This is a genomic window from Acidovorax sp. 100, assembly GCF_003688355.1.
GTDB lineage: Bacteria > Pseudomonadota > Gammaproteobacteria > Burkholderiales > Burkholderiaceae_C > Acidovorax > Acidovorax delafieldii.
The window spans coordinates 1024264-1081612 of sequence record NZ_REFD01000001.1 but is presented as its reverse complement, the minus strand read 5'-3'; the positions used below and the strand labels follow the sequence as shown (position 1 = coordinate 1081612).

The window sequence follows — 57349 nt, the reverse complement described above, 5'->3', positions numbered from 1 at the left end:
TACCAGCGCAATATGCACTAGCGCTACCGGCCCAAATTACCTCAAAACCCGCCTCCAGCCGCCATGAACCCCACTGCCCTCGCCCGCCTGCGCTCCGTGCTGCAAACCCATGTGGACCAGGGCCTGCTGCCCGGTGCCGTGGCCCTCATCCACCACCAGGGCCACACCGTGCTGCACACGGCCGTGGGCCACCAGCGCCCGCCCAGCGCCGAGTCGGCAGTGCCCGCGATGGCGCCCGACTCGGTGTTCCGCATCTATTCCATGACCAAGCCCATCGCCTCGCTGGTGGCGATGATGCTCATGGAAGAAGGCCGCCTGCTGCTGTCGCACCCCGTGTCGCACTACCTGCCCGCGTTTGCAGGCCAGCGCGTGTACGACGAAGCCACCGGCACCACCGCCCCGGTGCAACGCGAGGCCACGGTGCACGACCTGCTGCGCCACACCGCCGGCCTGAGCTACGCGTGGGAGGCGGGCACGGTGCCCGACGCCTACCGCGCGGCGCGCATCGGCTCGCGCCGCCACAGCAACACCGAACTGGCCGCCGCGCTGGGCCCCTTGCCCCTGGTCCACCAGCCCGGCACCCGCTGGGAATACAGCCGCGCCACCGACGTGCTGGGCGCGGTGCTGGAGGTGATTGAGGGCGAAAGCCTGGGCGCCCTCCTGCAACGCCGCGTGTTTGGCCCGCTGGGCATGCACGACACGGGCTTTTCGGTGCCCGCCGCGCAGCAGCACCGCCTGGCCGAAGCCTTTGAGCGCGACCCGCAGACCGGGCTCGGCATGCCACTGATCGACGTGACCGCACCGCCCGTGTTCGAGTCGGCCGGTGGCGGGCTGGTGTCCACCGCCAGCGACTACGCGCGCTTCTTGCAGCTCATGCTGGGCCGGGGCACCGCCCCCGGGCCCGATGGCCTCGGCGCCCCCGTGCGCCTGCTTGGCCGCGCCACGGTGGACTTCATGACCGCCGACCACCTGGGCAGCCTGCCTGTGGCAGGCGACATCCTGCCCACCGGCTACGGTTTTGGCCTGGGCGTGGCCGTGCGCACCGCCACCGGCCAGGCTACCCGCCCCGGATCGGCCGGGCACTACAGCTGGAGCGGCCTGGGCGGCACCTTCTTTTTTGTGGACCCTGCGGAAGACCTGTTCGCCATCCTGCTCACCCAGGCGCCCGGCCAGCTCAGGTATCTGTGCGAGCTGTATCCGGCGCTGGTGTACGCGGCATTGTGATTAGGACACCCCCCTGAGGAGCTTCGCTCCTTCACCCCCGCTCTCGCGCTGCGCGCGGGCAAGGGGGACGACGCCCTCGCTGCGGGGCGGCCCTTGCTCGGCGTCCCTCGCTGGGGTCGCGCCAGTTGCAACCGCTGCGCATGGCAACAGGGCCCCGGCTTACACTCAACGCCCAGTTACGGCACGCGAAACAGCACCATCCGCAGTACGCAGGCCCTCCCCCAGACCTCTTTTTTGAACCTATGCAGATTCGCTGCGCACTGGTCGGCATGCCCGGCTCGGGCAAATCCACCGTTGGCCGGCAACTGGCCCACCGGGCGGGTGTGCCCTTCATCGACCTGGACCACCGGCTGGAGCAGACCCTGGGCACCACCATTCGCAGCTTCTTCGAGGCCGAGGGTGAGGCGCGCTTTCGTGACATCGAATCCCAGGTGCTGGCCGACGTGGCCCAGCAGCCCGGCGGCATGGTCCTCTCCACCGGCGGCGGCGCCGTGCTGCGCCCCGAGAACCGCGAGGTGCTGCGCCAGTTCGGCAACGTGCTGTACCTGCGCGCGTCGCCCGAAGAAATCTTCAAGCGCGTCAAACACGACAAGACCCGCCCCCTGCTGCAAGGCGGCAACCCCCTGGACAAGCTGCGCGACCTCTACGCCCAGCGCGACCACCTGTACCGAGAAACCGCCCACTACGTGATCGAGACCGGGCGACCTTCGGTGCACACGCTGGTCAACATGGTGATGATGCAGTTGGAGATGGCGGAGAGTGCGGGGGTCTCCGACGGGCCCCACCAACCGACCTGAAGGCGGCTCCCGGGGACTGGCGCAGCCCGTCAGGCAGGCAACCCCGGAGCTTGCAGTCCCTGCGCGCACTCCACCCGATTGCGGCCCAACACCTTGCCCCGGTAGAGGGCCGCATCGGCAAGTTGCAGGGTCTCATCCAGCGCCTCTGCACCGGCAAACGGCTTCGAAATGCCGACAGTGGCCGTGCAACGGATGGCCCTGTGCGCTGTGTCCGTACCCACCCGGCTTTGTTCAATCGCTTCGCGCACGCGCTCCGCCGCCCGCAGGGCGCCAGCGCTGTCCGTATCGAAAGCGATGACCACAAACTCCTCACCGCCCAACCGGCAGACCAGATCACCCTGGCGGGCGGTGTGTTGAAGAACTTGGGCCACGCTGCACAACACGAGGTCACCCACCTTGTGTCCGTAGGTGTCGTTGATGCGCTTGAAGTGATCGATGTCCACGATCAGCAAATGCGCGACTGCGACCGGGTTGGCGCGAAACTGCGATTCCAGCGCACCCATCAGGCCGCGGCGGTTGAGCAGGCCCGTGAGCGGGTCATGCACAGCCATCACATGCAGGTCGTCCGTCAGCCGATGCAAAACCAGCCATACCACTGCGGGTGGGAGCAGCGTGCCCAGGAACGACATGTAGATGTAGAACGCCGTCTGGAAGTCGCTGCCCATGTCCAAGTTATCCAGGCCTCCTGAAAGAATCAGGGCCAGCTTCGCAGCATTCATGGCTCCCAGGCCACCGATCAAGACGGCAAACACGGCCATCTCGGCACGCAGATGCCGGGCAAAGGTACGGGTCCCGTATATCAATACCGCTGCCATGGCCAGAAACAGCGCAGCGCACGCTGCCGCCAGCAATGCATAGCGGGCTTCAGACCCCAGCAGCACCTGCACCAACCACTGTGCGACGGTATAGCCCCCGGCAAGCACCAGCAGGGGCAAGGCCACAGGGACGGGGCGATCAAAGAACCTTGCGGCCCCCAGCGCGTACGCCGCTGGGGCGCAGAGCGTCAAGGTATGGTTGAGCACACTCATCGCGCTCCAGCCGGCAGGACCACCCCGAAGCTGCAACAGATAGGCGAAGCCCAGCAAGAGACTTCCGAGGGCAAAGACATCGGTGCCCATCTTCTTGCCATGCAGCCGCGTGCTGATCAGCAGGAACATCCCGCTGAAGCAGAGAAGGTGCACACAAAGCATGCTGAGGACAACGGTGGCAACCATGGCTGAGCGCGAATGAAAAGCAGCGACAACGGCTGCGGAGCCGTAGAAGGGGATGAAACAACCCAGCGAGGAACCCAGGTGAACGCGCCCAGGGTACGAATCTCGAATCACCGCAACGATGGCAAATGCAGCGTGGGCTGCACGACGCATGCAGGGTTAGCAGGGCGCGGAAGAGAGTTGGCAGTCGATGGTAAGTGCGCGTCACACACCGGTCAAGGCAAGGGGTCTACCCGAGGCACTCACCGCGTTTACTGAAGCGGCGCATGCAGCGCCATCAACCCCGCCACCCATTCAATGAACACCCGCACCTTGGCGCTCACATGCCGTTGGGGTGGGTAGGCCACGTACAGCGGCATCGGCTCCAGCGTCCAGTCCTGCAGCAGGGGCACCAGCTCGCCAGCCGCCACGTGGGGGCGGGCCATGTAGTCGGGCAGCCAGAGCACGCCCAGGCCCGCCAGGCCTGCGGCCAGGTAGGCGTTGCCGTCGTCCACAGCGCAGATGTCGTGGCCTTGGGCGCGCACATGTTCGGTGCCGCGGCGCATCTCGAAAGGCAGAGGCTGGCCGGTGCGCGCCCACAGAAAACCCACGGTGCGGTGGTGCGGGCCTTCCAGCGCCTGCGGGTGCTCGGGCGTGCCCGCGCGCTGCAGGTAGCTGGGGGCGGCGTACACGCGCAATTGCAGGTCGCCCACATGGCGTGCGACGAGCGCCGGGTTGGTGAGGGCGCCGCCGCGCACCACGCAGTCCACGTTGTCGCCCACCATGTCCACGGGGCGGTCGCTCACGCCCATGTGCAGGAGGATGTCGGGGTACTGCGCGTGGAACGCGGGCAGCGCGGGGATGAGGACCAGGCGCGCCAAGGGGCTGGGCACGTCCACCCGCAGGCGCCCCCGGGGCGCGGCGGCGGCGATGGAAACGCTGGCATCGGCATCGTCCAGGTCGGCCAGCAGGCGCACCACGCGCTCGTAGTAGGCAGCACCATCGGGCGTGACCTGCACGCGCCGGGTGGTGCGGTGCAGGAGCTTCACGCGCAGGCGCGCTTCGAGCTGCTGCACCAGCTGCGTGACGGTGGTGCGGCTCAGGTGCAGGGTGAGGGCAGCCTTGGTGAAGCTGCCGGATTCCACAACGCGGGCAAAGGCCTGCAGGGCGTCAAAACGGTCCATGGCGTACAGGTAGTTGAGGCGTGCCGAAGGGGCGGCGTGCCCGCCATTGTTTGGCGATCAGGAACAGTGGTGCGCAGATTAGCCTGTTTATCGAAACAACGCGCGCTTCTACATTGCCTTCATCGCAATCATCTGCCCTGCAGAACGAAAGGAATCCCATGCCCCACCGTGACGTTGTCTTCCCCGCAGGCCGCCAGGCGCTGTACGAGCGCAACCGCTATTCGCCCGCCGTGCGCGCCAACGGCTTCTTGTTTGTCTCGGGCCAGGTGGGCAGCCGCGAGGACGGCTCGCCCGAGCCCGACCTGGCCGCGCAGGTGCGTCTGGCGTTCAGCAACCTCAACGCCGTGCTGCACGCTGCAGGCTGCACGTTTGATGACGTGGTGGACGTGACGCTGTTCGTGGTCAACCCGGAGGCGAACTTCGAGACCGTCTGGGGCATCGTGCCCGAGTTCTGGGGCGAGGCGCCCTACCCCACGCTCACCGGCATCGGGGTGACCTGGCTGTACGGGTTCCAGTTCGAGATCAAGGTGATCGCGAAGCTGCCCGGCTATAAGGGCTGATGGGCCGGGACATTTGAATCAAACAGACTTCCAGCGCTTATCGAACAAGCGCCGGAAGCTATTCAATTCATAGCATCACAGGTTCGGCGCCAGCAGCCGCTCCAGCACCTTCTCGTCCATGCCCCGGCGCTGGGCCATATCGTGCAGTTGGTCTTCGCCAATCTTGCCGACGTTGAAGTACACGCTGTCGGGGTGGCCGATGTAGAAGCCGCTCACGCTGGCGGCGGGCATCATGGCCAGGCTTTCGGTGAGCGACATGCCGATCTCGCCAGCCTGCAGCACGCGGAACAGGTCGGTCTTGGCGCTGTGGTCGGGGCAGGCGGGGTAGCCGGGCGCGGGGCGGATGCCCTGGTACTTCTCGGCAATCATGTCGTCGTTACTCAGCGCTTCACCGGCAGCGTAGCCCCACAGGTCGGTGCGCACGCGGTGGTGCAGGGCTTCGGCGAACGCCTCGGCCAGGCGGTCGGCCAGGCTCTTGAACATGATGGCGGAGTAGTCGTCCAGCGCGTCGATGAAGGCTTTTTCCTTCTTCTCGATGCCCAGGCCCGCCGTCACGGCAAACATACCGGCGTAGTCGGCAATGCCGCTGGACTTAGGCGCCACAAAGTCGGCCAGGCAGCGGCTGGGGCGGGTCACGCCGTCGATGGTATGTTTCTCGGCCTGCTGGCGCAGGCCGTACCAGGTCATGGCCACTTCGGTGCGGGTGTCGTCGGTGTAGAACTCGATGTCGTCATCGTTCACGCTGTTGGCGGGCAGCAGGGCCATCACGCCGCTGGCCGTGAGCCACCGGCCTTCGATGATCTTCTTGAGCATGGCCTGTCCATCGGCAAACACACGCGTGGCTTCCACGCCCACGATCTCGTCGGTGAGGATGGCAGGGTACGGGCCGGCCAGGTCCCAGGTCTGGAAGAACGGGCCCCAGTCGATGTACTTGGCCAGCTCGGCCAGGTCGAAGTTCTTGAACACACGGCGGCCCAGCGCGCGGGGCACAGCGGGTTGGTAGGCCGACCAGTCCACGGGCGTCTTGTTGGCGCGGATCTTGGCCAACGGCCACAGGGGTGTGGCCTTTTTGTTGGCGTGCTGGGTGCGCACCTTGTCGTAGTCGGCGTTCAGCTCATCCACGTAGCTCTGCACGCCGTCGCCCAGCAGGCTTTGCGCCACGCTCACGCTGCGGGACGCATCGGGCACATAGACCACAGGGCCTTCGTAATGCGGAGCAATCTTGACGGCGGTGTGCACGCGGCTGGTGGTGGCGCCACCGATGAGCAGCGGGATCTTCTTGATGCGGAAGTGGTCGTCCTTCTGCATCTCGCCGGCCACGTACTGCATCTCTTCGAGGCTGGGCGTGATGAGGCCCGACAGGCCCACGATGTCGGCCCCCTCCACCTTGGCGCGCGCCAAAATCTCGTGGCAGGGCACCATCACGCCCATGTTCACCACCTCAAAGTTGTTGCACTGCAGGACCACGGTGACGATGTTCTTGCCGATGTCGTGCACATCGCCCTTGACGGTGGCGATGATGATCTTGCCCTTGCTGCGCACATCGCGCCCAGCCAGTTCGTCCTGGCGCTTTTCTTCTTCGATGTAGGGGATCAGGTGGGCCACGGCCTGCTTCATCACGCGCGCGCTTTTCACCACCTGGGGCAGGAACATCTTGCCCGCGCCGAACAGGTCGCCCACCACGTTCATGCCGTCCATGAGCGGGCCTTCGATCACGTGCAGCGGGCGCCCACCTTTGGCCAGGATGGCGCGGTAGGCCTCTTCAGTGTCTTCGGTGATGAAGTCGGTGATGCCATGCACCAGCGCGTGCGACAGGCGTTCGCCCACGGTCTTGGGGTGCTCGGGCGTTCCGCGCCATTCGAGCTTCTTGCTCTCGTCCTTGGCGCCGCTCTTGGCGGTTTCGGCGATCTCCACCAGGCGCTCACCCGCGTCGGGGCGGCGGTTGAGCACCACGTCTTCCACACGCTCACGCAGCACGGGCTCCAGGTCGTCGTACACGCCCACCATGCCCGCGTTGACGATGCCCATGTCCATGCCCGCCTGGATGGCGTGGTACAGGAACACCGTGTGGATGGCCTCGCGCACCGGGTCGTTGCCGCGGAAGCTGAACGACACATTCGACACACCGCCCGACACCTTGGCGCCCGGCAGGTTCTGCTTGATCCAACGCACGGCCTCGATGAAGTCGACCGCGTAGTTGTTGTGCTCCTCGATGCCGGTGGCCACTGCAAAAATGTTGGGGTCGAAGATGATGTCTTCGGGCGGAAAGCCCACTTCATCGACCAGCACGCGGTAGGCACGTTCGCAGATCTCGATCTTGCGCGCGAAGGTGTCGGCCTGGCCTTGCTCGTCGAAGGCCATCACCACGGCGGCGGCGCCATAGCGCTTGACCAGCCGCGCCTCGTGCTTGAACTTCTCCACGCCCTCTTTCATGCTGATGGAGTTGACGATGCCCTTGCCCTGGATGCAGCGCAGACCGGCTTCGATCACCTCCCACTTGGAGGAGTCCACCATGATGGGCACGCGCGCGATGTCGGGCTCGGATGCGATGAGCTGCAGGAAGCGCACCATGGCCGCTTTGCTGTCGAGCATGGCCTCGTCCATGTTGATGTCGATGACCTGCGCGCCGTTTTCCACCTGCTGGCGCGCCACGGCCAGGGCCTCTTCGTACTGGCCATTCAGGATCATGCGCGCAAACGCCTTGGAGCCTGTGACGTTGGTGCGCTCGCCGATGTTGACGAACAGCGTGCCCTCACCGATGGAGACGGGCTCCAGGCCGGACAGCTTCATGGGGGGGATGGACAAATCGGACATAGGGCTCACCTGCGCGGCACAAGGGGTTCAGGTGAGCGTCGTTGTCGATGGAAGGCGGGGGCACGCGCGGCCCAAGCCTGACGGGCCACCCTACCCCATGAAAGGCACGGCGGGCCGCTGCAACGCTCCTTGGACCAAGGAGCGATTGTAGTTGCCAGCCCGGGGATCAGCGCAGCATGCGACGGCTGCGTGCCGCTGCCAGCAGCACCAGACCCGCGAGCGCCAGCAGCGCCCATTCGGACAGCGTCGGGATAGCGCTGGGCGCCGCTGTGATGGTGTCCGTGTCGGTGGCGCTGTTGTTGCCCGGCGTGGGGTCCGACACGCCGCCAGGGGCCGACACCGTGGCTGTATTGCTCAGCGTGCCTGTGGCCGAAGCGCTGACCGTGGCGGTGACGGTGTAGGTCACCGAGCCGCCGACGGGCAGATTGACCGAGTCGCTGATATTGCCGCTGCCGGAGGCCGTGCAGGTGCCACCGCCCGCGCCCACGCAGGTCCATGTGCCGCCGGTGAGCGCAGCGGGCAGGGTGTCCGAAACCGTCGCGCCCGCCACACCGGAGGGGCCGGCGTTGCTCGCGGTGATGGTGTAGGTCACCGTCCCGCCGGCCGTGACGGTGGTCACTCCATCGGTCTTGGTGATGGCGAGGTCGGCCACCGGCGTGATGGTGTCGGTGTCCGTGGCGCTGTTGTTGCCCGGGGTGGGGTCGGTCACGCCTGCAGGCGCCGCCACCGTCGCTGTGTTGCTCAGCGTGCCTGTTGCGGCCGCGCTCACCGTGGCGCTCACCGTGTAGGTCACCGAGCCGCCCGCAGGCAGGTTGACCGTGTCATTGATGTTGCCACTGCCCGAGGCCGTGCAGGTGCCGCCACCAGCCCCCACGCAGGTCCAGGTGCCGGTGAGTGATGCCGGGAAGGTGTCGGCCACCGTGGCGCCCGAGGCGTTGGACGGCCCGGCATTGCTGGCGACGATGGTGTAGGTGACCGAGCCGCCTGCCGTGACGGTGGTCACGCCGTCGGTCTTGGTAATGGCCAGGTCGGCCTGGGGTGTGAGGGTGTCGGAGTCCGTGGCGCTGTTGTTGCCTGGGGTGGGGTCGGTCACGCCCGCAGGCGCCGTCACCGTCGCCGTGTTGCTCAGCGTGCCCGTTGCGGCCGCACTCACCGTGGCGCTCACGGTGTAGGTCACCGAGCCGCCCGCAGGCAGATTGACTGTGTCGCTGATGTTGCCGCTGCCCGAGGCCGTGCAGGTGGCGCCGCCCGCGCCCACACAGGTCCAGGTGGCCGTCAGTGCGGCCGGGAAGGTGTCGGCCACCGTTGCGCCCGGGGCGTCGGACGGCCCGGCGTTGCTGGCGACGATGGTGTAAGTGACAGCCCCCCCCGGCACTGCGGTGGTCACGCCGTCAGTCTTGGTGATGGCCAGGTCGGCCTGCGGATCGAGCGTATCGGTATCCGTGGCGCTTTCATTGCCCGGATTGGGGTCGGTCACGCCTCCTGGCGGTGCCACCGTCGCCGTGTTGGACAAACTTCCCGTGGCCGCCGCACTGATCGACGCCGTGGCGGTGTAGGTCACCGACCCGCCGACCGGCAGATCGACCGTGTCGTTGATGTTGCCGCTGCCCGAGGCTGTGCAGGTGCCGCCGCCCGCGCCCACGCAGGTCCAGGTGGCGGTCAGCGCGGCTGGGAAGGTGTCGGCCACCGTCGCGCCAGTCACAGGATTCGGCCCCGCATTGCTGGCCGTGATGGTGTAGGTGACCGAGCTACCCGGAACGGCGGTGGTCACGCCGTCCGTCTTGGTGATGGCTAGGTCGGAAGACTGCGCATGTGCGGCCGTGGCCCCCATCATCATCATGAAAAAGACCACAGACACCCAGGACACAGCACGTTGCAGCATGGCGAGATCCCCTCAGGTTTGAATAGGAATAGCGCCGCAGTGTAACGGGATGTTGTGCATTCGCATACACCCCGCGGCAGGCCAGCAGCGGGGCCCGGTATCGGCTCAACGCACAGGCAGGAATTGCAAAAAGGTGCCGCCCACAATGCCCTGCACATAGCTGATGGCGGCGCGGCGGTACTTTTCGGTGGTGAACGCGGCCAGCAGGTCCAGCCGCGCGATGATCTTGCCGAACTCGCGCTCGAAGCTCAGGTTGCGGCCCTGCTGGCCGATCTCGTCGGCCAGCAGCAGCGGCTGGCCCTGGGCGTTGCGGCGCTGCGCCAGCAGCCACACGGCGGTCTCGACGTTGCGCGCGGCGTTGTAGAGGTGCTGGGCATCCATGCCATCGAGCAAGAAGAACTCGGTCTTGCCGCCGTGGGCGGTGATGATCATGTCGGCCGTGGCGTAGATGAAGGCCGCCACGCGGTCGCCCGCAAATTCGGGTGCCAGGGCCAGCGCCATGGCGGCGATGTCACGGCGGCCCTGCAGTGGGGCCCAGGGCTGGCGCTGCAGCACGGCGGTGCGCAGCTGCTCCAGCGCCTGCTCGCGGCCGGTGGCGGCGCCCTTGCGCCATTCGGCGGGGTTGCGGCGGTAGAGCTTGTCGGCCAGGCGCATCAGGCCGTCCAGGTTCTCCTGCATGGCCAGGGTGGCCATGCGGTTGGCATCGGACTGGGCCAGTTCGGCGGCATGGGTGGGTGCACCCTTCACCTCGCCGCGCGGCGTGGGGGCGTTGCTGGCACAGCCTGCCAGCACGCAGCAGGCCGCCACGCCAGCCCACCGACCCCGCAAACCCCGCAGCAGCAATAAAAACGGCCCTCGCATGGGGCCGATTATGGGTGGCGGCTGAGCGCCCCAGCCCGCCGGCGAACGGCGGTTGACATTGTTTGAAGAAGCGCGCTCGGGGCTGTTGTTACTACGCCGCCATGGCCGACGCGGGCAGGCCGAACAGGTGGTCAAACACCCAGTTGAAGACAAAGGTGTAGCAAAGGAAGAACACGATAAGCCCCAGGTCCATCACGAACGCGTGCCACAGGCTCACGCCAAACCACCAGGCAAACAGCGGCACCAGCGTGAACACCAGGCCGCCCTCGAACCCGATGGCGTGCGCCACGCGCCGCGCCACGCTGCGCCCGCGCACGGGCTGGCGTGCCTCCCAGCGCTCGAACGCCCAGTTGAAGACGATGTTCCAGACGATGGCGATCACCGAGGCTGCCACCGCCACCACGCTCGAATGCCCCGCGCCCTGGCCCGTGAGCAGCGCCAGGCCCACCGTGGCGGCGCCGATGGCGATCAGCTCGTACAGGGTCACGTAGATCACGCGGCGCTTGACGCCTTGCAAGCCAAAAAGAGTGGGTGTCTTGTCCATGGCCAGTACTTTATATTCGCCACACTGACACATAAAGTCAGCTTGTTTCAGTTTTATTGACAGATCAAACCGCAATGGCCTTCAACTCTGACAGCGTGCAGGTGTTTCTGACCGTGCTCGACCACGGCTCGTTCTCGGCCGCCGCGCGGGCCTTGTCGCGTGTGCCGTCGGCCGTGAGCATGACCATTGCGCACCTGGAGGCCGAGTTGGATGTGCAGCTGTTTGATCGCAGCGGACGCGAGCCCCGCCCCACCGCCGCCGCCCGCGCGCTGGAGCCCCAGGCCCGGCTGCTGGCGGGACAGCTGCAGCAGCTCAACGCCCAGGCGCTGGCGCTCACCCAGGGGCTGGAGGAGCGGCTCACGCTGGCCATTGCACCCGAGCTGCTGGCCTCGCGCTGGACGGAGGCGCTGGCGGCATTGGCGCAAGAGCACCCGCTGCTGCAGATCGAGGTGCTGGCCGCGCCGCAGGTGGATGCGCTGGCGCTGCTGCACAGCGGCCGCGCACAGCTGGCGCTGGTGTTTGAGCGGCCCAGCATCGACGGGCGCGAGGGCTTTCAGGAGGTGGGCACCGAAACCCTGGTGGCGGTGATGGCGCCGCAGCACCCGGTGCTGGTAGCCGCCCGTGCCACCGCCCAGGCTCGGGGTGCCCCACCGGAGCGCGCCATGCTGCGCGAGGAGCACCTGACCACCACACGCCAGATCGTGGTGGCCAGCCGCGACCTGGCGCAGACCGACCCGCGCTTTGTGTTTGCGCGCCACCACTGGCGCACCGACAACCACCTGGCCGCGCTGGGCCTCATCGAAGCCGGGATGGGCTGGGGCTGGCAGCCGCGCGCGCTGGTGCAGTCGCGCATCGAGGCGGGGCGGCTGGTGGAGATGCCGTTCGAGAACCTGAGCAACGGCGCCGCGCTGTGGGTGGACGTGGTGTGGTCCAAGGAGCGCCCACTGGGTCTGGGCGCTGCGCGCTTTGTGGCGCTGATGCGCGACCAGCGGGCGCTGGAAGCCGAGCTGGCGTGATTTATGGCCCTTTTGGGCGGTAGCGCTAGTCGATCATGCTGTGGAAGCTAGCAAATTCATAGCATTTTTTTGGACGATGGGTCCGGGGTATTCACGGCACTCGCCGTCCTCGGGCACCCACAGGCGGTGCGCCCACCCGCCGCGCTGCGCCAGGGCGCGCACCTGGGCACGGGTGGTGGGGCAGTGGTCCAGCGCCTCCAGGTGGTTGACCACCACGGCGCCCGTCGTCAGCGCGGCAGCCTGTGCGACCTCGGCGGCGTCCATCAGGATGTCCGCGCCCAGGTCAAACCGGGCGCCACCGGCAGGCAGCACGGCCACACCGGGCTGCAGACGCTGCAGGCAGTCGCGCACCGGGGGCGTCAGCACCGTGTCGCCCGCCAAGTACACGCTGGGCTCGCCCGGCAGCTCCAGCAGGTAGCCGTGGCCGTGCTCCATGAAGCGCGCCACCCAGCCCCGGCCGTGGGTGCAAGCCACGGGCGTGACCTGCCCGCCCAGCGCAAAGGGCTGGCGGCCCTCGCCCGCCAGCGACAGCACCTGCAGGCCGCGCTGCGCCAGGTAGGCGGCGTCGTGCGGCATGCACAGGACGGGAATCTGGCGCTCGCGCAGAAACTGCTTGCCCGCGCGGTCCAGGTGGTCAAAGTGCCCACGCTGGCAATGGGTGATGAGCGCGTGGGTCACGCGCTGCAGCGCCGCGTCGGCCTCGGCGGGCAAATCCACCAGAGGGTTGCGCTGGCGCCGGGGGCCCAGGTAGCGCAGCGCGGGCAGGCTGCCCCGGGGCGCGAGCATGGGGTCCACCAGCAGGCCGACGGGGCGGCCCGCGTGCTGAAACTCGAGCAGAACGGTGGCGTTGCGCAATTGGGTGATGAGCATGGGGTGCTTTCAGTGGGAAGGGGTGTTGCCATTGTTGAAAAGCAGGCCTCCCCTGAAAATGGCGCATATTGACAATTTCTTGCGCTTTTGTGCCACCCATGGTTTCTCCCTCCTCTGCACCCCAGCCGCCTTTGCGCGTGGCGCTGCTGCTCTACCCGGGCTGCATGCCCGCCGGCCTGTTTGCTGCGGCGGACATGGCACGCGCCGCCAACCTGCGCGCGCAGGCCAGCGTGATGGACATCTGCTGGGCGGGGGTGGACCTGTCGCCCGTGCCCACCTGGCAAGGCCCCGCGCTGGCCCCCACCGTGGCGCTGCAGCATGCCGAGGCCGATGTGGTGCTGGTGCCGGGCTTGTGGCTCTCGTCGCCCGACCAGCTGCAGGGGCCGCTGCAGCAGCTGGCCCCGGTGGTACAGGCCTTGCGCGCGCTGCCCCGGCGCACCCAGCTGTGGAGTTACTGTGCGGGCGTGGTGCTGGCGGCTGCCAGCGGGCGGCTGCGCGGCCAGGGCGCCACGGCCACCTGGTGGTTGCGTGCGGCGCTGGAGCAGCAGTTTGCGCCGGTGGACTGGCGCTTTGACGAGCCGCTGGTGGCTGGCCCCACTGCCACCACGGCCGCCGGGGCCAACGGCTATCTGCCACTGATGCTGCACGCGCTGGCCGCCCGCCTGCCGCCCCAGGCATTGACCGACCTGCAGGAGCTGCTGATGCTGCCCCGCCCCCGCACGGCGCACCCCGCATTTGCCGGGCATGACCTGATGACGCTGGCCGACGCCGACCTGCGCCGCGCCATGCTGTGGGTGCAGCGCAGCCCCGCCACCGATCTGCGACTGCCTGCGCTGGCCCAGGCGCTGGGCCTCTCGCCCCGCACGCTCGCGCGGCGGGTGCAGGCCCACACGGGCCTGACGGCGGCCTTGTGGATGCGCCGCATCAAGTTGCGCCAGGCCAGCGAGGCGCTGTGCGACACCGCGCTGCCGCTCAAGCGCATTGCCGAAGACCTGGGCTTTGCCAGCGAAGCCGGGCTGCACCGCGCATTCCGCCAGGCCACGGGGCAGACGCCGCTGGCCTACCGCATGGCACATGGCGCGCGCTGAGCGGATCCTGCGACCAGTTTCAAGTCCAATCGTCCTCAAGCGCCAGTGAATCATGCGTCGATAGCTATGATTTTCGCAGCTTCTGAATTTAGAAAAAAGGAAACTACGCCCACGCCGCTGACGTACGATGGCCCATCGAGGAGCCCGCATGAACCACCCGTTTCACAGCAGCAACAAAGACGTGGCCCAGCGCTGGTCGCAGTGGCAGCCGGACGCGCCGCAGCACGACGACGAGAAGCGGCCCGACGGCCAGCCCGAGCGGCGCAAGGCCGGCAAACACCGCCGCACGGTGGCGCTCAAGGACTTTGATCCGTCGGCCAAGCCGTTTTCGCTGGGCGACAAGCTCAAGGACAAGGCCGCCACCGAGTCGATTGCGCAGGAGCTGGACACGCTGCAGAACCTGTTCTACGCCGACAAGCGCTACAAGCTGCTGGTGATCCTGCAGGGCACGGACACGGCCGGCAAGGACGGCACCATCCGGGGCGTATTTGGCCGCATGAGCGCGCTGGGCGTGCACGCCGTGGGCTGGAGCGCCCCCACCGAGGCCGAACGTGCCCACGACTACCTGTGGCGCATCCACCAGAAGGTGCCCGGCGCGGGCGAGATCACGGTGTTCAACCGCAGCCACTACGAGGATGTGCTGGTGCCCGCCGTGAACGGATGGATCACCCCCGAGCAGCACCACCAGCGCTTTGGCCACATCAACGACTTCGAGCGCATGCTCACGCACACCGGCACCATCGTGCTCAAGTTCATGCTGCACATCAGCGCTGACGAGCAGCGCGAACGCCTGCAGGAGCGCCTGGACGACCCGGCCAAGCACTGGAAGTTCTCGATGAGCGACATCGAGGCCCGCAAGCAGTGGAGCCAGTACCAGAAGGCCTACGAAATGCTGCTGGCCGCCACGCACACGCCCTGGGCGCCGTGGACCATCGTGCCTGCCAACTCCAAGACCCACCGCAACCTGATGATCGCCACGCTGGTGCGCGAGGTGCTCACCGGCCTGGACCTGCGCTACCCGCCGGGCGACCCGGCGCTGCAGAAGATCCGCATCGAATAGGGCCCGCACCGCTGTGGGCACGGCAGCGGGCGGCGCAAAGACAGGCTGCGCATGCCATCACTGGCCCGGCGGGCATTCGGGGATGCGGCCCCAGGCGTCGCCGCAGAAGTTCTGCCGCGTGCGGGTGAGGCAGCTCGCGCGCGACAGCTCGTTGCTCATGGCCGCACACTGGGCCAGCGCACCGCGCAAGCGGGCCAGGCTGTCGCCGGGCGACGGCGCGTGCGCTGCGGGCGGCGGCCACGGCGCGTTGTCGGCCGGTGCCACTGTGCGTGGGTTGCCGGTGGCAGGCAGCGATGCCGCATCGGCCACACGGGGCGCGGTGACAGGCGTGAAGTGCGGCGCAGAGGCCGCAGATGCAGACGACGGTGCAGCAGCAGCGGTACTGCCCGGTGCGGACGCAGCGGCTGCAGGGCGTGCGCGTTCGGATTCAATGATTTCCTCCACCGGCTCGGGGCGGGCAGGTGCAGACTCCGCATTGCCCGCAGTGCCGGGCACTGCGGCGGGGGCTGCGACGGCCCGGGCCTGCTGCGGGGGCGGCACGGCATCGGGCCGGCCCAGCAGGTACCAGGCCGCGGCGCCCGCCACCACCAGCAGGGCCACTGCGGCGCCTGCGTAGGCCATGGCCGGTCGCTGGCGCGCCGGGCCCGCAGCAGGGTGCTCGTCGTCATCGAACACAAACTCCATCGGCGCCGGGGCAGCGGCGGTGGCGAGGTTGGCCTCTGCCTCCAGGGGGTGGGCGCACTTCACGCACCAACGCGCCGTAGGGTGGTTGGGCGCCTGGCACTGCGGGCAGGCGGTGTAGGTCACGCTCATGGGATTTCCCTCTCTTTTTCATGGTCCCGGCGGTCCGGTGTGCGTCCGGTGTGCGTCCGGTGTGTGCCCGGTGCAGCGCCTGGTTCTGCGCCGGGCTGGCCGAGTCTAGGCGCAACGGGCCGCCCGGCAAGGTCCGGGCCCACGGGCCGCTACCCCGCCGGTAGATTGCCGCACTGCAGCATGGGATGGGGTTGCGCCAAACTATGCATCAAATGCATAACCCACAAACACACCGGCCTTGGACAGTGCCCGGGCCGAGGCATAAGCTTCGCAGCCTGAACTGATCCCACAAGGAAATTCACCATGTCAAACCCCGTCGGCGCCCCCGCCGCACAATCCCACCCCCTGCCCTCGTACCTGCAGGCCGACCACCTCGGCCCCTGGGGCAACTACCTGCAGCAGGTAGACCGCGTCACCCCTTACCTGGGCAGCCTGGCGCGTTGGGTGGAAACGCTCAAGCGCCCCAAGCGCATCCTGATCGTGGACGTGCCGATTGAGCTGGACAACGGCACCATCGCCCACTACGAAGGCTACCGCGTGCAGCACAACCTGAGCCGCGGCCCCGGCAAGGGTGGCGTGCGCTTTCACCAGGACGTGACGCTGTCGGAAGTGATGGCCCTGTCGGCCTGGATGTCGGTGAAGAACGCGGCGGTGAACGTGCCCTACGGCGGCGCCAAGGGCGGTATCCGCGTGGACCCCAAGAAGCTGTCGATGGGCGAGCTGGAGCGCCTGACGCGCCGCTACACCAGCGAGATCGGCCTGCTGATCGGCCCCTCCAAGGACATCCCCGCACCCGACGTGAACACCAACGGCCAGATCATGGCCTGGATGATGGACACGTATTCCATGAACACCGGCGCCACCGCCACCGGCGTGGTCACCGGCAAGCCCGTGGACCTGGGCGGCTCGCTGGGCCGCGTGGAAGCCACCGGCCGCGGCGTGTACACCGTGGGCGTGGAAGCCGCCAAGCTGACCGGCCTGGCGCTGGAAGGTGCCCGCATCGCAGTCCAAGGCTTTGGCAACGTGGGCGGCATTGCGGCCAAGCTGTTTGCCGAAGCAGGCGCCAAGGTGGTGGCGGTGCAAGACCACACCGGCACCATCTTCAACAGCAAGGGCCTCGATGTGCCCGCCCTGCTGGCGCATGTGAAGACCCGTGGCGGCGTGGGCGGCTTTGCCGGCGCCGATGTGATGAAGGCCGAAGAGTTCTGGGGCGTGGATTGCGAGATCCTGATCCCTGCCGCGCTGGAAGGCCAGATCACCAAGGACAACGCGGGCCAGATCAAGGCCAAGCTCGTGATCGAAGGCGCCAACGGCCCCACGACCACCGAGGCCGACGACATCCTGCACGACAAGGGCGTGCTGGTGCTGCCCGATGTGATCGCCAACGCCGGCGGCGTGACAGTGAGCTACTTTGAGTGGGTGCAGGATTTTTCCAGCTTCTTCTGGAGCGAGGACGAGATCAACGCCCGCCTGGTGCGCATCATGCAAGAGGCCTTTGCGGGCATCTGGCAAGTGGCGCAAGAGCACAAGGTGAGCCTGCGCACTGCCACTTTCATCGTGGCCTGCCAGCGCATCCTGCACGCCCGCGAAATGCGCGGCCTGTATCCATAAGCCCACGCCCGCCCCACTGGCCCGCCCCTTACCCGGGACGGGCCGTCACACCACCGCCAGCCGCTGCGATCCAGCCCTGGCGGTTTTTCTTTGCCCAGGCCTTGCGCAGCCACCGTGGCTGTTGCGCCGTGGCGACGCAGCAAGCGCGCGCAACGGCCGTTCAAGGCCCCAGAACGACCGCGCAGCCGCCGCAGAAACCAAAAGATACGCACACATACAAATGGTGATCTTTCCCCCGGACCTTGCGTGAAAAACTGCCTGGACTTCGCACTCACGCCGTCTTCGGGAGATTCTGGTGGCCCTTCCATCCCTGCGCAGCCTGCTGGCGCGCTTTCTGCTCAGCCGCCTGCGCACCGCGCGCTCCGTGGCCCGTCTGGCGTACCGCCTGCACCCCCACAAACCTGCGCTCATCGACCGGCGCGGCACCCTCACCTATGCGCAGTTGCAGGATCGCGTGTACCGCCTGCAGGCCTGGATGCAGGCCCAGGGCGTGAAGAAAGGCGATGTGGTCTTCACCTGGCTGCCCGAGACCGGCGAGCAGTACGAAACCCGCCTGGCCACGTTCGAGAACGGCACCATCTTTGCCAGCTTTCACAAGCACCTGCCGGCCGAGGCAGCGCTCACCACCATGGGCCGCGTCAAGCCCACGGTGTTCATCCACGACCCGCTGCTGAGCGCGCCCATCCTGCAGGCCGTGCGCGAGCAGCTGCCCGGCTTGCGCGTGCTGGCGCTGGGGGATGACTACGAGCGCGCCCTGGCGCAGCAGACCCCCTCGGCGGGAACGGCCGACGTGCACGAAGATGATGTGTTTGCGCTGCACATGACCTCGGGCACCACGGGCCTGCCCAAGTCCATCGGCTACAGCAACCGCAAGTACCTGGACAGCGTGCGCCTGATCTCCCGCGCCATCGACTTCAAGCCGCCCGCCAACGGGCCGGACGTGAACATGCTGGGCCTGCCGCTCACCGGCCCGGGCTCGGGCCTGGTGCTGCCCACGCTGCTGGCGGGTGCGGCGCTGATGATGCCCGAGGACTTCCGCGCCACCACGCTGGCTGGGCTGATCCAGAAGCACCGCGTGTCGCGCGCTTTCCTCTCGCCCTCGGCCATCATCGACCTGCTGGACGAGCCCACGCTGGGCCAGTACGACCTGTCGTCGCTGACCCATGTGCCCTACGGCTCGGAGATGATGCCCGCGCCCAAGATCGCCGAGGCCATCCGCCGCTTCGGGCCCATCTTCCAGCAGGGCTACGGCTGCCTGGAGGCCCTGCCTCCCATCACCTGGCTGCTGCCCCACGAGCATGTGGACGCGCAAGGCAACCCGCTGGGCAACGACATCCTCTCCACCGTGGGCCGCGTGATGCCGGGCGTGGACGTGGTCATCCGCGACGAGCAGTTTGCGCCGCTGCCGCTGGGCCAGATGGGCCTGATCACCGTGCAGACGCCGGTGCGGTTTGATGGCTACTGGCTGGACCCGGAAAAGACCAGCGAGACCCTGCGCGACGGCTGGGTGGTGATGGGGGACCTGGGCTATTTCGATGCTGCGGGCTATCTGCACGTGCTGGGCCGCAGCGCCGACCGCGTGGTGCGCCACGGCCAGGCACTCAACCCGCGCGAGATCGAGGAAGTGGCGCACTGCCACCCGGCCGTCAAGGAAGCCTGCCTGGTGCAGCATGGCACCGCCGCCGTGCTGGTGGCCAGCCTGCGGCAAAGCTGGCGCAACGACCGGGGCACCCAGGCCCTGGAGCACGATCTGGCAGAGTTTCTGGTGCAACACCTGCCGCCCGAGATGCGGCCCGACGATGTGCGCCTGGTCACCGAAATTCCGCGCAGCTTCCTCAACAAGATGCTGCGGCGCGAGGTGCGCCTGATGCTGGAGGCCATGCCGCCGCGCAGCGGTGCGGCGCACACTGCACGCGCAGAGCCTGTGGCGGGCTCGATGGCGATGGCTGCCCGGGCCGAAGCAATGGCATCCGCACACCCATGACAGCCCCCATGAACATGCAGCACACCCCACACATCCGGCTGAGCCTGGGCACCAAGCTCGGCTACGCCGTGGGCAACGTCGGCCTGCAGATGCTGATTGCGGCCATGAGCTTCCTGCTCATGATCTTCTACACCGATGTGGCCCTGGTGCCTCCGGCCGTGGCCGGTGCGGCGCTGCTGGTGGGCAAGGTGTGGGACACCATCAACGACCCGCTGTTTGGCTGGCTGACCGACCGCACGCGCTCGCGCCACGGCCGCCACCGCGTGTACCTGATCTACGGCGCCCTGCCGCTGGCCGTGGTGGCTGCCGCCGTGTGGATGGTGCCGCCAGGCCTGAGCCCCTGGGCAGCCTTTGTGTGGATCGCCGTCACCTACACCTTGTTCGACACCGTGATGACGCTGGTGCAGCTGCCCTACCAGGCCATGGCCGCCAACATGACGCAGGACTACGACGAGCGCACCAGCCTCACGGCTTTTGCATCCATGGGTGCCCTGCTGGGGTTTTTTGCGGGCAGCGTGTTCATGCCCCTGCTGGTGCGGGCCGCGCCCGATGCACGCACGGGCTACGCACTGGCCGGCGCCTGTTTCGGGCTGGCCGCTGGGGTCGCTGTGGCCGTGGTGGCCTGGCGCGTGCGCGAGCCCGCCACCACCGCCGACTTATCGCCTGCGGCCCCAAACCCTCCAGCAGCCACACCCGGCTGGGCGTCGGTACGCAGCACCCTGCTGGCCACGCTGCGCAACCGCCCGTTTGTGATGCTGGTGAGCGCAGCCGGGCTGGTGCGGCTGGGCCTCACACTGGTGCAGGCCTCGCTCGCTTATTTCGTTATCTACCAGCTGCAGGGCGACAAGGGTGACCTGCCACGCTTCATGGGCATCCTGCTCGCGGTGGTGGGCGTCTCGCTGTTCGTGTGGAAGCGCGTGGTGGACCGCTGGGAGAAAAACCGGGCCTACATCCTCGGGCTGGTGTTTTGCTGCGCGGGGCTGATAGCGCTGTACTGGGTGGGCCCAGGCCAGCAGGCCCTGGTGACGGGCATCCTGGTGGTGGTGGGCATCGGCATGGGCGCGCATTGGATCGTGCCGTTTGCCATGGTGCCCGACACCATCGACCACGGCCACATGCAGGCGGGCGAGCGGCAGACCGGCATGTACTACGGCCTGTATGGCCTGGTCGACAAGCTGGCTCGCACCCTGGCCACGGTGCTGGTGGCCGGCATGCTGGAGCTGACCGGTTATGTGCCCAACGTGGCCCAGTCGGCCCAGGCGCTGCAAGGCATCACGGCCATGACGGGCCTGCTGCCGGCGCTGTGCCTGGTGCTGGCCATCCCGCTGCTGATGGCCTATCCCATCACCCGCGCCCGCCATGCAGACCTGGTGCGCAGCGTGGGCGCTGCCGCCCCGGCGGAGACGGCCAGTGCGGCAGCAGTGGCCGCAACCCCTGTACGCCAGAGCGAACACACCACCCGCCCTGCGTGGGAGCCCTCACGCAACCTGCCCGGTGGTGGGCACGACTTCGCACACAGTCGTTAGAGAACATCCGGGAGCGCCCTCAGGCAGACGGCGCTGGCCCGACCGGTTCGGGCGGCAACACGCCGCGCAGCGCCAGACAGAAGGGCTGCGCACACTCTGCGCGCGCTGCATACGGGCAGCCCACGGTCTCGCACAGGCCCGAATCCCCGTTGCGCGCCCGCGCGTCCTCGCGCGGCACCTGACCGCTGGCCTGCAGCACGGCCATCTGGGTCCAGGGGTCCAGGCGCCCTGTGGCCTGCTGCAGCATGTCGCGGCCATACACGGTGGCAGCCAGTTGCGGTTGCAGGTCCAGCACCAGCAGCGCGCTGGTGCGCGGCGCGGCAGCATCCATGCCCTGCAACACCAAGGCCATGACCCCCGATTGCAACGCCTGGCCGCCGCCCGCAAAAGGCACCTGCAGCGCGCCGCCCGCAGCGCTGGCGCCCGCGCCCGCAGCGGCAGATGACGCCTGGGCCGCGAGCCACGGCACCGGGGCACGCAGGGTGAGCGCCAGCCCGCGCGGCCCCTCGGGGGTCGCCACCACGCCCTGGCGCACCAGCCAGGTTTGCAGCGGCGGCTGGTCGGCATCCAGCGCGCCGCTCTCCAGCGCCTGCGCCATGCCGATGGGCCAGGGCTGCGCGGCCACCACGCGTTGCGGCACTCCGGCCTGGGCGGTGACCTGTGCGACCAGGGCACTCACCATCCGCAGCAGCGGTGCGCTGAGGCCCGACGCGGGCCAGGCCGTGCCACTTGTGGGGGAGGCAGCGGAGGTTGCCGCATTGGCCTGCGCCGCCATGGTTGCGCCACGGGGCAGCGCCGATGCCCCCGTTGGCGAGGCCTGCGCAGCCCCCTCACCCCTTGCGCCCTGCAATCGGCCATCGGCCCCGCCCGCCCGGCACGGGTCGAAGCCCGCCGCCAACTGCTCGCGCGCCTGGTGCGAGATGCTGGCCTGGTCCGCCGGTGTGGGCAGCGGCCCACCGGGCGGGCTGGGTGAGGTGACCGAGGGCGGCGGCGCGCTGGGGTCTGCGGTGGGCAGCGGCGAGGGTGCGGCGGGTACAGCAGGTTTGGGCTTGTCCAGCCCCAGCAGCGCCGTCTGCCGCTGCAGCGCCGCCTCGGCCAGGAACTGGGCCACCCCGGCGGCAGTGCCGTGCGGGACGGATCGATCGGGAGGGTCATGCCGGGTTGCCTGGGAAATGGATGCCCGATTCTGTAGTGATTCGTCCAGCGTGAACAGGCCATGGTGCGGGCAAACCTGTTGCCCGCATCAGCTATCAACTACATAGCAAAAGGTGCAATAAAGTCCAGCGCTACCGGCACTTTTTGCCCACAATCCGGTTCCACCGCCCGCCCCGCTGCCTCTCAGCGCGCAGCCACCTCCCCGCCATGCACCCGCACACCACCGCCCGCCCGCGCCTTGTTGATCGCCACCCCACACCCCATACCGGGGTTGCGCCTGCACTGCTGATGGCCGTGCTGGGCTTCCTGCTGTTCAGTGGGTGGATGTATGCGCCGCAGTGGGACCGCGCCCTGCCCCAGCGGCTGGGTACCTGGCTGGCGCTCTCGTTTTTTGTGCTGGCGCTGGACGAGCAGTTCATGCTGCACGAGCTGTGGAAGTTTCGCTGCCACGAATGGACCGATGCCTGCCGCTGGAGCGCCGTGCGCGAAGCCCCCATGCTGGCCGTGGCGGTGGTGGGCTTGCTCACCATGGCCTGGCTGCACCGCGCCTTGTGGCACCCCGGCACGCGCGCGCTGCTGTGGGCGGGCCTGGCTGTGGGCTGGCTGGCAATTGGCGTGGACCAATGGCCCGAAGTGCAAGCATGCTGGCCCCGACTGCCCGATCTGCCATCGCTGCTGGCCACGCTGGAAGAAGGGCTGGAAGTGGTGGCCGAGGCGCTGGTGTTGGGGGCGTTGTTGCGTCAGCCAGGGCAGTGATAAGAGGGAGACGCCGTGCAGATCCGCTGGCAGACAGATGAGAGCCATGCCCGACGTTCAGCAGTACTCAGCTGAACTGCTCATAAAACACATCAATCGGGCTCGTGGCGACCTTGGCCTGGAGCGGAAAAATCTCCCAGGGATTTTCAACGCTCATGTCATCAAGGCGAGCCAACAATTGATCCCGCACAGCCGCTTTCACTTCCTGTCGCCAGTTCAAGACCTGGCCCCAAGTTGAACTCCCATTCAAATGCAATGGAAACCGCACGGCTTGCACTGATGCGCTATAGGCCAGAGGAAAGAGCCGCCCGTAGGCGTGAAGGTTGTAGAGCCACGAAACGCCACGCACTGTTGTAGCCATTGGCGCACTTCGCTGAACATGTGCAAACAAGTCGCGCAGTTCTGACATCCTCGCGCCGACGTTCTCAACGGCCAATGGGCTGGAATTGAGTCCACTTGGCGGTAGAAAGTGGATGCGCAAGGTGCCGGTGGCATCGGGCGGGTCGTACGAGAAGCAGCCAAACGACCGTTCGAGTTCGGGGTAGGAGTGGGGCCGCTGGTACTCGGCGCACAAGGCGAGTTGGGCAGCATGGTCACTGCCTGTGCTTTGAACTCTGGCCAAGAAGCGATGCCATTGAGTCTCGCCAGCGTTGCCCCAAAGGTTCAGCCTGCGTCGCAGGTTAGTACAACGGTCAATGGCCACGTCAATTGGAACCGCCGCTTTCACCGCATAGTGCGCGGCAAACTTCAATTGAAGAGAAAAATAACATTCAAGCATTGAATTGGACGGTGACACTGGCTCGCCGACTGCTGCTCCCAGCCGAACGTTGTCCAGCCGCCTCCCCTCACGTGCACTCCTGATCCACCCAATACCCCGCCGGAAACCACTGGCCGTTGATATTGAGGTACCAGCGCCATTCAAAGATGGGCTCAAAGCTCATGCCGCCTGGCGAGGGGGTGTCGATGCGCAGAATGTCCGCCACGCCGTCGCGGTCGAGGTCAATCTCGTGCACCATCACCGCCGTTTTCTTGCGCTCGGGCTGGGGCCGGTAGGGCGGGTCGGCGGGCATCATCCAGCTGGTGGCATAGCGCCTGGAGCGCACCTTCACCGCATCGGGCGGCAGCTTGCCGGGCACCACCAGGCGCACCAGCACTTCGGCCGACTCTGACACCTTGGCAGAGCCGCGCACGGCAGTGGTCTCGTCGTTGCGCGGGTCGTCAAAGCCCTTGCCCGGGTAGTGGCCGCCGCAATAGTGGTCTGCATTGCTGATGTCCCAATACTGCCGCCCCATGGTACGGGCGCCCACCAGGCCCTGGTGCGTGATCGTGTACAGCGTGAGCGCCGGGGCAAAGGCCAGATCGGCACCGCCCACGTCCCAGAAGCCCGTCACGAACTCGATCTCGGGTCCGCTGTGGCGGTTGAAGCTGCCATAAGGCACAGCGGTGGGCTTCACGGCAATGCGGCTGCCCGCCACGGCCGCGATGCCGTCGGCCTCGGTCTCGTGCAGCAGGGCCACGCTGGTGTGGCTGCGGAAGTACGACGGGGCAATGGCAGGCAGCGTGGGGGCGGATGCCAGGGGCGCCACGTCCGGGATATGGTCCACGGCGCGGGTGGCCAGCTTCAAGTTGTCCAGCGGGTTGACGGGGCGGCCCCGGTCGATCTCCTGCTCGGGCCGCAGCAACACGCCGCCGCGCATGAGCTTTTTGGCAGCCTCCCATTCGGGGCGCAGGGGGTACTGCACGGGCATCCGGGGCGTGTGGCTTGGAGCCAACGCGGGCAACTGCAATGCAGCGGGGCGCGGCAGTGCGTTGCCGTAGGCCCGCATGCGGTTGGCGGACGGCGCCACCCAGAAGGCGCGGGCGGCGTCCTTGCCCGCCTGGGCCAGGGTGAGGGGCTGGTCGGCCAGCAGGTTGCAGGCCACATGGGCTTGCAGGGGCTCAGGCAAAGGCGGGCCCAGGCGCGCATCGCCCGTGTAGAGCACGGCGCACCAGCCGTCGCGCTCGGTGATCTGCTGCAGCACGGTGTTGGCGGGCACCTGGGCCACGATGCGGGCCTGCGACTGGGCCGACTCGCGCAGGTTGACCCAGGAGCCTTGCACATAACGCTGCTTGGCGGGCGCCACAGCCGGCGTCTGGGCATTGGCCGGGCCCACGAGTGCTACGCCCAGCAAAGCAGCCATGGTCCAGTGGCGAGGCCGTGTGGCGTGCACCAAGGTCTTCATGCTCCAGCCACTGCGAGAGAGTTACACCGCCAATGCAGGCTCTGCCGCTTCAGCAGGCGGTTGCGATTCAATCACCCGCGCCAGCAGCGCGCCGCTGTAGCGCGCGGGCAGCGGGATCCACACGCGCACCGGGCTGCCCTGGGCGACCTGCACGGGCTGGCCTTCCACATTGCGCATCTCTTGCAGGCGCACCGTAGTGTTGCCGCTGGGGTGCACCACTTCAATCAGGTCACCCACGGCAAAGTGGTTCTTGGTTTCGACCTGTACCCAGTCTCCAGACAGGCCCACATCGGCCTGTCCTTCGGCACCCAGCACCTCGCCCACATACTGGCTGCGCTGCGTGGCCGAGTGGCCGCTGATGTAGTTCTGGTAGTCGTTGCTGGGGCGGCGCTCCAGCAGGCCGCCGGTGTAGCCGCGGTTGGACAGGCCTTCGAGCTCAATCAGCAACTCAGGGTTGAAGGGGCGGCCGGCCACGGCGTCGTCGATGGCGCGGCGGTAGACCTGGGCGGTGCGGGCCACGTAGTACAGGCTCTTGGTGCGGCCTTCGATCTTGAGCGAGTCGACGCCGATCTGCGCCAGGCGCGCCACATGCTCCACCGCACGCAGGTCCTTGCTGTTCATGATGTACGTGCCGTGCTCGTCTTCCATGATGGGCATCATCTGCCCGGGGCGGCCCGCTTCTTCGATCAGGTAGACCTTGTCGGCCTTGGGGTGGCGCTCGCCGTTGCCGGTGGTCGATGCGAAGGACTGTTCGGCCTTCTGCTGCGCGGCTTCGAAGTTGAAGTCGCCCTCCATCTTCTGCGCAATGGCTTCGCCCGTGGTGGGGTCGATGTCGGCGTCGTGCGCGGCGTAGTTCCAGCGGCAGGCGTTGGTGCAGGTGCCCTGGTTGGGGTCGCGGTGGTTGAAGTAGCCGCTGAGCAGGCACCGGCCCGAGTACGCAATGCACAGCGCGCCGTGCACGAACACTTCCAGCTCCATGTCGGGGCATTCCTGGCGGATCTTCTCGATCTCGTCCAGGCTCAATTCGCGCGAGAGGATGACGCGCTCCACGCCCATCTTCTGCCAGAACTTCACCGCCGCCCAGTTGGTGGTGTTGGCCTGCACCGAGAGGTGCACCACCTGCTCGGGCCACTTTTCCTTGACCATCATGATCAGGCCCGCGTCGGCCATGATGAGGGCGTCGGGCTTGCAGTCGATCACGGGCTCGATGTCGCGCAGGTAGGTGCGGATCTTGTCGTTGTGCGCAATCAGGTTGCTGGTCACAAAGAACTTCTTGCCGCGTGCGTGGGCCTCGTCAATGCCTTGCTTGATCTGCTCCAGGCGGAACTCGTTGTTGCGCGCGCGCAGGCTGTAGCGCGGCTGGCCCGCGTAAACGGCGTCGGCGCCAAAGTCGTAGGCGGCGCGCATCTTGTCGAGCGAGCCAGCGGGCAGGAGGAGTTCGGGGGCTTTGAGCGTGGTCATGGGGTGGCCCAATCTAAAAATCGTCGGGGGTCGGGTTCAGCGGGGCATCAGGGGCAGGCCCGCGAGCATGCCCACGGCCTGCGCAGGCAGTTCTTCGGCGTCAAAGGCCTTGTCACCATCGGCGTCGGCCACGCCGTTGGGTACCAACCCCTTGAAGTCGAACTGGCGCGCGTCCATGAAGTGCGAGGGCACCAAGTTGCGCAGCGCCACGGCCATGTTCTCGATGCGGCCGGGGTACAGCTGCTGCCAGTCGCGCAGCATCTGGCCGATCTGCTTGCGCTGCAGGTTCTCCTGGCTGCCGCACAGGGTGCAAGGAATGATGGGAAAGTTGCGAACCTCGGCCCAGCGGGTGAGGTCATCCTCGGCCACATAGGCCAGCGGGCGGATGATGAGGTGGTCGCCCCGGTCGCTCTGCACCTTGGGCGGCATGCCCTTGAGCTTGCCGCCGAAGAACATGTTGAGAAAGAAGGTCTGCAGCATGTCGTCGCGGTGGTGGCCCAACGCGATCTTGGTGCACCCCAGCTCGTCGGCCACGCGGTACAGGATGCCCCGGCGCAGCCGGCTGCACAGGCTGCACATGGTCTTACCTTCGGGGATGTGCTCCTTGACGACGCTGTAGGTGTCCTGCGTTTCGATGTGGAAGGGCACACCCACCTTCGTCAAATACTCCGGCAGCACATGGGCCGGAAAGCCAGGCTGCTTCTGGTCGAGGTTGACGGCGATCAGCTCGAACTTGTGGCCGTTGCGCTGCTGCAGCAAACGCAGCACGTCGAGCATAGCGTAGCTGTCTTTTCTTATTGGCACAAATTTTCTTATGAGAGACAGGCGTCTGCGGCTCTGACCCCTTGAAAACCTTCGCTGAACGTCTCGCCACAAACTTTCCATTTGTCTTCTATTGTAAAGATTGGGGTCTAGGTATATGTCACCCACGACTATTCCCCATAAAACCGTCGAAGCCGAGTGAATTCATCTGAATCGCCTTACATGGTCCGCCCAAGGAGAACAAGCTTTTGCGTCGTGATGACCTGAAGGGTTTGCTGCCTTACATCCGGGCTGTTGGTGCAGTGATTGCTGCTGACCATGATGGCTATTCGCGGCTGGGGTTCCTATCGTCTTGAGCAGTTGGTTGTGCCCTAGGGGCATGGCAATGCCGAACTCGGCCAGGATGCCTCGCAAGGCATTGGCTTGCATGATGCGCATCTTCATCATCTGACGGCGCATGCCATGCAGTGCCAGACAAGCTTGCTGCGCTCCCATTGCTGGGCAGGCAACAGCTTGACCTCACGTCCCAGCGCCCGGATCGTCCTGGCCCAGTAATGCAATGACCCGCAAGCTTCCATCGCCACCAGGCTGCGGTTGCATTTGGCGAAGAATTCTGTGAGTTTGGCGCGTTTGATTTTGCGTCGCTGAATCTCGCCCGACTCCACATCAAAGATGTGCAGTTGGAAAACCGGCTTCGCCAAGTCCAGATCAATGACGGGCAGATTCAGAATCGATTGCATGGTGGCCTCCAGGATCAGTGGTTGCGAGAGCTGCCACTCTGGCACTTTGCAACCGAACTTGCGACATCTGCCTCGCTTGTGCGGGATGACGACCGCACGTCAGCAGCAGTGGCAAAGGTGGGCGGACCATGCCATCTCCGGAAAGCGATGACGATTGATTCATGACACTCATTCGAGCGCTGCGAACTCCACGGCCTCATCGGTTTTCCTTGGCCATATAGAGCGTGCTCCAGGGCATCAAGAACGGAGTCCGTACGCCTTTAGCTGCTCACTCGCCCGCCCACTATGCAGCGGACAAACACGTCAATCACGAAGGCCAAGTATAGGAAGTCTTGCCAGGCCGGGACATAGGTGAAGCCTTGGTGCTCTGCCGTTACCAGTGGCGAATCGCAGGACATTGCCACACATCACACTGCGCATCCCCATGCCGCTCATCAGTCGCTCGACAGTACAGCGGGCTACGCTCACTCCTTCGCGGGCCAGTTTCGTCAGACCTTGTGGCGCCATTGACCTGCTTGTTGATCTGCCAGATGCGTTGGATCCGGCGTCAGCACTGCCTCGCGTTTGGCTCAGGCGCAGCGCTTATGGGGCTGACGCAGCAATGCTGCATGGCGCCGATACGCCGACAGGGCTACCTGCAGGACCTAGTAGAGTAGCCTGACCTCATATCCATCTGCCTAGCTGCCTATTTCGTCTCTTCTCGAAGCTCTGTAAGCTGGTGCTGTACCAAGATGAGGAGTTCATGGACGTCGTGCTTATCTATCGATTTCGAATATGCAAGCGTCAAGAGAGTTAGTGGGTGCACCTTCATCACGGAGGCAATCTCATCGAGCTTTTTAACCGTGGCGTTCTTGACCCCTCGTTCCAACCCACTCATGTAAGTGCGACTGGAGACGACACCAAAGTCCTCTTGTGTGAGCCCTCGCGCATTTCGAATGACCTTGAGTGCTTTCGGCAGGTGATTCGCGGGATGTCTTTGAAAAGGCATCCCTCGATTACCTTCAAATGACTACCATAGGACTACAATCTATAGTGTTCATTTCAAAATTTCCCGCATGATTTCCGTTTATGCCTCGGTCGAGTGCGCCGCTAGAGGCTCCCAAGGTCTACAGATCCCCGTCAGTACGTTGGCAACTCGCACCTTGTATCTATTGGTAGAGCTGACTGACCCTGTCTTGAATGGGCGGACAACGTGCATGTTCAGTTCGGTTCATGATGTCGCGGAGTTTGTGACGTTCTGCAGCGAGCATGAGCACTTCATCTCATCAGCCCGGATACTGACTCCTGGTGAGATAAATCTCACCGGTGTTTGGACTCTTGACGAACTTTGCACAATTTGGGAGGCGGATGAGCCTGAGTCTCCACGGCACAAGGCTATGGTGTATGAGATAGCCTCAGGGAAGTACTACGTAGATTCGCAATTCGACACTCCGATGAGAGATCTGGGGCGACTTGCCTGTCTTGTCGAATTTTCTGTCGAACCAATGACGTTTCGTGGCAGAAAAAGCCGTGTGCTCAAGATGCCTTCGACCAATCGAGCCGGCGCCGTCCCTGCTAGAGAAGGCTTTCACAAAGTTGGTTGACTTGCCAAAATTCAGCCTACCAAGAATCCCGAACTGGAGCAAAGAATCTGAAGATCAGGACTCTTCCCGTTGCGCACTTTGTTCTTAGACTTCGACGGGGTCTTGCACCCTGAGTTCTGCCACGAATCGAGGCATTTCAGTTGCTTATCAACTTTCGAGCAAGCGCTGCGCGTGACCCCCAACTGTGAGGTGGTGATAACTAGTACTTGGCGCCTCTATACCCCGTTGGACAGCCTGCGTTCCCGGTTTTCTTCGGACATTGCTCCCCGGATCATTGGGGCGACAGGGCAGTTCGGCCAATTGGAATCTATCCCTGATACCCTTCTGGGCTACGAGCGAGAAGCTGAATGCATTGCTTGGCTGCGCGCCAACGGTCGCGCTGCATCTCCATGGCTCGCCGTCGACGATCGGTCATGGCTTTTCCGGCCATTCAACCGATCCGTGTTTCTGATAGATGGCAGGACTGGCTTGACCATGGACAAGGCCGAGGAATTGATCACGCGATTGCGGAATCTGTAGTGGGTCACTTCTGCGTGGAAATCAACACGCACTAGGCGGTGCGTCACGCTTGAGTTCTAGAAATCAACCTGGCGAATCGGAACGCTCGTTTGAAAAACGTCTATCGAAGAGTCACGATCAAACAACATATCTCCTTGCGCTTTCGTGTACGCGACTCCGTTGAACGAATCGAAGTCGAACAAGCCCTGATCCATCAAGTGCGAAGGAACCACGCTAGAAATGGCAGAAAACATGCTGCGGATACGGTCGGGGTGCTCACGCTCCCATTCACGGATCAGCTGCTTCATCGCCTGCCGCTTCAAATTTGGTTGCGACCCGCACAGATTGCAGGGAATGATGGGGAAATTCATCGCAGCGGCATAGCGCTTGATGTCGGCCTCTTCGCAGTATGCAAGAGGCCGAATCACGACATTTCCACCATTGTCCGATCGAAGCTTGGGAGGCATAGCTTTAATCCGGCCTCCAAAGAACATGTTGAGCAAAAGCGTTTCGAGAATGTCGTCGCGATGATGACCAAGCGCAATCTTGGTCGCCCCGAGCTCTTCCGCAGTCTTGTAGAGTATTCCTCGTCTCAATCGTGAGCACAGGCTGCACGTCGTTTTACCGGGTGCCACCTTTTCCTTCACGATACTGTAAGTGTCCTGCTCCACAATCCTAAATGGTACTTTGCGAGCCGCGAGATAGTTGGGCAATACGTCCTCAGGGAAGCCGGGCTGCTTCTGATCGAGATTCACAGCAACAACATCGAAATTGATCGAAGAGGCCTGCTTAAGGTGAAGCAGTGTCTCCAGCATTGTGTAAGAGTCGGCCCCCCCAGAAAGACAAGCCATCACCAGATCTCCGTCTTCAAGAAGTCCAAAGTCTCGCACTGCACGCGCAGTCAGTCTGCGAATTTTCTTCTCAGTTTGCTCCACAATGCGCGCACTTTCGAAACTACTCACCAAGAAGTCGTGAGTGTTTTCCGACTTGTGAGTCGAGACGTTGGAGGCGTTTTGCAGAAGAGTATTCGTTCCGAGTTTCATAAAAAGAAGTTGCCTTGCACGGCGCCAGCCCCCCCAAGCGCGGAGATCCCTTCGGCCTTGGGCCTACGCGCTTACTACCTGTAGGCAGACTGGTCAGCCGTATTGTTGGGAAGCGGGTCTACAAGCAGATGCGCCCCGCCCGCTAGTAGCGATGCGTTGTAAAGAAGTTGTCTATGCCTAAACGCTAGATTGTCGTACTTCATCTGGAGCTCGCGGTTTGCTGCGAGCGTTGACTCCAACAAATCGTTTACATCGCTGTCAGATCGTCGCTTTCCCATCGGCGGAGTCTTTCGCGATTCCTTCTTCGCCAGCCAAGCGAGCTGAATGTCTTCATTTGCCTGCAACGCTTGGCGCGACCACACTTGATCACCGAGCTCCAGCGAACTGCCAATGGACAACCGGACGGCCTCCCAGGTCAATGCCCCACCCTTCCACGTTCGGATCAGGTTGACAATGTGAGAAACATCGCTATTCGTCATCTTTCGCATTTTTGCCTTCTCTTTTCCACCTCAGGTTAAGTCAGCTCGAAGAAGACTCAACCGGGCCGCGTCAGACAGAGCTGTTGGCGCCGCATCAAAGGTCACTAACGTCCCAGCTGTGATTCTGTCGTCTGCTTCGAGTGCGAGGATTTCATCGCAACGCTTCACCGTCTCGTCCAGTTGGCGGACCTGCTTTTCAATCGAGCGGGCTTGAGGACTCGCCAAAAGTTTCTTCTTACCGATTTCGATCGAGCGAAGCGACTCCGCTTTCAAATCCCTAATCACAGGCAATCGCCTTGCGTCTCCCTTGCGCCAAACATGTGCATCGCACCTCATGCAGTCGCCGAATTGCGGGCAGGGGTTCATTGACCAGTCGGTCCGACAACCTCCGATCTCTGTAGCGTGTTTTGGTGCAGCACTCTCCAACAGGAAGGTTCTTCGCTCGACAATTCGGGCACGTGGAGGAGCCTGCTCTTCTACCGGTCCAACAACTTCGAAATCGCTTTCTGGGTCGAAGGTCTCGACAGACTGGCGCAAAATTTGCTGAGGTGTTCGATAGTCGTAATGTGCCCCCTGCCAACCCGTTTTCCGTCCCGCTAGTTCATCGACTAGAGGCCGACTTGCTCCAGCTAGCAACGCTTCCGTGTGAAAGAATTTTCGGGTTTGATGGACAGAAATGGATGGGTACTTGCCATTCTCAAGCCTGACATTCGTCTTCATGAATAGCAGTGGCGGGTAGCGGCTGGTGCCTGAGATCCAACGGTTCAAAATCGTGATTGGGACAAGCATCGGTAGCCACCAAGACGCGACCTGGTCTCCGGCCATCACATTCGAATCACGGCCTGCAGCGTAGTAAACGGCCAGCGCTTCATCCAACCGAACTTTCCGATCTTTGGTAGCGTACGGCCAGTGGGGAAACTTTTGCTGATACTTGAATTGTCTTAGCAACCAATCTTTCAATTCGTTCGTGGCGACGAATTCTTCCGGCTGCCTGGCTAGCCCTGATTCAAACAGCGCATCCAAATCGGCGACAAGTTCTAGCGAGGGCTTTTTGGGCCCCCACTTTCGTACGATGACACGATGCACAAGCTGTGCCCTCTCGGCAGACGGCGGTATCGCTAGAGTGACGCCATGACGCTTGTAGATTGCCTCCACCTCCCGAATCGGAACGACCGCCTTGCTCCATTGGGAGGCGCAGTCGAAAATGTCGCCCGGTAAGTCGACAAAGCACTTCTTCTTCAGTTCGACAAAGCGCTGACCAAAACGCTGATCCGGCGATGTTAGTCCCATCAATTTGCCAACTTGGCGCGCGTTGAGGTGCTCATTCGCCAGTAGTTCTCGAAAGCGTTGCGGGACGAACAGCTCCGAAATGCCCGCAGGGCTCTTCGGGCTCTGATGTGTGTAGAAGGCAAATGCTTCCCGTGCCTCTTCCGAGAAGTTTTTGACTATGTCGAACTGCTCTTGTGCGATCTCGTTCAGCTTCTTCGGCACTGGCAATATTTGATCGACATCCAACTTGGGACGGGAAACCCGCAGGCGGAGTCGCCCGGGCTGATCAGGATCTTCGAACAGAGCATCTCGCCGAAGACTTTGAAGGTCCGAAGCACGCATTGAAGTAGTTGACAATGTCAGGCCAATTAGTGCGGACATGAACGTACTGGTGTTTTCTTTCCCCATCTGGTCCACTGTGCGCCGATAGGCCAGTCCCACTGCGGCAACCTCTTCTCCAGTAAGCGAGCCTTTTGGCCCATCCTTCTGGACGCTTGCCTTCTTCTCTGCCTTACCAAACCTCTTAGGCGCGGGAACTGGTGACTCGAACGAGAATGATCCGGCGATAAGCCGAAAGCCGGGGAACACGCCGTGACTCTTGTCACCCTTGAAACGCCCACCGCTTTGAATCAATTTGCTGATGTGCTCAAGAGCCTTTCCCACGTCGAACTTGCTGGATGCGTCCATGGAAGATCGAAGCAAGAACTGCCCGGCTCGTACAAAAGTCAGATGTGTCAACAACGCTGGATTCGCATCGCCTTCGTTCAGATCTCGCAGCATCTTCTCTAGGATGCACAGCGCTGTTACGGAGGGCTTTGGCGGCGATCGCAACTGACGCAACTCACAGTACACATTAATGTAGGTCTTTGCGAAGGTAAGAAATGGGCCGGCCTCTATCACCGCACCAGGCACCAGCACACGCGGCTCCGATTTGTGCCGCGGGGCAAAGTACAGGTCGCGCTGACCCCAGTACTCAGGCCGGACAAACCAACTGCGAATCGTCGCGTGCGAATGCGGTGTCAGCTTCGCCGCGTACTGAAACCAGGGCGCCTGTTGGTCATAAGCTTGAACATGGTAGTTGCTGAACCCTGCGCCCCCCCCAGGTTCACCCCACCTGGCAAACTTTTCAAAGCGACAACCAATGCTGTCAGTTTTTGCTAGCACAAGCGGAATTTTTATCTGCAGCATTTTTTGCCTTCTCGTCGATGAGCTTGATGACCGTTCGTACAGCGACCAATATATTGCTGCGTAGGTTCACTGCACTCTCGTTCAGCCCCGCGGTCCTTGCCCGTGTCTGTTCTTCGACCAGCAGTGCCTCGACCTGCCTGTGTGGCCCGTCGTCGAACGCCTCAAATCGCGGGCATCCGTAGCAAGCAAGACACGCGAGCGCCTCACAGGGCTCCCGGCCACACGCACCAACCGGAGCGTCGAGGCGCAAGTCCGAGATTTCGTGTTCAACATCTCTGTATGTTGATTGATCTTTGCTTACGATCTTTCCAGAAAAGGCATCAGCAATGAGCGTGTGTGCCGATTCAAGCTGCTCTTCATACAACTCGAAAGCCTCATCGGTCAGGTTCACATAGTGGCCAAGGGAAATCGTAGAGGTTTGAAAACCCGCGTAGGCGAGCATTTCTTTCGAAGCGCCTTTCTGCGATAGATGAGTCAACTTCGTGTGCTTGAACCTACGTGCAAAGAAGTCATCCGGGCTATAACCTCTGCTCATTTGATCCGCAAGATCCTTTCGAGAACTTTTGATCAAGTTTGAAACGTTGAGGGATTTCGCCTCCAGCTCATACGCCGAGCCGTACCCCTTGCGCACGCTGAACAACGACCAATCACTTGGAGGTGGATTACCAAGGATCGACGAGACGAAATCGAAATGATCTCCAATCGCGACAGCCAAAGCACTGGATAGCCGATGAGCCGTCGTGTAGTCTCGAGCGCTCGTTCCAGCCTGCTTGACCATTGGAACGTTAACAAGTACTGATTGCAGACGTCCTTGTTCATCGCGCACTAGCTTAAAGTCTCCAAACTTCAGAAGACGCATCTGCGAAGGTCTCATGGCTTCGCTGATGAGAAGCCGCCAAGCCAAATGTGTTTGTGGATCGAATTTTCCGGATAGATAGAGTTGAGAAAGTACCGATAGCATCGACTGAACCTCCCGCATTGAAAATGGTCGTTCAGTCGGTTCGGAGTTTTGAATCTCAATCGTTGACCGAGGCTTTGGCGGCGCGACATGTTTGAGGTGATCGACCAACTCGTTCTCCAAGCCCGGCGCGTCAATATCTATCATGTGCAGGAGCGCCGACCTGAGCAGTTTGATCTGCGAGGCCTGCTTCTGGCTCGTGTACCAGACATACATTTTCTGAGTGATGGTCGAGATGCGTCGTCCGCTCAGCTCCGAAGAGATAGTTCGTCCGAAGAGACTCAGTTCACCTAGCCATCGCCTCACCGTTGAGCTCTTTCGTTTTCCGTCAAGAGCGTCCAATAGGGACGCAGTAAGTGCCAACCGCGTTTCCTGCGAAAAGCAAGCGAACGATTTGCGGAAGTCCATACCCACAGAGCCGACCTCATCAGAAGGGACACTCATTGAGTCCAAGTCAACCTGGACAAATGTCTTTCCATCTATCGAATAGACCCGTAACGGCACGTCGGCGATGCGTCGCAATCGTTCTGGATCAAGCGGCTTCTGGTAACCAGGAAATTTAAGAGTGTCGTTGGCCAAGAAACGCATCCCTTTCTTCAATCAACTTCGCGGTCTCCTCCATAAGACTACGAAGCGTGTAATGAGCAGGCATTGATGATGAGTCGGACCACCTTCCTCGCTGAAGGAGTACGTCGCGGATTTGCTGGGCAGTTCTGCCTTTTTGAACTGATGAGTCATGAACCTCGGTCATATGGGTGTGGCGTAGCAGATGCGGCGAGACGTCACTAGGCAGGCCCGGCAAGTGTTTCAGTTTGGCGCCAATACGATTCAGGTTGCGCTGAGTGATAGGCCTACCGACATTCCGACCACTATGACAAACGAATAGATATGGTGTTTCAACCGAACGACTCACTCTATCGACGGCGTCGCGACGAGGGCCGAGAATGTAGTCAACCAGCGCCGCCCCCAATCTCGCAGGGATAGGAACGTCACCCGGCCTAGTCTTCACCGACGGCTCATATATGCGTGCGTCCTCCGGATCATTGGGCCGACGCACCACTGAAACCATGCAGATTTCATGGTCCCCACGCAGGCGGAATCGATCATTTAGATCTTCGACTTTGAGCTTCAAAAGCTCCCCAGCTCGGAGTCCTTGCAGAAGAAGTTCAACGATCAATCGGTCGCGCGCGCCATGTACTCCGTTTCCGAAATGGGATGAGCTCCGAAGTGCATTCCGCAGTTCCTGTGCAGCCTCCGGAGCCAATGCAATGGGCCCAGGTTGCTTGGAGTTGGCGGAAATTCGTTTACTGAACTCGCGTTGCAGGAACGCGCGGTTGCCTTCGGCTTGTGCAGATGCTTCAATTTCCGGGGTCCCGGCGGGATTGGCCAAAGTAGTGGTAAGCCACTGAACGTAGCGACAGATATTGCGCAGCCTCCGATTGCGGAGTGCCGCTGAAACTGCCCGCCCAATCTGCATTTGTGCGACGCCCCTGGATGCCGCATCTGCAGCTACTGAGATGGCGCTGGCGGTTCCTTGGCACCAGCGAGAAAGGTCAATGATTTCCTGCGGTGAAAGCGCCTGAACACCTTGAGCAGCACGGCGCTCTGGCGAGATCCAACTCCGTGCGGCTTTCTCGCGCATCCGGCACCAATCGCAGAAGAATGCAATGTCAGCAGCGACAGAAAGCTGCGTGTTGCGAGACTTGGTAGAGAACTCGTGATCGAGATATGCCACCGGTAACTCCATTAGCAGCCCGCTGGAGCGGCGAAAGAGATACACGCGTCTCACACCGCCCCGCGCACTGCCTAACCCGTTGGGGTCGATGAGCACTCGAGTAGTGACAGCAGGAAGAGATCTTTCGGAGTTCGACATGGATTCTCAAGAAGCTGCCGAATGCTCCATTGAAGTGACATAGGAAGTCCAGAGCGTACTTGCACTGTTTTCTTACAAATCGAGTAATACTTTGTTTAAATAGCAGGGCCTGCTGAAAAGCAGTCTAAAGAAAAGAACACAGTTTCGATACTCGGCATGCCGCAGAACTTGCTGCGGAAACAAAGTCTCGAAACGTGTTGAACTGTGAGCCGCCCCGGGTTTCAGCGGAGGCTCAACACTCTGAGAGGATTGAGCCATGAAGAAGACAAACAAGTTCTCGCCTGAGGTGCGCGAGCGTGCCGTGAGGATGACCTTCACCTCGGGTACCTCGATGCAGCAAAGCGGTCTCTAAACGCTGAACACGAAACCTGAATACATGTCAGCCGCCAGAACTGTCGATTAAATAGAACTCGTTTCTCCGGTACCTTCACGTAGCCAACCTGCTGCTCGAGTACCCCGAGCGGGCGCTCTACCTTGGCTTGGATGCCAGCCTTGGTGCGTTCACATCGGTCGATCAGCGCATCGATAGGGGAAGGCACGGCACAACCCTGGGCGCAGGGCTACATACCAGAGTACGGTCTTGTTGGCCTCGGGTCGCTTAAGAACTCGCTACCATGCAGAATAGGCGTAAGCAACCGGCCAACACAGGTTGACGGTGAATTCCACCTAGTCCCTCGCTACAGAATGAGCTCTCGCAGGCAAGATTCGATACCATATTGGCGCACTAGCTCACATCGAACCATGCTCAAGAAGCCACTTACCCGCAAGTCCATCCTCAACGCGTTTTCCTCCTTGGCATTGAACCAAGAGGCTGTACAGATTGATTCCGATGGATCAGAGGCGGTCGTAGATGGAGAATGGTCCCACGCTAAATTGGTTCAAACCTTTAAGCAGCTGGGCTTTGTCTCTTTGAGCCACGGACACGCATTTGTCAATGAGAGTGCCACAGTAGGCATCGTGCTTCAGGGTGTAAGTAACGATTCTTCAGCAAATCGATTTCGCACCTTCAACTTTGAGATTCAAGCACGTTCTCTCGTAGAGGCCCGCAGCAAAAGCAGTGATACGAGCATTCGACTCTTTTAAGTAAACGCGCGGCAAGCCTATCTTGGCGAGGTGTTGGGGCGCAAAGATGAGGGTGATGACGCCAGCCTCACCAATGCGCTGCCACGGCAGGCCTAGCACGAGCGCGTCGAGTTGCTCACGCTGCAGGCATTGCTGCGCCGTGCCGCCTGGTGAGGGCCAATAGAAGCGGCCTTGGTGCAACCGGCGTGTGGCCAGCCAGATGCCCATGCCGTCGTGCACCAACACCTTCAAACGCGTGCCGCGCTTGTTGGCAAACAGGTAGGCCGTGTGCGGGTGTGCCGCACCGAACACCGCCACCACCCGCGCCAAAGCCGTCTCAGTGCCCGCACGCATGTCCATGGGCGTGATGGCCAGCCAGACGGCGTCGATGCGGATCACTTGAGCACCGCCGCCGCCCACTGCGCAAAGTGCGCAAAATCGGCCGCTACGTGCATGGGCCAAGTGACGGTCATGGACAGGGGCCCCTTGCGCAGTTCGACCTTGAGCTCGGCCGGAACGGCCTCAGTGGTAGGGTTGGACAGGCACAGGGGGATGAACTTTGGCATCGAAGGTGATGGTGGCGGCGCGATGGAGGGCTGCGATGCGATGGGCTGGTGGCATCCAGTACGCTCATGCTCCTTGAGCCAGCGGTGCAGTACGTTGGCGTTCATTCCATGGCTGTTGGCCAGGGCAGCGATGGAGGTTCCGGGTTGTTGGCAGGCGGCCACAAGTTCTGCCTTGAAGGCTGGTGTGTAGGTCCGATGGGTGCGCCTGGCCGTGTATCTCGCAATGTCTGAGTCTTTGAGCATGGTGTGCACGATGGGTTGCGTGCACACCATGTTGCGAGACGGAGAGAGTCACATCAAGATGGGTTTGCCGCGCGCTTACGAATAGGCAATCGAGGCACTTTAGACACCTCCCAACGATCTGCTACACCGAATTGTTTTTCGAAGTCAGTGTCGCGTACCCATGCGCGACTGCAGTCGATTGAACCGAATCCAACAGCAGGGACGCAAGGCTTTTCCACAGCCCGTCCAATGGTGCATCCTCGCGAATCGCCCAAGCTAAACGGAATGTGATCGCGGGCACGAATTTTCGGAAGACCACCGGCGAGCGCTGACAATAGCTGGCAACTAAGCCATTCACAACGGACACGCCAAGACCAGCCGCCACAAACTGTAGACCTGCCTCGACCGAGTCCACTTCGGCAACCACGCGAGGTAGCACCCGCGCCTGCTGAAATAGCGGATGCATCGCGTGTCCGGGGCCGTTGCGCCGTCCAAGCAATACAAGAGGCTCATCCTCCAAGTCGCGGGGGGCGATCTGTTCTTTGGCCTCCAATCGATGGCCACGTGGCAGTGCGCAAACCGCTTTGGCTTCTATCTGAGCAACAAAGCGAAGCCCCGGCGTTTCCACTGGCAGGCGCAGCAGCGCCACGTCAGCCTCGCGCCCAAGCAATGCCAGCGCAGCTTCCGGATAGAACCTGGAGAGCACTTCGACAACTACATCCGGATGCCGAGCCATAAAGGCACTGGTCACAGCTGGCATCATTTCGATAGCAAGCGTGTTTGGCACGGCAACCCTTACAAGCCTGCGCTTGAATCCACCCAATCGTAGCTGCTCCGAGTGTCTGCGAAATCCCTGAGCCGATTCCGCTAGGCGTTCTGCATCCGACATAAGGGCATTTGCTTCGGGCGTCGGCAACAGTCGGCCTTTCTCGCGGACAAAAAGGCGGACGCCGAGTTCCTCCTCCAACTGACCCAGCATTCGGCTGACCGCCGACTGAGAAAGACCCAGCCGCTCAGCAGCGGCAATCGTCGATCCGCTAAGCATGACGGACTGAAAGGCTTCGATATGGCGTAGGTTCATTTGGGCGTTAAAGCAGAATGAAATGCGATGCACATTGTGCGTGCTGCGGGAATTTCATAGGCCAATGACGCTTTTGCATATGGTTGGAGCGCCCAGGGATCGTCGATATAAACAGGTTTGAAACCCCAAAACACCTGTCACAACAATGCCCTACGAAATTGCTCCCAGTGCAAATCCGCCAGTTTCGGCGCTCGTTCTTGATTCGCCTCACAGCTGGGGAGACTGGCCAAGCGATGTGGCCACTGCTGCTCCGCAGGATATTGTGCGTACCAGCTGGGACGCGTTTGTAGGCGATCTCTGGAGCAGTGCGGCACATGGGCGTGCGCCTGTACTGATGGCACGCTTCCATCGCTCCTTCATCGACGCGAACCGTGCTCGTGATGATATCGATCCAGAGCTACTGACGGATGCCTGGCCCGGCCCACTGAATCCCACGAAGAAGTCGAAGAATGGGCAAGGCCTGATTCGTCGCGATGCGGTACCCGGCATCCCCATGTACGCGGCGAAGCTATCCGCGCATGAAGTGCAGCAGCGCATCACGCGGTACTACGACCCCTACCACGCGGCCCTGGCTCGATTGATCGACGCTGCCTATCTGCGACATGGCTTCACCTGCCATATCGACTGCCATTCCATGAAGTCGCAAGGCAATGCAATGAATGAGGACAACGGGCAGGATCGGCCTGATTTCGTTGTCAGCGACCTGGATGGAGCGACCGCGAACCCCGCATTGACGCAGTACGTGGCGCAAAGCCTGACCCAGCTCGGCTACCGCGTGCAGGTGAACTATCCCTACAAAGGCGCCGAGCTGATACGTCGCTACAGCGATCCGACGCGTGGCCGCCATTCAGTGCAGGTCGAGATCAAGCGTGGCCTCTATATGGACGAGCGCAGCTTCAAGCGGAACGCTGGTTACGCACAACTGGAGGCCAACCTCCATTCATTCACAAGCCAACTACTCCGAGAGCTGGATGGCACTTTGGGCGCGCAGCTAAGAAGCCGCGAAGCCGCATCTACCCCCACCACCGCCTGAGAAACCCATGCTCACTCCCTTTGAAACAGATCTGCTTGCCCGCGTTCGAAGCGACGCCGCCTGGCAACTCGTTGAAACCTACTCGCATACAAGGCGGGAACTGCCGGATGAGTTCGAGCGGGGCGCCGCCATCCTCGCCGAAAGGCTCGACGCATTGGGTTTGCCAGTGCGCCAGGATCGGCCGAGCCTTTACCTTGGTGTGCCCCGCAGTGCCACCATCCAGTGCAATGGCAAGAGCTATGCCACCAAGGCAACCGCGTTGTCGCCGCAGCAAGCACCCTTGACTGCGCCCCTGATCCACGTCCCAGCACGCGACGGGGCGAGCCGCCACCACACAAACGACCCCGCATTGATCTTCGGTGACGGCCATACGAGGGAGACACTGCGTGCCAAAGTAGCGGGCAAGGTCGTGTTGACCGAGGGCTTGTCCAACCCTGGGCGCTCAGAGTTACTGGAGGCGCTCGGTGCGCTGGCCATCATCACGATCAATCCTGGCAAAGCTGTACATTGGGGCGCAAGCTCCGTGGTGTGGGGCAACCCTACCTTGGACGACGTGGATCGACTGCCCGGCATCGTTTCCATGGCTGTAAACCGGGAGGATGGGCATGCGTTAGTCGCTGAAGCTGTTCGCGGTGCCACCATTACCGTCTCTGCTGACGTGCTGCATGGTTGGTTTCCGCAGACCGTCACAACTGTCGACATCCCTGCGGGGTCAGGTGACACCGGCGAATTCGTGTTGCTGCATGGTCAACATGATTCCTGGGACCTCGGCGTTGGAGACAACGCGACGGGCAACGGTGTGATGATGGAAGTTGCCCGCGCGTTGCACGGAATGCGGGACCATCTGAAGCGAGGCATCCGCATTGCTTGGTGGCCAGGCCACTCGGCAGGTCGCTATGCCGGAAGCACCTGGTATGCGGATCAATACGCTTTCGATCTGCGGGCTGGGTGCGTGGCGCACCTCAATTGCGACTCGCCAGGCTGCAAGGATGCGACAGACTACCAAGTGCTGCGGGGGATGGCGGAGACCCAACCGCTGATCGCCGGTGCCGTTGCAGACCTGTTTCAGCAAACCTGCAGTCTGGAACGACCCAGTCGGGGCGGTGACTACTCCTTCAACAACTTGGGCCTCTCCGGCGCTCTCGTGTCCTCGTCCATGGTGCCTGCAGCAGAGCGCCAGCGGCGTGGTTGGTATTCGGTGGGCGGTAACGGAGGCAGTCCGACCTGGCATACGGAAGATGATCGCATGGAGGTAGCAGATCGCAGTGTTCTGGAAAACGATACGCGCCTCTACACGTTGTTGGCCGCCCGCTTGGCGTGCGAAGAAACCCCGATGCTCGACTACCGGCTCCCGCTCACAGACATCGCGCGAAGCCTGGATAGCGTTGCTCTGCACGCTGGCGCGGCCGTTGATCTGCAGCCGCATCGCCGACTACTTCAGGCACTTTCCAGCGGTGTGGCGCAAGCCTATGGTGAAGGGTCGGCGCGTCCCGACGCGGCCCGTTGGCAGGGTCTGAAAAATGCTTCGCGCTCGATCGTACGGATGGGCTATTGCGAACGCGGAATTTTCGAACAAGACGCCGCCTTCGCTACTCCACTCGTACCGGCATTGCGCTCAGCTACACGGTCGGAGGAAGGTGGGTCAGCCCACGTCAGCTTGCAGCGCGGCGCCAACCAAATGCGCCACGAACTCGAATGTGCCTTGGCTGCTCTTTCCTGAAATCTTGAGCTTTTCAATTCCGGAGAATCTATCGTGAACTCAAGACGTCAATTTCTTTCCACGGTCGCATGCGCCTCGCTGTCGACAGCTTCGCTTAGCACTTTTGCCCAGAGCGATTGGCCGACGAAGCCTGTAAAGCTGATCGTTCCTTTCACTGCAGGCGGCGTGACAGATCTCGTGACCCGCATCGTGGCTGAGGGCATGCGCAAGCATATGCCAGGCGCAAATTTTGTGGTGGATAACAGGCCAGGCGTAGGCGGCAATCTTGGTGCGTCTTTGGTCGCCAACGGTCCGCCAGATGGCTACACGCTGGTGGCTGGCACGCTCTCAACGTATGCGCTGAACGCCGGCCTATACAGCAACTTGGGGCACGATCCCCGCAAAGACTTGGTTGCAGTTGGGATGATGGCAACCGCGCCGTTTTGTATCGTCGTCCACCCCGCACTGGGTGTTAGGGACCTCAAAAGCTTCATCGCGTTGCTTAAGGCCAACCCTGGGAAATACAACTTCGGTTCTGCCGGGAACGGAACGTCAGGGCACGTCGCCCTTCATCTGTTACTACAAAAAATCGGGGCACAAGCGCAGCACATTCCGTATAGGGGCACGTCCCAACTGATGACCGACTTGCTAGCCAACAACGTCCAGTTCGTGGTCGCATCGCCTTCCGTGATTCAGGATCATCTCAAGGATGGAAAGCTGGTTGCCTTAGCTGCCGTCTCGCCAACTCGCATGTCGGTGCTGCCACAGGTTCCTACGGTCGCAGAAGCGGGACTGAAAGACTATGACGTCTATTCGTGGAACTGCCTGTTCGCACCTGCGAAAACGCCTGCTGCGGTGGTGCAGAGGTTGCATGCTGCCGTCGCCGCGACACTCAAAGACCCCTCCGTTCGGAGTCGGCTGGAGCAGCAGGGGACGTTCCCGATTGACGGGCTAAGCCTCGCAGACACCGACCGCTATGTGCGCAAGGAGTACGAAAGGTGGGTTCCGTTCGTTAAGCAGATGGGACTAAAGGCGGAATAGCTTTCTAGTCATCTCTAGATCTTTCCCTAGGTAGGCACTTCCATGTGTGCATCGGCAGCTTGACTGCTGAAGCGCGAGCGTGCCCGGATCTAACTAAATCCGCGAAAGTTTTATGAAAATCGTTGTACTTCCAGGGGATGGTATTGGCCCTGAAACAATGGCTGTTGCAGTCGATGTGCTGCAGACCGTCGCCCATCGTTTCGAACTTCCCGTTGAACTGGACCATGACGTCACCGGCCATACCAGCCTGAAGCGCCATGGCGCCACTGTCACGCCATCTCTGCTGCAGAAGGTCCGCGCGGCCGATGGCTTGATGCTCGGGCCCACCGCTACCTATGACTTTAAGGACGAAAGCAAAGGCGAAATCAACCCATCCAAGTTCTTCCGCAAAGAACTGGACCTCTACGCAAATATTCGCCCTGCGCGCACCTACGCTGGATTGCAGAACAAGTTCGGTTCCTTCGATCTCGTGATCGTTCGCGAGAACACTGAGGGCTTCTACGCCGACCGCAATATCGCCTCAGGCGGCAGCGAGATGCTGATCACACCGGACGTGGTGGTATCGCTGCGCCGGATCACACGTCTTTGCTGTGAGCGAATCGCACGCTCGGCGTTTGTCCTTGCAATGGAGCGCGGCAAGCATGTGAGCATCGTGCACAAGGCTAATGTGCTGCGCGTGGCAGATGGCATGTTCATCGATATTTGCCGCGCAGTAGCTAGCGAGTTTCCTGAGGTGCGTGTGGACGACTTTCTGGTCGACGCGATGATGGCGCACGTAGTGCGTGCGCCTGAACGCTTCGATGTGGTCGTCACCACAAACATGTTCGGCGACATCCTGTCAGACCTGACGGCGGAACTCTCCGGCAGCCTTGGCCTAGGTGGCTCGCTTAACGCAGGGGACAACCATGCAATGGGCCAGGCACAACACGGATCAGCACCCGACATTGCGGGCCAGGACATCGCTAATCCCTTCTCGCTCATCCTATCCGCCGGCCAATTGCTTGCGTGGCACGGCCAGCGCACCAGTCAAACACGCTTCGTAGAAGCCGCCAACGCCATTGAGAAGGCAGTTGCGGAAGCCATTGTCGCTGGCGAGTGCACGCGTGATGTTGGCGGTGCACTGGGCACCGCGGCGACCGGACGGGCCATTGTTCAACGTCTGGCTCTGCCCATTTCGATGGGAAAAAGTTGACCCGCATCAGAACCGGTGAGTACTCATTGGCGCTGTGAAAACGGATGCCCCCGCCTCCTTTAGGAAAACAAATGCTCAAAAAATCTTTTAACTCCGCCTTGTGTCTCTGCGCACTTGCAGGAGCTTCTTCGACAATGGCGCAGTCGCAGAACCAAATCTACGGCCAGCTGCGCACTTCGCTTAACCACTACAAAACCAACGGTGCAAAAACCACCGCGATGACCGACAACGCGTCGCGAATTGGTTTCCGAGGTGCGGAGGATCTTGGCGACGGCCTGCGGGCACTATTTGGACTGGAGATCGGCTTTGAGTCGGACACTGGGGCCTTCAGTACTCCAGCATTCCGATACAGCTACGTTGGCCTCGCTTCCCGTGAACTCGGGACGCTCGTGATGGGACGCCTTGACTCGTCCGCTGCAGGAGGATCGCCTCTCTATTCGCAAGTTGCTGGAATCACCACCTTCGCTGCGAATGACGCTGGCGCGACAGCGGTCGGTACTTCCATCTTCAACTCCAGAAACCGTGTTAACAATGCTATCGGCTATCAAACACCCACATACCAAGGTCTGGATGCTCGAGCCCGCTTCTACATGCGCGGAGCTGGGACTGCGGCGGAGCCAGAGGACACAGCGCGGTCTCTGGACTTAGGCCTCAACTATCGTCGTGAAGAGCTCCGCTTGGCTATCGGATATGGCGCCGACTATCGCCGTGGGGGGCTAAAAGCCAACGAGTTCGACTCCAAATGGCAAGTTGGGGCCAGATACGACCTCGGAATGTTGAATCCCTATGTGTTGGTAGGGCAAGACAAGTACAACAATACGCAATCGTCTCGACGCGCTGTGGACTACTGGCTAATCGGAGTTCAGTTCGTCTCTGGAGCGCACTCGGTTGTTTTGAACGTTATGCAACGCGACGTCCAGACAACGGTTGCTGCGGAGAGAAAGCGACAGCAGTTGGCATATCTCTACCAACTTTCGAAACGCACGCAGTTGCAGACGTTCTTTGACAACGATGGTGTCAATTCGTCATCCCCATCGGCACGCGTACGCGCATTCGGCGTTGGAGTTCGCCACGACTTCTAGGCAACCTCGTTCACCGAATCCCGAGGTTGATCGTTCTTCTGCAGGCGCGCTCTGCGAGAAAGAAACTGGCTTTCAATGATTAGAGGAATTCACAATGTCAATTGTTCATTACGCACCATCCATCGCTCTTCTTGGTCTCGCCTTGATGGGGCCTGCCACTTCGCTTGCCCAGTTCGACCCAGCCAAAGTTTGGGTTGAGCCCACACCCGTCGCTGCAAGGTTTCCAGATCCACAGGTGCGCTACACGACGCCGGGATTTCGTGAAGGACGGACTGACTTTGCTTCACACGCGGAAGTACTTTCGTTCTTGAGCGAACTAGAGCGTCAATCGCCACATGTGCGTGTCGAAAGCTTGGGTAGGTCGCAGCAAGGACGAGACCTTGTCGCTGCAGTGTTGTCGGAGCAAGGGCGCTTTGAAGCTTCACGCCCCACGGTCATGATCATTGGCAACCAGCACGGCAATGAGCCGGCTGGTGGTGAAGCTGTCCTAGTGCTGGCGCAGCAGTTTTCCAGCGGCCCCAGTAGAGAATTGCTCAAGCGCGTCAATCTTGTACTTGTTCCACGCGGTAATCCTGACGGTGCAGAGCGCTTCGCGCGGTTCACTGCCAACGGTATCGACATCAACCGTGATCATTTGCATCTGCGAACGCCTGAAGCCAGGGCACTCGCAGCGGCCACGCTGCGCTATCGCCCGCAGGCAGTGCTTGACCTTCATGAATTTACAGTGGGAGCGCGATGGGTCGACAAGTTCAATGCAGTCGTCAAATACGACGGCTTGCTGCAACCGGCCACCGTGGGCAACCTTGATCCGGATATTGCTGCCAGTGCTCAGAAAGACTATGTCGACAACATACAGGATGCATTCACCCGGGCGGGCCTTCAAGGGTACAAATTCCACACCACTCCCGCTAACAATGTGAGCGATCACACGGTCTGGATGGGGGGGTTCAACCCGATACCGGTCGTAACGTCAGCGGGCTGCGTCAGACTGTGAGTCTGCTGCTTGAGGTGCGTGGAGTCGGGATCGGCAGGGCACATTTCGCGCGACGCGTATACACGCAAGCGCTTGCCGCAAGCACTGTAATTGAAACCGCCGCGCAACAAGGTCCTGCCCTGATGCGACTCACGGCGCAGGCCGAGCAACGAGCGCAGGCCACGGCCTGCAAGGGTGAACTTGTGATTGAGGCTTGGCAGACGCCAACAAGGCAACGACTCGACTTGATCGACGCTACGACAGGCGAGGACAAGTCTGTCGAAGTTGACTGGCGAGCTGCCGAGCCGTTGAAGATCGTCAATGCTCGTCCCCGGCCTTGCGGCTACCTGCTTGCCGCTAGCCAGGGAGAGGCAGCAAGACGGCTGGAAATGCTCGGGGTGCGAGTTGAAAGAATCGACAGCGCCTCCTCATGGTCCGTTGAGCGCTACGAAGTGGAGTCGCTGAGCGACGCGAAGAGGCAGGATGCTCGCGCCGCTATTGAGGACGGCCAACCTATTCGAGCCTTCCGCGTGCAGCTTCGGCCTGGTCGTGCTGTAGTGCCTCCAGGAACCTTCTACGTTTCGCTTGCACAGTCGCTTTCTCCGCTGATCAGCGCGGCGCTGGAACCCGATTCGCAGAACAGCTACGCGGCCAACCGGTTAGTGGAGATTGCTGACGATGGATTGATGCGGGTACTTGCCGTGCCATCTTGGAAGCAGCCGCGATAAGCGGTGCCAATCGCTTGTTGAGGTAGCGGAAAACGGTCATTTGCCATGCCCTTGGTTCGAAACATCACTTGGCAAGGTACTTGTTGCTCGATGGAACAAGCCATGATGTTACTGCGACTTTAACCATTGCCACTCTATTCGCATATTCGACTTTTCAACTCGATAGGCTCTTCCATGAAAATTCGCAAAATTGAACCTAAGAGTAGTTCACGCCGAAGCTTTCTTGTACAAAGAAGTGTCGACCTCGGGCTTCTTGCGCTGGGGTCACATCTGGCGTTTTCATCTAGCACGGCAAGTGCGCATACTGCGCTTGACGCAGCTTCTAGATCGGAGATTGCATTTGATGTTCCCGCAGGTGCGTGCGACTGCCATGTGCATGTGTACCCAGACGTGGCTCGATTTCCCTTCTCCCCAGGCAGGAATTCGACCCCGCCTCAGGCGAGCGCTGGGCAATTGCTAGACCACCTTGACTCACTGCGAATGGACCGGGTCGTTATTGTCACTCCGAGTGCATACGAGAACGACAATGCAGCGACGCTTCATGCAATACGCCTGCTGGGCCCGCATCGCGCACGCGGCGTGGCAGTCATCCCTCCAAACTTCACTGCTGAAGACCTCTCGAAGTTGCAAGCGGCCGGGGTGGTCGGGATACGCGCAAACCTTCAAGCAGGCGGTGTGCGAGATGCTGCCGTTGCAGCTTCCAGACTCGCGAATTTATTCAAATTACTCAAGGGCACGAGCCTGCACTTGCAGATTTTTGCAGGGTTGCCGTTGATCGCCGCGCTCAAGAACAAGTTAGTAGAGTCCCCTGTCCCTATAGTTTTCGATCACTTCGCCGGAGCTAGGGGGAGCGAAGGCACGGTACAAAAAGGTTTCGATACGGTCCTCGAGCTGCTTAAAAGCGACATCGCTTACGTCAAAATCTCTGCTCCCTACCGCGTCTCGCTAGGAGGTCCGGCTTATGCAGATTTGAAACCCATCGCACAAGCGATGATTGCCACTAACGAGAACCGGATACTTTGGGGTTCAGATTGGCCTCACCCTGGTGTGCGCAAGCAAGAATCATTGCCTACCGATATCACGACACCATTCAAGGTTGACGATGTTGGCATTTTGAATCTGCTCGAGGCATGGGAACCCAACGCTGCAGTTCGCGAGAAGATTCTTGTAAAGAACCCGGCTTTCTTGTTCCAGTTCTAGAAAGATGCTGGGGCGATTTCACCGGCCCAGGCGAGCTGATCACCTCGTTACCAGCAACCTTGGCATAAATAGAAACGCATCGCCCAATCGCCGCACACTCCTGCTGCATAGACATGAGCGTCTCGCGAATCCTAGTATGTGGTCCCGTAGAAGCCTGGTCCAAATAACGAATGCGAACGCGGTGTTGATTTCCACGCAGAATTTACCCACTAACCCCCTGTGGGTTTCGGCCGCATGGAAATCAACACCCTCTCGTAAAGAAGATTGGTTTTACCGCCGATTCCTGATTTTTGCGTACCCCAGTCCCCTTGTGAGCAGGTTTTGGCCAATCTGGTTTAGGGTAGTGAGATTCTCCATTCCTCGACAGCGAAGTCAGAGAACAATGCCCAACCGTAAGACATCGCATAGCGAATTGCCGCGCGACTTCCAGAACGTCATCTGCGGGAAGCATAACGATGCCGCTCAGGTAAGCCACCACGGCATCTCACGCCACCGTGTGCGCGGTCTACGGCGATAGGGCTGGCACACCCTCCGCGTGGGAGGGGCTTAGCGGTTTCAACGTGCTGAACCAGCGAACTAGCATATCCGGCAGAGACGGGATGCCGACCTAGGTTGGTAGGTTTGAGCGTTCGCGTCAAAGGTGAATTGCGCGGCCCAGTGCGCGAAGTGCTGACTCTTGGACCGCCTCGCCCAGCGTTGGGTGCGCATGGATGACACCTCCCACGTCTTCTAGGCGCGCCCCCATTTCGATGGCGTAGGTGAAAGCCGCCGCCAGTTCGGAAACACCCTGGCCTACGGCCTGCCAGCCCAGAACCAGATGATTGTCCTTGCGCGCCACCACCCGTACGAAGCCTTCACCACCCTCCATGGTTAGTGCTCGCCCGTTTGCCGCGAATGGAAATTGCGACGTGATGGCCTCAATACCCGCCTGCGTCGCCTCGTCCATCGTCAGGCCCACCGCTACGACTTCCGGGTCGGTGAAGCACACCGCCGGGATAGCCAGAGGCGCGAAGCGACGCCTGTGCCCGGCAACGCATTCAGCAACAACCTCACCTTGCGCCATGGCTCGGTGCGCCAACATGGGCTCGCCAGTCAGGTCGCCAATTGCCCAGACGTTTCGCATTGAGGTGCGGCAGCTAGCGTCCACCTTCACGGCGCGACCGGCCATGTCCAACTGCAAGCTCTCGATTTCGGCCGTGCGTGGCGTACGGCCTACTGCGACCAGCACCTTGTCGGCGGGCAACACGAACTCATCAGCGTTGCGGCTGCGTACGCGCACGCCAGCGCCGTTGGCCGAGATTCCCTCCGCCGTGCTGCCCAGGTGCACCGAGATGCCAAGGCGCTTCAGCGAGGCTAGCAGCGGCTTTCCCAGATCTTCGTCGTAGCCTGGCAAAACGCGATCGGCCACGTCGACTATATTCACCTCGGCGCCCAGTTTGCGCCAGGCGATGCCTAGTTCCAGGCCAATGTAGCCGGCGCCAACCACGACTAATTGACGCGGCACATCAACCAGGGCCAATGCCCCGGTGGAGGACACCACGTTGCCACCAAACGGTAGCTGTGGCAGTTCAATAGGCTCAGAGCCCGTAGCCAGCAACAGGTGCTCGCAATGCACGCGAATGGGGTGCTCGCCGTCCACATCGATGGTCTTGCCGTCTACAACGCGTGCCCAGCCGTGGATTACAGTCACTCCGGCCTTGCGCAGCAGCGCGGCTACACCAACCGTGAGTTTGGTGACCACACCCTGCTTCCAGCTTTGCGTGATTGCCAAGTCAATCGACGCGGTCTCGGTGCGGATGCCCAGCGGCGACGCGCCTTCACCGGCACGGCGCACGGCGTCGTATGCCTCGGCCGCGTGAATCAGCGCCTTGGACGGAATACAGCCGATGTTCAGGCAGGTCCCACCCGGCGTATCGCCTTCGACCAGCGTAGTAGCTACGCCAAGTTGCGCAGCGCGAATGGCGGCAACGTAGCCTCCGGGGCCGCCACCTATAACGAGCAAGGTGGTTGTCTTCGATTCAATTCGCATGGTCACTCCACGAACAGCATGGCAGGGGTTTCAAGCAACTTGCGGATCGCCTGAATGAACTGAGCGGCGTCCATTCCATCGACCACCCGATGATCGAACGACGACGATAGATTCATCAGCTTGCGCCCCACAACGGCGCCGTCACGGAACACGGGGCGTTCGACGAACTTGTTCACGCCGATGATGGCAACCTCTGGATGGTTGATAACCGGCGTGGTCATCAGGCCGCCCAGGGGCCCGAGGCTGCTGATGGTTATGGTGGATCCTGATAGCTCGTCACGCCCGGCCTTACCACTACGCCCAGCTTCAGCCAGACGTGCGATTTCCTCGCTGCATGCCCAGGGATTCAGCGCCTCGGCATGGCGTAGCACTGGCACCAGCAGCCCGTTGTCGGTCTGGGTGGCGATTCCCAAATGCACGGGGCGGTAACGTGTTACCACGCCTGCATCGTCGTCGAAGCGTGCATTCATCTGAGGGAAGTCGCGCAGCGCCAGTACGACGGCGCGCGCCAGCAGCGGCAATAGTGTGAGCTTGCCGCGGTCCGAGCTAAAGCGCTGGTTCAGTTGCTCGCGCAGTGCCTCGAGCTCGGTGACGTCGATCTCCTCCACGTAGCTGAAGTGCGGGATGCGGCGCTTAGCCTCCTGCATTTTCTGCGCGATCTTGCGGCGTAGGCCGATCAACGGCAAGACTTCTTCTCCGTGGCGCTGCGCGTAGCCACTGCTTGCGGCCCCGGCCCGAGGCTGCCCGCCGGAGACCAAGTAAGCGTCCAAGTCTTCATGCGTTATGCGGCCAGCCGGGCCGCTACCGTGCACGAACTGCAGTTGAATGCCCAGATCCCAGGCGCGCTGACGCACGGCTGGCGAGCCGACAGGTTTCTCGCCCGGTGCCTGCACCGCCCTGGGCGCGGCTTTCGGCGGAGACTGTACCGACGCGGAGATGGCATGGGTCGGAGCGGGCGTGCGCGCCGGAGCGATTACCGACGAATTCTCCGTTGGCGTAGCCACAGCAGCCATCGCCAAGACCTTTTCTGCCTTGGTCGAGAGGTTACCCGCACCGACTACCTCCAGTCGGATCAGCTCTGCGCCCACGGCCATCACGACCCCTGGTTTGCCACCGAGTTCCAGCACCGTGCCTGCAACGGGCGAGGGAATCTCCACCGTCGCCTTGTCGGTCATCACATCGGCCAGAATCTGGTCCTCGGCTACGGTGTCGCCGGGCTTTACCCGCCACTCCACCAGTTCCACTTCCGCTATGCCTTCGCCAATGTCTGGCATCTTGATGGCGTAATGTCCCATGCTCATGCCTCCATCGCGCGTTTGAATGCTGCACCGACGCGGTCGGGTCCCGGGAAGTAGGCCCATTCCTGGGCGTGCGGGTATGGGGTATCCCAGCCCGCCACGCGCTCGATGGGCGCCTCTAGTTGATAGAAGCAGTGCTCTTGCACCAGGGCGGACAATTCCGCGCCGAAACCGCTGGTTTTGGTTGCCTCATGGACGACCACACACCGTCCGGTCTTCTTGACCGAATGAAGGATGGTGTCTAGGTCCAGAGGCCATATCGAGCGCAGGTCGATGATCTCAGCGTCGATGCCGGTCTCGCGTGCCGCGCATTCAGCCACCCAGGTCATGGTGCCGTAGGTCAGCACGGTCAACTGGGTGCCCGGTCGAAACACGGCGGCCGACTCCAGTGGTACTGTGTAGTAGCCCTCGGGCACGTTGCCCATGGCGTGCTTGGACCAGGGTACGACGGGCCGATCGTGGTGACCATCGAACGGCCCGTTGTACAACCTCTTTGGCTCCAGGAAGATCACGGGGTCGTTGCACTCAATGGCGGAAATCAGCAGGCCCTTGGCATCGTAGGGATTGCTGGGCATGACAGTGCGTAGACCGCAGACATGGGTGAAAAGCGCTTCAGGGCTTTGGCTGTGCGTTTGCCCGCCATAGATTCCGCCGCCACAAGGCATGCGAATGGTGATCGGAGAAGTAAAGTCGCCTACCGAACGGTGCCTTAGCCGCGCAGCCTCGGACACAATTTGGTCTGAAGCCGGGTAGAAGTAGTCGGCGAACTGGATCTCGACAACAGGGCGCAGTCCGTAGGCACCCATACCGACTGCCACGCCGACGATGCCGCCCTCGCTAATGGGCGTGTCGAAGCAACGGGTCTTGCCGTATTTGGCCTGCAGGCCCTCCGTGACGCGGAACACGCCTCCGAAGTAGCCTACGTCCTGGCCGAAGACAACGACGTCGGAATCTCGTCCCATCATGACGTCCATAGCAGAACGCAGCGCCTGAATCATGGTCATCGGCTTGCTGATTGCTTCTGCAGCTTCAACGACTGGCTGTTTGACTTCAGTGAGCATGTTTAAACTCCTAGTTCCTGGCGCTGCCGACGCAGGTGGTCCGGCATGGACTCGTAGACCCCGTCGAAGATCGTGGCGGCGCTTGGCACACGGCCGTCCAACAACGTACCGTGGCTCTCAGCTTCCTTCTGAGCGGCGGCGGCCTCGACCTCCAGTTCCCTCTGCACCTCCACGTGCTCTTGGTCTGACCAGGCACCCATCACGATCAGATGACGCTTGAGCCGCTCGATCGGGTCTCCCAGTGGGAAGCGCTCCCAGTCGTCGGCAGGCCGGTACTTGGACGGATCGTCAGATGTGGAGTGTCCGCCGGCGCGGTATGTCACCCATTCGATCAGCGTCGGACCTTGATTTGAGCGCGCGCGCTCGGCCGCCCACTGCGAGGCCGCGAACACAGCAAGGAAGTCGTTTCCATCAACGCGGAGCGAGGCAATTCCACAGCCAACGCCGCGCGCCGCAAAGGTGCTCGACTCGCCGCCAGCGATCGCCTGAAAGGTGGAGATTGCCCACTGGTTGTTGACCACATTCAAGATCACTGGTGCGCGATAGACCTGCGCGAACGTGAGTGCGGTGTGGAAGTCAGACTCCGCCGTGGCGCCATCGCCGATCCATGCTGAAGCGATGCGCGTGTCGCCCTTGATAGCCGACGCCATGGCCCATCCCACCGCTTGAGGGTACTGCGTGGCCAAGTTGCCAGAAATACTGAAAAAGCCGGCGCGTTTGTACGAATAGAAGACTGGCAATTGGCGTCCTTTCATCGGGTCGGCCTCATTGCTCATGAGCTGACAGATCAGTTCGCTCATTGACACGTCGTCGCGGGACAACAGCAGGCCTTGTTGGCGGTAGGTGGGGAAGCACATGTCGCCCTGCTGCAGCGCTGCTGCTTGCGCGATGGCAATGGCCTCTTCGCCGTAGCACTGCATGTAAAAAGAGGTCTTGCGCTGGCGCTGCGCAATCGTCATGCGTGCGTCGAAGATGCGCGTTTTCATCATCGCTCGCAGGCCCTTGCGTAGCCGAGTGCTGTCAATCTCGGGCGCCCACGGTCCTACGGCGCGGTCATCGTGATCCAGCACGCTGATCAGCGCATAAGCCAGATCGGTGGTGTCAAAGTGCGAGGTGTCGACTGGCGGCTTGCGGACAATGCCCGCGCCAGATAGCTGCAGATATGAAAAGTCGGTGACACAGCCAGGGCGCCCTGAGGGCTCTGGCACATGCAGCCGCAATGCGGTATGCGCACTCATGCAATGGTCTCCACACGCGGTAGCGTGTCATTGGTTGGCAAGTGGACTGAAACAGTAGGTAGACTGTTGTGTCCGAGAGGCTGCGCTGGGTAAGCGCAATTGAATTCAGTGACGGGTAACAGCGCGCCATCAATCTGCGCGCTGTGTTCGGGTGATCGCGACGGCGACTCGCTTCAGCCCCCATCCGTTGCAATGCGGGTTAGTGATTTTCAGGCTGGTTCTTCGTACCATCGCTCCTTGCCCAGCAACATCTGATGGTGCCCTCCCCCTGCCGGAATCATTGGAAAGCAGTTCTCCTGAGGAGCTACCTGCACGTCCAGGAAAAACGGACCGTCGTATGCCAGGCACTCGTCCAATGCATTAGCCAACTCGTCCGGATCGCCAACGCGGCGAGCACCCCAGCCAAAAGCTTTTGCCAACGCCACGAAGTCGGGCAGCGCCTCGTTCCAACTGTGGGATAGGCGATTCCCGTGGTTCAATTCCTGCCATTGCCGCACCATACCCATGTAACCGTTGTTGGACAACACTAGCTTCACGGGCGCGCGATGCTGCATGGCGGTGGACAGTTCCTGGATGTTCATGAGCACTGAAGCGTCACCGCTCACGCAAACACACAGTGCACCGGGATGGCCAATCTGCGCGCCTATGGCGGCCGGCAGGCCATAGCCCATGGTGCCCGCTCCGCCGGAGGTGAGCCATCGGCTCGGCCGCTCAAAGCGTAGGTATTGTGCAGCCCACATCTGATGTTGACCCACGTCGGTCGAGACGATCGCGTCACGGCCCTCCAGCTTCGCCTGTAACGTGGCCATCAGTTGCTGCGGCAAGATGGTGCTTGCTCGCGGCGTAAAGTCCAAGCAGTTCGCGGCACGCCAGCGGTCGATGCGTTGCCACCAAGGCGCCAGTCGCTGAACAGGTAGGCCCTGCAGCTCGGACAGTGCCAACAAGGCCTGGAGAACCGCGCCGCAGTCGCCCACGATAGGCACATCCACCTTGACGGTCTTGTTGATGCTGCTGGGGTCGATGTCGATGTGGATCTTGCGCGCATGAGGGCAAAACTCGTTGAGCTTGCCGGTGACGCGGTCGTCGAAGCGCGCTCCGACGTTCACCACCAGGTCAGCCTGGTGCATGGTCAGGTTGGCTTCCACCGTCCCGTGCATTCCGAGCATGCCGACGAATTGCGGATCGGACGCAGGGAAGGCCCCCAAGCCCATCAAGGTCAGCGTGCAAGGGCCGCCGGTCAAGCGCACCAACTGCGTGAAGGCTTCACAAGCATCCGGCCCGGCATTGACTAGCCCACCACCGCCGTAGAACACCGGTCGGCGCGCCGTCGAGATCAGATCGGCGGCACGCAGAAGCTTGCCGCGTGGCAAGCTGGGCGCGTCCCGCGTCTTGCGCTCAGTGCGTGGCCTTCGCGACGGCATCGCGTGTGTTCCGACACGAGCCAGCTGCACATCCTTGGGCACGTCCAGCAGCACTGGCCCCGGCCGTCCACTGGTAGCGATCTGCAATGCGCGCTGCACAGCGTCAGCGATGTCGTCTGGCGAGCGTGGTTGATAGTTCCACTTTGTAACCGGGCGCGACATACCCATCGCATCGCTCTCTTGGAACGCGTTGGTGCCAATTACCGTACTGGCCACCTGGCCGCTAATGCACAACACTGGTACCGAATCACTCAGGGCATCGAGTAAACCGGTGATGGTGTTGCCCACGCCGGGACCGGACGTAACGAGCACTACACCGACGTTGCCGGTGCTGCGTGCATATCCTTCCGCTGCATGTACGGCCGCCTGCTCGTGGCGCACCAGGATGTGGCGGATCGCTGGTTGGCCGTGCAGCGCATCGTACAGCGGTAACGCCGCACCGCCGGGATAACCGAAGATGATTTTGATGCCGCAAGCTACGAGCGTGTCGAGCAGGATCTCTGCCCCGTTGCGAGCTGCGGGGACGCCAGGCGGCGCGCTCGATGAGTCTTCTAGAAATGAGGTGTACATAAGTAGATTTTTCTTTCTTCCGGGCAAAACAGGCTTCTTTATTCGCACTGAAAAATATGACGAAGACGAACAAAAATCTTCAAAAATTCGTCGTAAAAGAAAAACCTTCGGTTAAAGGTCCACAAGCCCGACCTCATCGTCCTGCGTGAGTTGCTCGACGGTTCGCGCCTTCAAGTTGCTGGTTGTCGGCGCAGCTGTAAAGTTGAAGCCCACTGCCTCCTGAAACCGCATCAAGTGCCTCGATGCCGAGGCGTAGACAAGCAGTACCGCATCGAACTTGATCGCACGCTCTTGGGCGCGACCGTGATCGTGCAGCTCACGTCGGAGCGCCACACCGATGGTTCGGCCGCGTACGGGCTGAAATACCCGACGTGATGCACGCCTATCTGGTTTCGGCGAATACGACTGCTACATCCGAACGGACGCGAAGGACATACACAACGATGAGCATCTGTTGCCCGAGAAACTCCACAAGATTCCGGGCACCCAACACAGCAACTACAGTTTCGTACTCCGCGTGCTCAAGGATGGGCAAGCGCCTATCGGTTCGTGATGGAAGCCAGAAAGCGCAGCACTTCGTCGCCCACATCGTTCTGCGGCGAACCGAGGCTCTGCACCGTCGACACATGGTTGTGCCCACGGTTAAACACAAAGAGTGGGCTCTTGCCGTTAACCCGCGTCAGCGAATGTGCGAGGGCGTAGGTCTGCTCGGCGATCCACCCAGGATCCAGCTCCGCCAGCGCCAAAAGCACGGGCGTGTTCAAACGCCGCACATGCGTCAGTGGTGAGCGCTGAGTGTATTGCGCGACGTCATCGCCAAAGTAGGCTTTGGGGCCGGCAGG

Annotated in this window: 48 protein-coding genes, 2 pseudogenes and 1 riboswitch (1 of these 51 cut by a window edge); of the genes and pseudogenes, 19 read left to right on the top strand and 31 right to left on the bottom strand. The window is 62.1% G+C overall.

Annotation, left to right across the window (positions count from 1 at the left end):
• The first annotated feature begins 63 nt into the window (after positions 1-63).
• Together C8C96_RS05055 and C8C96_RS05050 are read left to right on the top strand one after the other, a co-directional pair.
• Positions 64-1224 carry a serine hydrolase gene (locus C8C96_RS05055; protein WP_121941656.1) on the top strand — a complete coding sequence of 387 codons (1161 nt, stop codon included), beginning with the start codon at positions 64-66 and terminating at the stop codon, positions 1222-1224.
• A gap of 242 nt (positions 1225-1466) precedes the next feature.
• On the top strand, positions 1467-2021 hold the full coding sequence (locus C8C96_RS05050) for a shikimate kinase (RefSeq protein WP_121941655.1): 555 nt from the start codon (positions 1467-1469) through the stop codon (positions 2019-2021).
• 29 nt (positions 2022-2050) lie between these two features.
• Here C8C96_RS05050 and C8C96_RS05045 read toward each other — a convergent pair whose 3' ends face one another.
• Both C8C96_RS05045 and C8C96_RS05040 read right to left on the bottom strand, forming a co-directional pair.
• Positions 2051-3235 (bottom strand): GGDEF domain-containing protein, encoded by a 1185-nt coding sequence (locus tag C8C96_RS05045; protein WP_121941654.1) that lies wholly within the window; start codon positions 3233-3235, stop codon positions 2051-2053.
• Between the two features lie 248 nt (positions 3236-3483).
• Positions 3484-4395 (bottom strand): LysR family transcriptional regulator, encoded by a 912-nt coding sequence (locus C8C96_RS05040; protein ID WP_121941653.1) that lies wholly within the window; start codon positions 4393-4395, stop codon positions 3484-3486.
• A gap of 158 nt (positions 4396-4553) precedes the next feature.
• Here C8C96_RS05040 and C8C96_RS05035 point away from each other — a divergent pair, with 158 nt between their 5' ends.
• The gene (locus C8C96_RS05035; protein WP_121941652.1) at positions 4554-4955 is read left to right on the top strand and encodes a RidA family protein; all 402 of its coding nucleotides are present in this window, start codon (positions 4554-4556) and stop codon (positions 4953-4955) included.
• A 75-nt stretch (positions 4956-5030) separates the two neighbouring features.
• On the opposite strand, the gene metH is transcribed toward C8C96_RS05035, so the two are convergent.
• The 4 genes from metH to C8C96_RS05015 form a co-directional block, all read right to left on the bottom strand.
• Positions 5031-7769: a methionine synthase gene (gene metH, locus C8C96_RS05030; protein WP_233584164.1), complete on the bottom strand. Its 2739-nt coding sequence runs from the start codon at positions 7767-7769 to the stop codon at positions 5031-5033.
• Between the two features lie 26 nt (positions 7770-7795).
• Positions 7796-7906, bottom strand: a riboswitch (S-adenosyl-L-homocysteine riboswitch).
• 29 nt (positions 7907-7935) lie between these two features.
• Positions 7936-9651, bottom strand: a complete 1716-nt coding sequence (locus tag C8C96_RS05025; RefSeq protein WP_121941651.1) for an IPTL-CTERM sorting domain-containing protein — start codon at positions 9649-9651, stop codon at positions 7936-7938.
• A gap of 105 nt (positions 9652-9756) precedes the next feature.
• Positions 9757-10512, bottom strand: coding sequence for a hypothetical protein (locus C8C96_RS05020; RefSeq protein WP_121941650.1), 756 nt, complete (start codon positions 10510-10512; stop codon positions 9757-9759).
• Positions 10513-10603: 91 nt separating this feature from the next.
• Positions 10604-11056 (bottom strand): PACE efflux transporter, encoded by a 453-nt coding sequence (locus C8C96_RS05015; protein ID WP_199737442.1) that lies wholly within the window; start codon positions 11054-11056, stop codon positions 10604-10606.
• A 74-nt stretch (positions 11057-11130) separates the two neighbouring features.
• On the opposite strand from C8C96_RS05015, the gene C8C96_RS05010 reads away from it, so the two are divergent.
• Positions 11131-12072 carry a LysR family transcriptional regulator gene (locus tag C8C96_RS05010; RefSeq protein WP_121941649.1) on the top strand — a complete coding sequence of 314 codons (942 nt, stop codon included), beginning with the start codon at positions 11131-11133 and terminating at the stop codon, positions 12070-12072.
• A 33-nt stretch (positions 12073-12105) separates the two neighbouring features.
• Here the strand turns inward: C8C96_RS05010 and C8C96_RS05005 are convergent, their stop codons facing one another.
• Positions 12106-12942 carry an MBL fold metallo-hydrolase gene (locus C8C96_RS05005; RefSeq protein ID WP_121941648.1) on the bottom strand — a complete coding sequence of 279 codons (837 nt, stop codon included), beginning with the start codon at positions 12940-12942 and terminating at the stop codon, positions 12106-12108.
• 98 nt (positions 12943-13040) lie between these two features.
• Between C8C96_RS05005 and C8C96_RS05000 the strand changes: the two genes are divergently transcribed.
• A complete protein-coding gene (locus tag C8C96_RS05000) occupies positions 13041-14030 on the top strand; it encodes a GlxA family transcriptional regulator (protein ID WP_121941647.1) in 990 nt (329 codons plus the stop codon).
• A gap of 148 nt (positions 14031-14178) precedes the next feature.
• A complete protein-coding gene (locus tag C8C96_RS04995) occupies positions 14179-15090 on the top strand; it encodes a PPK2 family polyphosphate kinase (protein WP_099731571.1) in 912 nt (303 codons plus the stop codon).
• 57 nt (positions 15091-15147) lie between these two features.
• Here C8C96_RS04995 and C8C96_RS04990 read toward each other — a convergent pair whose 3' ends face one another.
• Positions 15148-15903: a hypothetical protein gene (locus C8C96_RS04990; RefSeq protein ID WP_121941646.1), complete on the bottom strand. Its 756-nt coding sequence runs from the start codon at positions 15901-15903 to the stop codon at positions 15148-15150.
• 303 nt (positions 15904-16206) lie between these two features.
• On the opposite strand from C8C96_RS04990, the gene C8C96_RS04985 reads away from it, so the two are divergent.
• The 3 genes from C8C96_RS04985 to C8C96_RS04975 all read left to right on the top strand — a co-directional run bounded on the left by C8C96_RS04985 (position 16207) and on the right by C8C96_RS04975 (position 21024).
• Positions 16207-17514: a Glu/Leu/Phe/Val dehydrogenase gene (locus C8C96_RS04985; protein WP_121941645.1), complete on the top strand. Its 1308-nt coding sequence runs from the start codon at positions 16207-16209 to the stop codon at positions 17512-17514.
• 295 nt (positions 17515-17809) lie between these two features.
• Positions 17810-19498, top strand: a complete 1689-nt coding sequence (locus tag C8C96_RS04980) for a class I adenylate-forming enzyme family protein (protein WP_121941644.1) — start codon at positions 17810-17812, stop codon at positions 19496-19498.
• Positions 19495-21024: an MFS transporter gene (locus C8C96_RS04975; RefSeq protein WP_233584163.1), complete on the top strand. Its 1530-nt coding sequence runs from the start codon at positions 19495-19497 to the stop codon at positions 21022-21024. Before C8C96_RS04980 ends, C8C96_RS04975 begins: the two co-directional genes overlap by 4 nt.
• Positions 21025-21043: 19 nt before the next feature.
• Here C8C96_RS04975 and C8C96_RS04970 read toward each other — a convergent pair whose 3' ends face one another.
• Positions 21044-22135 (bottom strand): hypothetical protein, encoded by a 1092-nt coding sequence (locus C8C96_RS04970; RefSeq protein WP_233584162.1) that lies wholly within the window; start codon positions 22133-22135, stop codon positions 21044-21046.
• Between the two features lie 251 nt (positions 22136-22386).
• Here C8C96_RS04970 and C8C96_RS04965 point away from each other — a divergent pair, with 251 nt between their 5' ends.
• Entirely contained in the window at positions 22387-22935 is a 549-nt protein-coding gene (locus C8C96_RS04965; protein WP_121941642.1) for a hypothetical protein, read from the top strand.
• A gap of 67 nt (positions 22936-23002) precedes the next feature.
• Here the strand turns inward: C8C96_RS04965 and C8C96_RS04960 are convergent, their stop codons facing one another.
• The 7 genes and pseudogenes from C8C96_RS04960 to C8C96_RS04935 form a co-directional block, all read right to left on the bottom strand.
• Positions 23003-23713, bottom strand: a complete 711-nt coding sequence (locus C8C96_RS04960) for a hypothetical protein (RefSeq protein WP_121941641.1) — start codon at positions 23711-23713, stop codon at positions 23003-23005.
• 67 nt (positions 23714-23780) lie between these two features.
• Positions 23781-25157, bottom strand: a complete 1377-nt coding sequence (locus C8C96_RS04955) for an SH3 domain-containing protein (RefSeq protein WP_233584161.1) — start codon at positions 25155-25157, stop codon at positions 23781-23783.
• Between the two features lie 21 nt (positions 25158-25178).
• Positions 25179-26618: a tRNA 5-hydroxyuridine modification protein YegQ gene (yegQ, locus tag C8C96_RS04950; protein WP_121941640.1), complete on the bottom strand. Its 1440-nt coding sequence runs from the start codon at positions 26616-26618 to the stop codon at positions 25179-25181.
• Positions 26619-26654: 36 nt separating this feature from the next.
• Positions 26655-27503, bottom strand: a complete 849-nt coding sequence (gene ttcA / locus C8C96_RS04945; protein WP_233584160.1) for a tRNA 2-thiocytidine(32) synthetase TtcA — start codon at positions 27501-27503, stop codon at positions 26655-26657.
• A gap of 320 nt (positions 27504-27823) precedes the next feature.
• Positions 27824-28120 (bottom strand): transposase, encoded by a 297-nt coding sequence (locus C8C96_RS04940; RefSeq protein WP_199737441.1) that lies wholly within the window; start codon positions 28118-28120, stop codon positions 27824-27826.
• A 263-nt stretch (positions 28121-28383) separates the two neighbouring features.
• Positions 28384-28764: pseudogene (locus C8C96_RS25120) on the bottom strand (IS3 family transposase); the annotation flags it as partial.
• A gap of 41 nt (positions 28765-28805) precedes the next feature.
• Positions 28806-29108, bottom strand: a complete 303-nt coding sequence (locus C8C96_RS04935) for a helix-turn-helix domain-containing protein (RefSeq protein ID WP_121941639.1) — start codon at positions 29106-29108, stop codon at positions 28806-28808.
• Positions 29109-29772: 664 nt separating this feature from the next.
• Here C8C96_RS04935 and C8C96_RS04930 point away from each other — a divergent pair.
• On the top strand, positions 29773-30222 hold the full coding sequence (locus C8C96_RS04930; protein ID WP_121941638.1) for an HAD domain-containing protein: 450 nt from the start codon (positions 29773-29775) through the stop codon (positions 30220-30222).
• A 56-nt stretch (positions 30223-30278) separates the two neighbouring features.
• Here C8C96_RS04930 and ttcA (C8C96_RS04925) read toward each other — a convergent pair whose 3' ends face one another.
• The 9 genes and pseudogenes from ttcA (C8C96_RS04925) to C8C96_RS04890 form a co-directional block, all read right to left on the bottom strand.
• Positions 30279-31244 (bottom strand): tRNA 2-thiocytidine(32) synthetase TtcA, encoded by a 966-nt coding sequence (ttcA, locus tag C8C96_RS04925; protein ID WP_121941637.1) that lies wholly within the window; start codon positions 31242-31244, stop codon positions 30279-30281.
• Positions 31245-31318: 74 nt separating this feature from the next.
• Entirely contained in the window at positions 31319-31723 is a 405-nt protein-coding gene (locus tag C8C96_RS04920; RefSeq protein WP_147455650.1) for a hypothetical protein, read from the bottom strand.
• A gap of 30 nt (positions 31724-31753) precedes the next feature.
• Complete coding sequence (locus C8C96_RS04915; protein WP_147455649.1) at positions 31754-34180, bottom strand: hypothetical protein; 2427 nt, start codon at positions 34178-34180, stop codon at positions 31754-31756.
• Positions 34140-35717, bottom strand: coding sequence for a hypothetical protein (locus tag C8C96_RS04910; RefSeq protein ID WP_147455648.1), 1578 nt, complete (start codon positions 35715-35717; stop codon positions 34140-34142). Before C8C96_RS04910 ends, C8C96_RS04915 begins: the two co-directional genes overlap by 41 nt.
• The gene (locus C8C96_RS04905) at positions 35698-37011 is read right to left on the bottom strand and encodes a site-specific integrase (protein ID WP_121941633.1); all 1314 of its coding nucleotides are present in this window, start codon (positions 37009-37011) and stop codon (positions 35698-35700) included. The genes C8C96_RS04910 and C8C96_RS04905 overlap by 20 nt, the downstream gene beginning before the upstream one ends.
• A gap of 422 nt (positions 37012-37433) precedes the next feature.
• Positions 37434-37611: pseudogene (locus C8C96_RS25115) on the bottom strand (IS5/IS1182 family transposase); the annotation flags it as partial.
• Between the two features lie 384 nt (positions 37612-37995).
• A complete protein-coding gene (gene tnpB, locus C8C96_RS04900) occupies positions 37996-38472 on the bottom strand; it encodes an IS66 family insertion sequence element accessory protein TnpB (RefSeq protein WP_147455647.1) in 477 nt (158 codons plus the stop codon).
• Positions 38469-38882 carry a transposase gene (locus tag C8C96_RS04895; RefSeq protein ID WP_121943883.1) on the bottom strand — a complete coding sequence of 138 codons (414 nt, stop codon included), beginning with the start codon at positions 38880-38882 and terminating at the stop codon, positions 38469-38471. The genes tnpB and C8C96_RS04895 overlap by 4 nt, the downstream gene beginning before the upstream one ends.
• A 121-nt stretch (positions 38883-39003) precedes the next feature.
• Positions 39004-39942 carry a LysR family transcriptional regulator gene (locus tag C8C96_RS04890; protein WP_121943881.1) on the bottom strand — a complete coding sequence of 313 codons (939 nt, stop codon included), beginning with the start codon at positions 39940-39942 and terminating at the stop codon, positions 39004-39006.
• A 145-nt stretch (positions 39943-40087) separates the two neighbouring features.
• Between C8C96_RS04890 and C8C96_RS04885 the strand changes: the two genes are divergently transcribed.
• The 8 genes from C8C96_RS04885 (at position 40088) to C8C96_RS04850 (ending at position 48890) form a co-directional block, all read left to right on the top strand.
• The gene (locus tag C8C96_RS04885; RefSeq protein ID WP_121941632.1) at positions 40088-40975 is read left to right on the top strand and encodes an N-formylglutamate amidohydrolase; all 888 of its coding nucleotides are present in this window, start codon (positions 40088-40090) and stop codon (positions 40973-40975) included.
• Between the two features lie 7 nt (positions 40976-40982).
• Positions 40983-42695, top strand: a complete 1713-nt coding sequence (locus C8C96_RS04880; RefSeq protein ID WP_121941631.1) for a M28 family metallopeptidase — start codon at positions 40983-40985, stop codon at positions 42693-42695.
• Between the two features lie 33 nt (positions 42696-42728).
• On the top strand, positions 42729-43715 hold the full coding sequence (locus C8C96_RS04875; protein ID WP_147455646.1) for a tripartite tricarboxylate transporter substrate binding protein: 987 nt from the start codon (positions 42729-42731) through the stop codon (positions 43713-43715).
• Positions 43716-43827: 112 nt separating this feature from the next.
• Positions 43828-44907, top strand: a complete 1080-nt coding sequence (locus tag C8C96_RS04870) for an isocitrate/isopropylmalate dehydrogenase family protein (protein WP_121941629.1) — start codon at positions 43828-43830, stop codon at positions 44905-44907.
• 71 nt (positions 44908-44978) lie between these two features.
• Positions 44979-45989, top strand: coding sequence for a porin (locus C8C96_RS04865; RefSeq protein ID WP_121941628.1), 1011 nt, complete (start codon positions 44979-44981; stop codon positions 45987-45989).
• Positions 45990-46083: 94 nt separating this feature from the next.
• On the top strand, positions 46084-46983 hold the full coding sequence (locus C8C96_RS04860) for a M14 family zinc carboxypeptidase (protein ID WP_121941627.1): 900 nt from the start codon (positions 46084-46086) through the stop codon (positions 46981-46983).
• 122 nt (positions 46984-47105) lie between these two features.
• Positions 47106-47690, top strand: coding sequence for a hypothetical protein (locus C8C96_RS04855; RefSeq protein WP_121941626.1), 585 nt, complete (start codon positions 47106-47108; stop codon positions 47688-47690).
• Positions 47691-47864: 174 nt separating this feature from the next.
• Complete coding sequence (locus C8C96_RS04850) at positions 47865-48890, top strand: amidohydrolase (RefSeq protein WP_121941625.1); 1026 nt, start codon at positions 47865-47867, stop codon at positions 48888-48890.
• A gap of 634 nt (positions 48891-49524) precedes the next feature.
• Here the strand turns inward: C8C96_RS04850 and lpdA are convergent.
• The 6 genes from lpdA to C8C96_RS04815 all read right to left on the bottom strand — a co-directional run.
• A complete protein-coding gene (gene lpdA / locus C8C96_RS04845; protein WP_121941624.1) occupies positions 49525-50919 on the bottom strand; it encodes a dihydrolipoyl dehydrogenase in 1395 nt (464 codons plus the stop codon).
• Positions 50920-50921: 2 nt separating this feature from the next.
• Positions 50922-52214, bottom strand: coding sequence for a dihydrolipoamide acetyltransferase family protein (locus C8C96_RS04840; protein WP_121943880.1), 1293 nt, complete (start codon positions 52212-52214; stop codon positions 50922-50924).
• A gap of 2 nt (positions 52215-52216) precedes the next feature.
• Positions 52217-53221, bottom strand: a complete 1005-nt coding sequence (locus C8C96_RS04835) for an alpha-ketoacid dehydrogenase subunit beta (RefSeq protein ID WP_121943879.1) — start codon at positions 53219-53221, stop codon at positions 52217-52219.
• Positions 53222-53280: 59 nt separating this feature from the next.
• Positions 53281-54516 (bottom strand): thiamine pyrophosphate-dependent enzyme, encoded by a 1236-nt coding sequence (locus C8C96_RS04830; protein ID WP_121941623.1) that lies wholly within the window; start codon positions 54514-54516, stop codon positions 53281-53283.
• Positions 54517-54725: 209 nt separating this feature from the next.
• The gene (gene ilvB, locus C8C96_RS04825; protein WP_121941622.1) at positions 54726-56507 is read right to left on the bottom strand and encodes a biosynthetic-type acetolactate synthase large subunit; all 1782 of its coding nucleotides are present in this window, start codon (positions 56505-56507) and stop codon (positions 54726-54728) included.
• Positions 56508-57046: 539 nt separating this feature from the next.
• On the bottom strand, positions 57047-57349 hold the 3' portion of the coding sequence (locus C8C96_RS04815) for an alpha/beta hydrolase (RefSeq protein ID WP_121941621.1). Its footprint extends 582 nt past the window's final position; 303 of the gene's 885 nt are visible here — the last part of the coding sequence; the start codon falls outside the window, past its right edge — the gene reads right to left on this strand; it ends in the stop codon at positions 57047-57049.

What these genes read in the sequence shown, in the direction of transcription:
- C8C96_RS05055 (WP_121941656.1), top strand. Translation starts at nt 64, where the DNA reads ATGAACCCCACTGCCCTCGCCCGCCTGCGCTCCGTGCTGCAAACCCAT.
- C8C96_RS05050 (WP_121941655.1), top strand. Translation starts at nt 1,467, where the DNA reads ATGCAGATTCGCTGCGCACTGGTCGGCATGCCCGGCTCGGGCAAATCC.
- C8C96_RS05045 (WP_121941654.1), bottom strand. Translation starts at nt 3,235, where the DNA reads ATGGTTGCCACCGTTGTCCTCAGCATGCTTTGTGTGCACCTTCTCTGC.
- C8C96_RS05040 (WP_121941653.1), bottom strand. Translation starts at nt 4,395, where the DNA reads ATGGACCGTTTTGACGCCCTGCAGGCCTTTGCCCGCGTTGTGGAATCC.
- C8C96_RS05035 (WP_121941652.1), top strand. Translation starts at nt 4,554, where the DNA reads ATGCCCCACCGTGACGTTGTCTTCCCCGCAGGCCGCCAGGCGCTGTAC.
- metH (WP_233584164.1), bottom strand. Translation starts at nt 7,769, where the DNA reads ATGTCCGATTTGTCCATCCCCCCCATGAAGCTGTCCGGCCTGGAGCCC.
- C8C96_RS05025 (WP_121941651.1), bottom strand. Translation starts at nt 9,651, where the DNA reads ATGCTGCAACGTGCTGTGTCCTGGGTGTCTGTGGTCTTTTTCATGATG.
- C8C96_RS05020 (WP_121941650.1), bottom strand. Translation starts at nt 10,512, where the DNA reads ATGCGAGGGCCGTTTTTATTGCTGCTGCGGGGTTTGCGGGGTCGGTGG.
- C8C96_RS05015 (WP_199737442.1), bottom strand. Translation starts at nt 11,056, where the DNA reads ATGGACAAGACACCCACTCTTTTTGGCTTGCAAGGCGTCAAGCGCCGC.
- C8C96_RS05010 (WP_121941649.1), top strand. Translation starts at nt 11,131, where the DNA reads ATGGCCTTCAACTCTGACAGCGTGCAGGTGTTTCTGACCGTGCTCGAC.
- C8C96_RS05005 (WP_121941648.1), bottom strand. Translation starts at nt 12,942, where the DNA reads ATGCTCATCACCCAATTGCGCAACGCCACCGTTCTGCTCGAGTTTCAG.
- C8C96_RS05000 (WP_121941647.1), top strand. Translation starts at nt 13,041, where the DNA reads ATGGTTTCTCCCTCCTCTGCACCCCAGCCGCCTTTGCGCGTGGCGCTG.
- C8C96_RS04995 (WP_099731571.1), top strand. Translation starts at nt 14,179, where the DNA reads ATGAACCACCCGTTTCACAGCAGCAACAAAGACGTGGCCCAGCGCTGG.
- C8C96_RS04990 (WP_121941646.1), bottom strand. Translation starts at nt 15,903, where the DNA reads ATGAGCGTGACCTACACCGCCTGCCCGCAGTGCCAGGCGCCCAACCAC.
- C8C96_RS04985 (WP_121941645.1), top strand. Translation starts at nt 16,207, where the DNA reads ATGTCAAACCCCGTCGGCGCCCCCGCCGCACAATCCCACCCCCTGCCC.
- C8C96_RS04975 (WP_233584163.1), top strand. Translation starts at nt 19,495, where the DNA reads ATGACAGCCCCCATGAACATGCAGCACACCCCACACATCCGGCTGAGC.
- C8C96_RS04965 (WP_121941642.1), top strand. Translation starts at nt 22,387, where the DNA reads ATGCACCCGCACACCACCGCCCGCCCGCGCCTTGTTGATCGCCACCCC.
- C8C96_RS04960 (WP_121941641.1), bottom strand. Translation starts at nt 23,713, where the DNA reads ATGCTTGAATGTTATTTTTCTCTTCAATTGAAGTTTGCCGCGCACTAT.
- C8C96_RS04955 (WP_233584161.1), bottom strand. Translation starts at nt 25,157, where the DNA reads ATGAAGACCTTGGTGCACGCCACACGGCCTCGCCACTGGACCATGGCT.
- yegQ (WP_121941640.1), bottom strand. Translation starts at nt 26,618, where the DNA reads ATGACCACGCTCAAAGCCCCCGAACTCCTCCTGCCCGCTGGCTCGCTC.
- ttcA (WP_233584160.1), bottom strand. Translation starts at nt 27,503, where the DNA reads ATGGAAAGTTTGTGGCGAGACGTTCAGCGAAGGTTTTCAAGGGGTCAG.
- C8C96_RS04940 (WP_199737441.1), bottom strand. Translation starts at nt 28,120, where the DNA reads ATGCAATCGATTCTGAATCTGCCCGTCATTGATCTGGACTTGGCGAAG.
- C8C96_RS04935 (WP_121941639.1), bottom strand. Translation starts at nt 29,108, where the DNA reads ATGCCTTTTCAAAGACATCCCGCGAATCACCTGCCGAAAGCACTCAAG.
- ttcA (WP_121941637.1), bottom strand. Translation starts at nt 31,244, where the DNA reads ATGAAACTCGGAACGAATACTCTTCTGCAAAACGCCTCCAACGTCTCG.
- C8C96_RS04920 (WP_147455650.1), bottom strand. Translation starts at nt 31,723, where the DNA reads ATGACGAATAGCGATGTTTCTCACATTGTCAACCTGATCCGAACGTGG.
- C8C96_RS04915 (WP_147455649.1), bottom strand. Translation starts at nt 34,180, where the DNA reads ATGCTGCAGATAAAAATTCCGCTTGTGCTAGCAAAAACTGACAGCATT.
- C8C96_RS04905 (WP_121941633.1), bottom strand. Translation starts at nt 37,011, where the DNA reads ATGTCGAACTCCGAAAGATCTCTTCCTGCTGTCACTACTCGAGTGCTC.
- C8C96_RS04895 (WP_121943883.1), bottom strand. Translation starts at nt 38,882, where the DNA reads ATGCTCAAAGACTCAGACATTGCGAGATACACGGCCAGGCGCACCCAT.
- C8C96_RS04890 (WP_121943881.1), bottom strand. Translation starts at nt 39,942, where the DNA reads ATGAACCTACGCCATATCGAAGCCTTTCAGTCCGTCATGCTTAGCGGA.
- C8C96_RS04885 (WP_121941632.1), top strand. Translation starts at nt 40,088, where the DNA reads ATGCCCTACGAAATTGCTCCCAGTGCAAATCCGCCAGTTTCGGCGCTC.
- C8C96_RS04880 (WP_121941631.1), top strand. Translation starts at nt 40,983, where the DNA reads ATGCTCACTCCCTTTGAAACAGATCTGCTTGCCCGCGTTCGAAGCGAC.
- C8C96_RS04870 (WP_121941629.1), top strand. Translation starts at nt 43,828, where the DNA reads ATGAAAATCGTTGTACTTCCAGGGGATGGTATTGGCCCTGAAACAATG.
- C8C96_RS04865 (WP_121941628.1), top strand. Translation starts at nt 44,979, where the DNA reads ATGCTCAAAAAATCTTTTAACTCCGCCTTGTGTCTCTGCGCACTTGCA.
- C8C96_RS04860 (WP_121941627.1), top strand. Translation starts at nt 46,084, where the DNA reads ATGTCAATTGTTCATTACGCACCATCCATCGCTCTTCTTGGTCTCGCC.
- C8C96_RS04855 (WP_121941626.1), top strand. Translation starts at nt 47,106, where the DNA reads ATGCGACTCACGGCGCAGGCCGAGCAACGAGCGCAGGCCACGGCCTGC.
- C8C96_RS04850 (WP_121941625.1), top strand. Translation starts at nt 47,865, where the DNA reads ATGAAAATTCGCAAAATTGAACCTAAGAGTAGTTCACGCCGAAGCTTT.
- lpdA (WP_121941624.1), bottom strand. Translation starts at nt 50,919, where the DNA reads ATGCGAATTGAATCGAAGACAACCACCTTGCTCGTTATAGGTGGCGGC.
- C8C96_RS04840 (WP_121943880.1), bottom strand. Translation starts at nt 52,214, where the DNA reads ATGGGACATTACGCCATCAAGATGCCAGACATTGGCGAAGGCATAGCG.
- C8C96_RS04835 (WP_121943879.1), bottom strand. Translation starts at nt 53,221, where the DNA reads ATGACCATGATTCAGGCGCTGCGTTCTGCTATGGACGTCATGATGGGA.
- C8C96_RS04830 (WP_121941623.1), bottom strand. Translation starts at nt 54,516, where the DNA reads ATGAGTGCGCATACCGCATTGCGGCTGCATGTGCCAGAGCCCTCAGGG.
- ilvB (WP_121941622.1), bottom strand. Translation starts at nt 56,507, where the DNA reads ATGTACACCTCATTTCTAGAAGACTCATCGAGCGCGCCGCCTGGCGTC.